Below are 57,671 nucleotides of genomic sequence, written 5' to 3' on the forward strand. Positions count from 1 at the left end.
GCGTGCGGTGGCGGGCTAGCGGGTCCCACTTTTTCCGAAAAACCCGCCGGCCGGCCGCCCATCGCGAGCAAGCTCACTCCTACAGTCAGTGCCCGATGTTTACTTCGCCACAGCGCATTGTCAGGACACAGCGCCGCCCTCATTGATCCTGCAAGAGCGCACCGAGGTTACGAGGTGAGCTCCTACAGATTCAATTTGCATCAGGCAATCGCGGCATCCACCAGCACTTGAGCTTCTGCCACAAGACGCTTGAGGTGCTCTTCGCCGATAAAACTCTCGGCATAGATCTTGTAGATGTCCTCGGTACCCGATGGCCGCGCTGCAAACCAGCCATTTCCAGTCATCACTTTCAAACCGCCAATCGCCTGATTATTGCCCGGTGCATGGCTGAGAACGCTCAGGATCGGCTCGCCCGCCAGTTCCGTTGACTTGACCTGATCCGGCGACAGTTTGCCCAGCGCCGCTTTCTGCTCAGGGCTGGCTTTGGCTTCAACGCGTGTCGAGAACGGCTCGCCCAGTTGCTCAGTCAGTGTCTGGTAAATTTCGCTGGGATCGCGACCTTTACGAGCAGTGATCTCTGCAGCCAAAAGCGCAGGAATCAGACCGTCCTTATCAGTGGTCCAGACCGTGCCGTCCTTGCGCAGGAACGACGCACCAGCGCTTTCTTCGCCGCCAAAACCCAACGAACCATCGAACAGGCCTTCAGCAAAGAATTTGAAGCCGACTGGCACTTCGTACAGGCGACGACCAAGACGCGTAGCGACACGATCAATCATGCCGCTGCTGACCACGGTTTTGCCAACCGCTGCGTCCGCACGCCAGCCCGGACGGTTCTGGAACAGATAGTCGATAGAGACTGCCAGGTAATTGTTAGGAGCCAGCAGACCACCCGTTGGGGTTACGATCCCGTGGCGGTCGTGATCAGGATCGCAGGCAAATGCAACCTGATACTTGTCTTTCAGGCCAATCAGGCCCTGCATGGCAAAGTTGGATGACGGGTCCATACGAATGCGGCCGTCCCAGTCAACGCTCATGAAGCGGAACGTCGGATCGACGAACTGGTTGACGACATCCAGATTCAGACCGTAGTGCTCGCCAATAGCCGACCAGTAACGCACCCCGGCACCGCCCAACGGGTCTACGCCCAGGCGCAGACCTGCGTCGCGAATGGCGTCCATGTCGATGACGTTCTTCAGGTCAGCCACATAGGTATTCAAATAATCATGACGATGGGTGGTGTCGGCACGCAGTGCTCGTTCGTGAGTAATACGGCTGACGCCCTGAATTTTTTCCGCCAGCAGTTCATTGGCCTTGGCTTCAATCCACTTGGTGATATGGCTGTCTGCCGGACCGCCATTGGGAGGGTTGTACTTGAAGCCACCGCTTTCCGGCGGGTTGTGCGACGGCGTGATGACGATACCGTCCGCCAGGCCGGATGTGCGGCCACGGTTGTAGCAGATGATCGCGTGGGAAACCGCCGGGGTTGGCGTGTATTCGTCACCTTCGGAAATCATCACTTGCACACCATTGGCGGCAAGGACTTCCAGTGCGCTGGCAGCGGCCGGCGTGGACAGGGCGTGTGTATCAGCCCCCAGAAACAACGGTCCGTCGATGCCGTTGGCCTGACGGTACAGGCAAATCGCCTGACTGATCGCCAGAACGTGCCACTCGTTGAAGCTGAGTTCGAACGAGCTGCCACGGTGGCCGGAAGTACCAAACGCTACGCGTTGGGTCGAAATCGATGCATCAGGCTGGCCGGTGTAATAAGCGGTAACCAGTCGCGGAATATCGACCAGCAACTGAGGCGGTGCCAGCTTGCCGGCGAAGGGACTGAGACTCATACAACCTCCATGAAAAGCAGAATAGAAATAATGCTGGCTGCTGTACGACACAAGAAAATGATCAGCGGCGCGGCAGTTTACTGGCAGTTGGACCTTGTTGCTCGGCTATCGATCCCTAAGTCGTTGAACGTTCATAGCTGCCACCAGCGCGGGAGTAACTGACGCACCTTCGGCTCGGCAAATCGATCATCGATCAGCATGACCACGCCTTGATCCTGCTGCCCTCGAATCACTCGCCCCGCCGCTTGCACGACCTTTTGCACCCCTGGGAAGAGGTAGGTGTAATCGTAGCCCGCGCCGAACAACACAGCCATGCGTTGTTTGATCTGCTCATTGACGGGGTTGAGTTGAGCCAGCCCCAGTGTCGCAATGAATGCACCGATCAATCGCGCGCCCGGCAAGTCGATGCCTTCGCCAAATGCACCACCCAGTACGGCAAAGCCGATGCCCTGACTTTCCAGGGTGAAACGATCAAGAAAGCCCTGACGATCACTTTCACTCATGCCCCGCGCCTGCTGCCAGATCGGGATGTGTGGATGGCTTTGCTGCATCAAATCCGCGACTTGCTGCTGATAATCAAAACTGCTGAAGAACGCCAGATAGTTGCCCGGTCTAGCCTGAAACTGTTCAGACAAAAGCTCCACGATGGGCGCCAGTGACGCCTGACGATGGGTGAATCGTGTGGAAATACGACTGATGATCTGCACGTCCAGCTGTTCGCGACTGAACGGCGACTCCACATCAATCCACGCGGTATCCGGCGGCAAGCCCAACAGATCGGCATAGTAGTGACGCGGGCTCAGGGTTGCCGAGAACAACACACTGCTACGGGCGGCTGTGAGCCTGGGTCGAATGAAACGGGCAGGCACCACATTGCGCAGGCACAGCCTGGAATAGCTACGCTTGCTGCTCTGCGCCCTTTTACTGATATCGAACACAAAATGCTCGTCGAACAACTCGGCGATGCGCACAAACGCAATCGCCTCAAAATAAAAGCTTTGCAGCGCGCCATTCAGCGCATGAGGGTGATCATTGAAATAATCCCCCATGGATGCGACGCACAGGTTCAGGCTTTGCAGAAATTTGCCCGGGGTTTCGGCATAGGCCTGATACGGAGCAACCTGCTCCTTGTGCAGCGCATTCCATTCACGATTCAAGCGTTGCAGGGTTTTCTGCAACGCTTCGGGTGCCGTCTGGCGCAACGTGCTCAGGTTCTGCTGATCGAGGCTGGCGCTGTACATCTGCCTGGCTCGCTCGACCATGTTGTGGGCTTCGTCCACCAACACCGCCACGCGCCACTGATTGAACTGGCTGAGCCCGAACAACAAGCCGCTGAGATCGAAATAGTAGTTGTAGTCAGCAATCACCACGTCCGCCCAACGCGCGATCTCCTGACCGAGGTAGTACGGGCAGACCTCATGAGCAAGTGCCACATCACGCATACCGGCCTGGTCCAGCCAGGGAGCGTACAACGCAGCACTGCGCGCCGCCGGCAGACGGTCATAAAAACCCTTGGCCAGCGGGCAGGAATCGCCATTGCAGGCTTTATCCGGATGCTCGCAAGCCTTGTCCCGGGCGACCAGCTCCAGCACGCGCAATTTCAACTCCGGCGCACTCGTACGGATCACTGTCAACGCATCCAGCGCCAGTTTGCGGCCAGGCGTTTTGGCGGTCAGGAAGAACACTTTGTCCAGCTTCTGCGTCGGCGCAGCCTTGAGCATCGGAAACAAAGTGCCAATGGTTTTACCAATACCAGTAGGCGCCTGCGCCATCAGGCAACGGCCGGTGCTGACCGCCTTGAAAACCGATTCCGCCAGATGACGCTGACCGGTACGGAAACTCCCGTGAGGAAATTTCAGCTGGTTTAACTGTTGATTACGCCCACTGGAGTGCTCCAGCTCCTGCTCTGCCCAGCGCAAAAATATGGCGCAATGTTGTTCAAAGAACGCCTGCAGGATCGACGCAGTGAAGCGCTCACGAATCAGCGTTTCCTGCTCGGTGACAATGTTGAAATACACCAGCGCCAGGTTGACTTCGTCCAGCTGCAATTGCTGGCAGAGGAGCCAGCCGTAGACCTTCACCTGCGCCCAGTGCAACTGCCGGTGATTGTCCGGCATCGTTGACAATTCGCCGCGGTAAGTCTTGATCTCCTCCAACTGGTTTAGTGCCGGGTCATAACCATCGGCCCGACCACGAATCCTCAGTTGCTGATATTCACCCGACAGTGAAACCTCTGACTGATAACCGGGACCGCGTCGCGCCGCAACACTGCGATGCCCCGCGATGCCTTCCTGTGCGGTAGGAGATGGCGTGAAGCGCAGATCAAGGTCGCCTGCTTTGGCGGTGAACTCGCACAGCGCACGCACCGCGACAAGATAACGAGCCTGATCAGCGGGATCAGGCGCCAGGGAGCGCAGCGCTTGAGTGCTGATCCCGGTTCCTGTTTCAGAACTGATGGATGAAGAAATGACGGTCACAACCTGAAATGCCGGTACTGGATGGGCATACAGATAACAGCACCGGTTATATCTGGCAAATACAAATGGATCGGCGGGGCCTGGATGATTCAGGTTATGCAAGGATCTTTGGGGATTGCTCTGTGCCCTGGCACAGCGCAATTCCCCAAGCAAACACTGGACTGTAGGAGCTGCCGAAGGCTGCGATCGCGGTCTATCAGGAGAAATGCTTCGCAGCCTTCGGCAGCTCCTACGGGAAATGTATTTCAATCCAGCAGTTTGCAGGTTGTTTGACGAGAGCCGCCCGGTGTCACTGACACCGCGCTGTCGCGCAGCAAACATTGGATCTGTAGGAGCGCACGAGCACCGCGAGGCCGCGATGGCGGTGTATCAGACAGGACGCAATCGCTGCCTCGCGATGCTCGTGAGCTCCTACAGAAAATCATTCCAGGTCAAGTGATTGCATTTTGTTTGATAGGAGCAGCTTCAGCCGCGAGAGCGTTTCGCGGCCAGGCGACCGCGCGGTCAACGCCCCGAAAGCACCTCAACGACATTGCCACCCGTTTGCGGGTCGACGGTCATGACCCCTCTCTTGTCAGGATCAGAGGCGCGCACCCGGGCAATGATGGAGGTCGGGTCGTTGAAATCCACGCGTTTTTTGCGGTACAGGCTCTGCAAGCCTTCAAGGGTCAGCCCGCTAATATCACCCAGCCATTGCAGAACCTGATCGGGTGCGGCCATGCCCTGCAAGGCTTTATGCAAGTCGGGCAAGGCGACCAGCATGCCGGGATGCAGGCGCCGCAGGAAACCCTCAAGCTCGCGCCCTTCATTGACGAAAGGTGAAAAAAGCAGGCAAATCAGCTGTGCTTCGCTGACGCCAAAACCTTCCTGCGCAAACGTAGCTGCCAACTCGCGACGGGATGCAATGCCCTCCTCGCTGGCATAGGCGCTCATGGCCTGATCGATCAGGCGCTGAGGCATGCCTTTACTACGCATCATTGATTTGGCCAGTTGCAAATACTCCTCGACCCCCTCGGCATAACTGCGTCCCTGGACATACTGCACTTTCAACCCGCGCATGTGCGCCATCAACAACGGGTTTGCGCAATCGGATTCACTGAAACTGAACGCCAGGTCCTCAAAGCGGAACCCCAGGAATTCGGTCAGCAGCTTCCAGTGCTCTTCGGCATTGCTGACGATCAGGTCAGAGATGGCAATGAATGCTGGCGCCCCCGCTTTGTTTGTAACGCTAACGGGAGCGATCAACTGATCCCCTGACTCATCATTCGTCCCATACAGCTCCTGCTGGTAGGACTGGCTGATGCTGCCAACAACACTCAACATTGTGTTGAAATTCTGGTTTCCCGAATCGCTGAAACGATGCGCAGTGCCGGGCGCCAGGCGCATGACCCACGTGACGTACTGTTTTTGCTCTTTGCGCGAATCGCCACTCACCACCGCATCGACCCCGCCGCCCCAAGTGGTAGCCAGCTCAAAGAACTCGGCGATGCCCAGGTAACAGCTGTTGCAGAACGTGGTCCGGCCGTCCCCGGCAGAAACATGACCATTGACCAGCATGTCCGAACGATTCTGCTCCCGTCCGGCACGGGACATGGGCACATCTGGCTCAAAGACTCTGACCACCTGATGATCAACCTCCAGCAGTTCCACTCGAGGGTCGTCATGCAGAAACAGTGCTGAGTAGGTCCGCTGGATATTCTCCATGACTGCCGGTGTAATGCCGGCATGGCGCATGTTGGCAACACGCAGGTTGAAGGTGGCAGGTGCGCGCCCGGCAATGCTCAACTGGGCCGCTCGCAGCAGCGCCACGGTATAGGCGCTGTCCTTGCCGCCACTGAAAGGCACCAGCACATTGAAACTTGAAATACGCTCAATGCCGCCTGCGGCCACGATCAATCGCTGAATCAGCAACTGCAGCGCCGTGCGCTCTGCTCGTCGAAAATAACCCAGCAGCCGCTGCAGCACTTGCTGATAGACGTAGTTCATCGCCTGTTCGTGAATGGAGCTCATGCTGATGCACTCCTTTGCATTCCCCAACGAAGTGCGTTGCAAGAAAGGAGTTTAAAATCGGACAGCTTTGAAAAATCATAATTGACCATGACTCATTCCCTGAGTGGTAAAAGCACCCAACTATTATCGATATTAATTTGGTAATTACAAGATGTGAAACAGGAATTAAAGAGGCGAGATTAGTGCGTTTAAGTTTGCAAACATTAAACGTGATAGTTTAATTTCCTGTTTATAAAATTCAATTATTGAGGTGTTTCATAGAGCCTTTGCGCAAGGCCGTCGCGCTGCAATGGTAGCCTTGAGGACGTCATTTCACTCGGGAATGCGGTGTGTCGGGGCTGCCGCCTTCGCGAATGAATTCGCTCCCACAGAACATCGGGATTCAAACCATGCACTTGCGAGTGTTCGATACACAGGTATTCAACTCCAGCGAGACGCGACAGATACACACACTCAAGCGCATAAGCATTGCCGCGCTCTCGCAGATTCGTTTAATAATTGCCTGCGCACACAAACAATAGGGCGCTGAATGTTTAAATGCTTTGAAATAACGTTCAGGTTACGGACTAAAGTCAAATGTCACACAGCAAAATGCCCTCCAGCGTGGAGGGCATTCAAGGGTGAAACAACCCGCCTGATCAGGCCTGAGGCTCTTCCACTTCCAGCACTGCACGGCCACCAATCGGGCAACCATCCATGTAGCGGTGCGCCTGAACCACATCACTGAACGCGAAAACCCGGGTTTTGAGGGGTTCCAGCACCCGATCGGCAGTCAGTTGATTGATGTCACGCAGCGCACGTTGCAGCGCCGCGTCATCCTGAGTGATCCCCAGTTCCGGCTTACCCGTGAAGTTACCCAGGCAATGTACGAAGAACTGAATGTTTTTCTGGAACGCTGCACAGGCCGGGAATGGCGTCTGATTACCGCCTTGCAGGCCGTACAGCACCAGGCTGCCACGAGGAGCAAGCACATCGCCCATGATCGACATCTGTGGACCGCCCAGGCCGTCGAGCACGACATCGACACCGCGATTGTCCGTGTACTTGTTGACGGCCATCAGCAGGTCCTGCTCTTCGGTGACCACGACTTTGTCTGCGCCCAGAGACAACAGGTACTCGCGAGCGTCGTCGGTCTTGGTGACCGCGATCACTTTCAAACCCAATGCCTTGCCCAACTGCACAAACGAAGGTCCCGCACAGTGGCTGGCGTCCGTGACCAACGCGGTTTGGCCCGGCTTGATTCGCGCCAGGTCAACATACGCGAAGTACGCCACCAGCAACGGCGTGTAGTGCACGCTGGCCTCAATAGGGGTCAAAACATCGGGATAACGCGTCAATGACGTACGCGGCATGACGATGGTTTCACCGTACACCGGATGCTGATTCGGATCGGCCGCAGGGAAACTGGCAACCTTGTCACCGACCTTCAGGTCATCAACGCCCTCACCCACTGCAGTGACAACACCGGCCATTTCCTGACCGATACCTGCGGGGAGCCGTGCCTGTGAAGGCGCCAGGTTCTGCCGCCATAGCACGTCGTACCAGCTGATACCGATCGCCTGGACACGTACCTGAACCTCGCCGGGTGCTGGCAACGCGACCGGATGCTCTTCGATCTTGAGCACCTCGGCTGGACCAAACTGATGAAAACGGATCGTGCGGGACATTTCGAACCTCGCCTAGAAAACCTTGATGCCATGAACTCTATCCGGGCTCTGCCGGTAACACTATCAGTGGCTATTAATAGTCGACATGTCTGTCATCGATTGTCATAGGTTTCGCATGGATATTCCCAGGCCAATCGTCAAACGCTCATGGGCGGCCATTGTTCGCATGTCAGCCGGACAATGCAACCCGCAGCGTTGCCGGGCGTCTGGCACACCGTAAAATTTATGAATGCGCAAAGGTAGCATTTGCTCGTACTATTCACGCCCGAGATGTGTCAGCTAGATCCACCCTGCTTCACCAGACAGCTGCAAGTGTTCCGCTGTTTGCACACCATCGCATTGATCAACGGCCGAGATCTCCCGCCATGAACCGCAACGACCTGCGTCGCGTCGACCTCAATTTGCTCATTGTCTTTGAAACCCTGATGCATGAGCGCAGTGTGACGCGTGCGGCCGAAAAGCTTTTTCTCGGCCAACCGGCAATCAGTGCTGCCCTGTCGCGCTTGCGTGGCCTGTTTGACGATCCGTTGTTTGTGCGCACAGGTCGCAGCATGGAGCCAACGGCCCGGGCAACAGAGATCTTCGCCCTGCTCTCGCCAGCCCTTGATTCGATTTCCACAGCCGTCAGCCGCGCTTCGGAGTTTGACCCGGCGACCAGCACCGCAGTCTTCCGCATCGGCCTGTCGGACGATGTCGAATTCGCCCTGCTGCCATCCCTGCTCAAACGCCTGCGTTCGGAATCACCGGGTATCGTGCTGGTTATCCGCCGGGTCAACTACATCCTGATGCCCGCACTGTTGGCGTCCGGCGAGATATCCATCGGCGTCAGCTACACCAGCGACCTGCCGGCCAACGCCAAACGCAAAGTCCTGCGCCGCAGCAAACCCATGCTGCTGCGCGCCGACACCATGCCCGGCGCATTAAGCCTAGAAGACTTCTGCTCCCGCCCCCACGCACTGGTTTCCTTTGCAGGGGACTTGAGTGGTTTCATCGACGAACACCTCGAGAAGCTCGGCCACAAACGCCACGTCGTCCTCGCTGTCCCGCAGTTCAACGGCTTGGCCACCCTTCTCGCCGGTACCGACATCGTCGCCACAGTGCCCGACTACGCGGCGGCTGTGCTGACTGCGGCTGGCGGGGTAAGAGCTGAGGCTTTGCCTATCGAGACCCAGACCTTCGAACTGCACATGGCGTGGCGTGGGTCGCAGGATAATGATCCGGGTGAAAGGTGGTTAAGGTCGCGGATTCAGATGTTTTTTGGCTTGCCTGAGAGTCTTTAGGCGTCGCAAGACAGGCAGTTCTTCTGATCATTTTGCCTTTTCACAGACCACGGAGCTCCATTCACTTCCAGTGCATTGCTATATTGGGGGCATATCTGAGGGCATGCTTGGGATGGTTTGAAAAGGATGCCCCCAGCCTTAGGCTGAACAATCTTTGTCTCGAAAAATCACCTGCGATAATTTCCTACTTCCGTTGAATGCTATCAGATCACCTCACTTCAAAGGCGCAGAGTGCTCATTGCCGTCGAAGCAGTCTGCGCTTGCTGGGTTGATGTCGCCAATGATCGCAACCGCGGTCATGACATCAATTCCGGGCTAAGATCCAGCTGTATTTGAAGCCATTCCAATGCATTCGAATGTACTTAGAGCAGGCAATGGGTTCATCCGCCGCGACCAGATCAAAGATGCTTACAGCGAACTCTCTTTTATTGAAGGAGCCGTGCATGAGTTTTTGCAGAGCAGCGAGCAAGTCCGAAATATTTTCATGGTCGAAGTCAGCAGAGAAAACCCATCTCTGGCGAATTGCGCACCAGTCATTCGCAAGGCGCGTACCAGGCAATGGATCATGTTCGAGGCTAACCGTTCTAGCTGACGGCTCCCTGCCGTCCTAGAGCGTGCCAGACAGACGTGGCACGCCTTTGTGAAGAAAGGTCAGTACGAGCTACATCCCCCTCCCGGCGTCCTGCCGATTGAGCCCCCCCACAGCGTGCTACTCGTCACCCGGACCTGTCCGGAATCGCGCCACTCGATTACTGTATATCCAAGCAGTATAATGAGAAGTAATGATGCAACCCTTCAAACCCCAAAGCCACACTGAGGAGTGGTATCGATCATGCTGGAATGCCAGCGCCTGGACCAACCCCAGTGCCAACTACCGGTACCTGATGAGGTTTGCTGACAACTTATTAAAGATGGGTTGCGTCGACGAAATGGAGCGATTCGAAATGCTTGAGCTGGCCACTGGCGCGTTCTGTCACCACATTGAGGAGGCTCCGCTCGCCTGGAGGAATCCAGCAGCGGACTACGATATCTACAACGAAGCCGGGGTTCAGACAGGCAGCATCAGCGGAAACCGGGTATTTCTTCATGGGCCAGGCGTGAAGCCAGGTCCTATGGAGTTCTTCGCGCAGATCCTCGAGGCAGACGGAGACAGACCCGTCATCACCAGAACCTATGCTCAATATGGCGTCTTCAGGGATCGCTACATTTACACCGAGACTGGCCAAAAGCTCACCCTTGTAGAGACTTGGAAGTTGGTTGACGGGAAGATGATCAAGCGCCTGGATGATCCTGATACCTACAGATCAATCATTGATGCAGGGCTGATTGCGCTGGAGGAAGGCGACATGGTCCGTTACGTCGCGCTATGGGAGCGGGAGCAATTCTCAATTTTTAGGCAGTGTTCGAGTTGCTGCGACCGCTTCGAACTCCGCGAGGATTGCCATTCCTGTAAAGGCATGGGTTTCATAGAGGATCCACTCTGTCCGAGCAGGCTGCCCTCAAGCCATCCTACTCAGGGGCATCTCTGAAGAAGCGTGACGCCCCAGGTTCAGTGTCGAGAGATAGGGATTCAAACTCTACCGGCATGGTGCCTAAGACGCCCGATACCCGCCGACTCGGCAAAGCGGCTCACCGCTGTCAGGCTAGCCCAAGCCTCTCAACGCGAGCGCACCGGCAACCAGCGGCTGCGGGCGCCGCCCGAACGAATGGTCAACTTCCATTTTTCGCCCTGCCGACTCACGGACACCTCCTGCACCGCGCCCACCTCAAGCTTGGCGCACAGCGTTCCTTTGATGATGACTGAACGTGTCACGGTACTAGGGTGCCCAATACAACGCGAACGGCAACGCTCAGGGCCTGTACCTCGGCGTGAAGCATGCGCCCAATGTGATAATCGATTATCTGTGCGTCTTCCAGAGCCTGTAAGTAAGCGGTGCAAAATTGAAGACGCTCGTTGGCGAGGGCAGTATTGGGGCTTTCCCGCAGCGCAGTGAGTGCGCCGACCCACGAGGCATAGACGTTGTCAGGCAGGTTATCCGGGAGGTTCAACAACGAGGGCTCATCAGTCATGGGACAATATCCGTGATCCAAGGCGCAGTTCGCGCAAAGGCCGCGGTGGTATAGCACGGAATGCCAGTCTCAAGGGGGCTGCTTTCCAGCAGGCGCAAAAAAACCCGCCAAAGCGGGCTTATCTGTGGGGCTATTTAACAAATGTCCCCTTATTGGTATTGAAGGCCTGCCCCTTGCTCGACCAGCCTCAATCCTTATCGGGGAACTGCACATACGACAAAGACCCTGGTGGCTGCTCGTTCACATCATGCGACAGAAGCCCCCACGCAAAGCAACAGCATCAATGGATGATTTTTCGGTGACAAGCAAAAATATGCTTCGTACGTACCCCCATGAGAACGTAGGGCTCGTCCATTTCCATATGAGTAAGCGTCCAGCCAAGTCACCTTGCGTGATTTCGCCAGATATCAGCTGATATGCAAGCAATTTTCTCTGCATCGCTTACCGATCGGCTCCCCTTGTCATCGCCAAGACGGAGCATCATGATTAAGCAATGACTAAGAATGAGGAGCACACGCTTGCGTAGCTCAAGCAGGTATCCATTGATATGGCAGTAACTGGCCGGTGTCACTCGCCCGCTGCGTAGGTACCTCTTCAAGTGTCGACATTGCGCCACGCTGGGCGCTTACCAAGACAACCATTGACACCCAAAGTTGAAGCCTGTGAATAAAACCGAATGGCAAGCCCTAAAGCCCAGGCTTAAAAAGTACCTCGCAATAGCCTCGCTGCTCTGCTTCGTCGGCTTTCTCACCTATGGCTACCTGCACAAACCGGAGCTTCCCCCCCAAATAGTACTAAAGCAAAACTTCATCCCGGGGGAGTGGCTATATATCGTCGAGGAAGCCAGGGATCGTTCAGAGCCCAAGACGCTGAAGTTCTATATGGATAACCGTGAATCGACTGACGAAACCATGAAGGTGTATCTGGGCAAGACGCCGCCGTTTCTGGTTTCAGACACCGATTTGAAAGACGTGGGCATCCAACGCGTCGCCAACGGCCTGCACATCAAACTCAAAGGCGCAGTACTGAGATATCGAAGCGACCTTTATCTCGAGGATGGCGACACCTACACCACATATAGGGTAAGCCTTGAACAAGTTGAGACCCGACCGCCCTTGCCGAGCGGTCGGTAATCTTATTTGAATAGAGGGGCCAGCGTGATCGACAGCGCCGGCCATTACATGGACATGAAAAAGAAGTGATCGCCCACGGAGTCGGCGTGAAACTGGCGCCCTCACTCAGGCCTGGCGTCAGGCACCCACTACGTGCACTAGGTTGCGGCCTGGGCGATCAGCCAATCATGATCACGCTTCGCGAATGGCCGTGGCATTCCGGCAGAGACCCGAAGCGCCATTCTGTGGGTATCCCTGGTACGAATGAAGCCATATGATGCAACACGTTGAGGTCATTCGCTCGTGGGGGACTCCACCCTTTCATAATTAGTTTGAGCCTTAGCGACTGCCTGCTCCTGCTAGGCGAATATCCCAACTCCATTTTTTCCCCTGTAGCGTGATCATCACGTCTCCCAGTGCTTCTTCCTGAAGCCCCTGCCCGCATTCGATATCCCTACCTAGGGAGATGCTGCAACAGGTCCGCTAACTCGCGCCAAGGAAAATCCTCTGTCGCGCCAACGCTACATTGCGGACCATGAAGAAAAGGCCGCATGCTTTCGCTGCCCTTTTGCGAATGACCGCAGGACACACAACGTAAAAAAATACCCACCACCCGCCAGCGTTGAAAATGAGCCAGTACCATTTGATCCAGTTGGCTGGCTGGAGGGGTTAGCAGTTCAATAGCATGATCTGAATCGAGAATACCGTATGGAGTGTTTATGTCGCTCATGGCGGCTCCAGTAACAAGGCTGACATGTACCCATAATTGAATGCCAAATCGTAAATCACCGCAGCAAGAACATAAAAGCCCCCCGGGACGCCTTTTCTGTTAGGGACATACAACGAATGCCCGCTATGAGAACTGGCGCCCATCTCACTCCCTTATGACGGATACGCGCAAACCATATATGCATCTGGTGAACACGCCTTGCTGCTTCTAATGATCCGGAGCATATGCAAAGCAGAGCTTATTTCCCTCTGGATCTCGACAATACGCAGCATAGAAATCGGACGCATATTCTCGCAAGCCAGGCTTACCTTCATCGGCAGCCCCCATTTCAATTGCAAGCGCCCAGACCTCACGAACCTGGGCTTCCGAAGTCGCTAGAAAACTCACTTGAACTCCATTTCCACAAGTGGCTGGAAGACCATTTATAGGGTATTGCACAAAGAACTGGGGCCATCGCTTGTTGGGGTATCGCCAGCCTACGCCTTTAGCAGATCCACCGTTTCCCTCAGACACCTGAATCAAGCCCAATCTCGGCAGTAAAGCATCGTAAAAGGCAGCCAAGCACTCAAGATCCCTAGCCCCAACGTGCACATGACTGAACATAGCATTCTCCATGAAAGGGATGTGTCGCTTTAAGATAAGAGTATGCCTCCGGGTACCAATCTCGTGTAATCAAGCACAATTCCACAACCCAGGTTAATTGTTTTTGACATATCAAGGCCCGTCACTTGAGCAACGAAAAGCGTGATGGATTGCTTGGTCGCGATCGGCCGTCCTTAGCGATGATCGCGAGCTCACGATCATCGCGGCGCTTCGAGGGAGACCGGTAGTCCAATAGCTCCTCATCACGGCGAACGTACGGAAAGCACTGAATCCGGGCACACCAGTCATAGATAAATTAACTACTATGCCCAAGCAGGCGGCTATCCATACGACGCCGAAAAGAATCGCGATCATTATTTCAGTGCGCACTGACATTAGTGCTTTACCCAGCGGATGAGCACGGATGATGTCCAAAGAAGCCCAGCGTTAGCTCTTCCCACATTAAGCGTGACTCCATGCAACGTCTGTTATTCCAAGCCGTTCGGCGAGTGGCTTGCTGACCTTCGGGACTCTCTCACTGCGGTATTTTGGAATCTGGCCAAGGCCAGCATCAACCGCAGCCCAATGCCAGGCTTCTGAGTTATTCATCAAATCCGCTCTTACATAGAACGTCTTGTAAGCGCCGTGATAGAGGTAGTCCACCTTGTAATGGCACGAACTGGGCATGATCGGATGCTCCTTTAAACCGATAAACTAATTGAACTCAACTAAAAACCTCCATGATTGACCACATCACACAACCGAAAGCGTCACCCTAAAAAAGATCATTTCTCGGCGAAGGGTAATGTAATATTCGTGCATACTCTTAACAGAATGTAGTACACGCCCACATCAACGAGACCTGACGCGTTGAGGTCATACGCTCGACGGAAGCAGCTCCTGAACCATAATCAACTTACCTTATTGCTTAGCGTAACGAAGTCATGAGAATTCCTGGACCCAATCTGGTGATGTAGTCAAATCTAAGAATGGATGAAGGTGCTCACAAACTCCGCTTTGATAACAGGAAGCTCTACCGCATGGATCAGGCCAGCCGCAATTGCCTGTTGCGGATCAAGAATGCGCGGTGCTGCAATAAGATATTTTTCGGTTTCGAGGTTGTCTACTCCATCTTGAGTGCGCTCGGCGACGATGCGTGCATACAACTGCAAATCGTAGTCTAGGCTCATCGCGTATTCGGACATGCGCGAATGGTCAACTGAACCTTGCACATGCCAATGAAAGGGATGGAAAAGAAATTTACTGTACTTACACGCAGTCCTGCGCTCACCGGCTAAAAAAATGATGTTGCCCATCGATTCAACGGTGCCCAAGTTATGGGTATGTACCGGAATTGGAAGAGACAATAGAAAGTTATACATGGTGAAACCATAGCTGCACTCGCCGCCCATAGTAGCGATATTCACTATTAGGCCTGAAGCATCTCGCTGCACAGCTAATGAGGCTTTTTCGATAAGCTGGCTGCAAGTGGAGGCGGTGACCGGTCCCGTGAAATTAATAACGTGCAACGGCATAGTATCCCTCGTCGATCAAACAGGGGAGCAAAGCCCCCCTGCGTCAAGCGTTTCAATTGTTGCGTCCGCCACCGTGGCTGTTCTCACCACCTTTACGGCCTGCTTCCGACGCTTTCTCCCGGTCGTTAGCAAAATTGTCTCCGCTGTGCTGACCACCTTTGCTACCTGCCTCAGCGGCACGCTCGGGATCCTTTTTAAAGTTCCCGCCGCTGTTTTGGCCGCCCTTGCTGCCATTCTCTTGGTAGAATTCCTTGTCATGGGAAGCAGCAGTAGCATCACCACCTTTTTTACCGGCTTCATTGACGCTCATTTGGTCTTTTTCATTCGTGCTCATGTTTATTTACCTCGTTGTTGTACCGGTTGCGCAACTGTAATTTCGCGATAGCAAAATCGAGTTGACCCACCGCTGGTGGACAAACTTATAAATATCTTTCACACAAAGGTAGCTTTTCAAACCCGCCGACAGTTACTTCGACGAGCTCAGCACCTCGGCGATATTCGTAACACTTCTGCATGTTCGATCGTGGGCCTGCTCTTGCTTCAGCACGCACTTGGTCGCTCGTTTTTTGAGAGAGCAAACTTTGCTGACTTTCAGACGATAAACGCACGGCTTTCTCCTTTTCTATAGATCTATAGTGTAGGAAGGGGCAGCGATGCCGCCCCCGCAGTTGTGCAGATTTATAGTTACGACTTGCGGCCGCCGCCATGGCTATTCTGGCCACCCTTGCGACCAGCATCCGAAGCCTTTTCACGATCGTTGGCAAAGTTACCGCCAGAAGCCTGGCCGCCTTTCCTCCCCGCCTCCGATGCTTTTTCATGATCGTTGGCGAAATTACCTGGGTTCTTATTACTCGTCGTCATAATAGTACTCCAAATGTAATTGAGGTTTCGCTTATGCCCACTGTTCGCAGCAGGCATAAACTAAGATAAAGCCAGTGTTAAAAACGTTCTGAATTTTTTTTGGAGCTGCCAACAAACGGTATGCAACCAAATGAAACTTGTACAGACCATATACCAGCTTGACGTTTCGTACAGGTCTTGTTCATTCCTAGCGGGGCTATGATATCAACTTGCTGTAATTTCATACCGTTTCGCTTAGTGCGCTGAAGGTGAGATCCCCATATATAAGCCCTTTACATAAAGGACTAGATCCCGCGGCTAGATTGATCATTGCTGACATACTTGGCAGGGCTTAAATCTTGCGTATTCCAAACTGAGCGGCTTTTACCGTGGAGTTCTGGGCCGCGCCCGCCGCCAAGTACAGGCCCATGCGCGACGTGATCACCGTCTCACTGATGTCAACTACCCCACGCTGCGTTTCCAGCTCCCCGGAAAAGTTGGCAGGCATGGTGAATGGCTCTTGGTACTTGTCCATCGACCGGTAATAGAAGGTCGTAGAGGTGCCGCTGACCGGCTTGGTGATGATCAATTCTGCTTCCCACGCCAGTATGCCGCGCGACGAGCCGACATACACTGAGCCTCGCCGAATTCTGCAGGCTCTTTGAACCACCGCGTGGTGATACCGGTTAAGCCAGAGCCGACGGCCTTATACCCATCAGCCAGCAAGGATCCAGCCACGGCATTCACACCCGCCAGGAGAGTGCCGCCAGTTCCGGACAGTAGCGGGTTGGCATTGAGGCAGCCGAATGGACGGATAGCCGAGTAAATATCGCCAGCGTCCGTCGGCAACGGGATGCCAGGGAATTCAAAGTTGGCGGTAATGATCGGCACGACACTCGAGCTAATGAAATCCGCGCCCACGATATTCGGGTGCAAACCCTCCACCGTCATTGCTTCTGTAAAGCCATCCCAGATGTTCATGACGCGCATGAACTGGCTCACGTAGCTGAGCCCCCAGTCTTTGTAGGCAATTGCGTCGGCCAGCGCTTGCCCGGCCAGCGCCCGTGCGCCGAAGCGTGGAGTGCCTGTGCCGAGGATCAGGTACTTGCCGGGCGTGTTCAGAAAAGCTGTGACAACCTTCATCACGTTAGCTTTGGTGTCGGCCAGCGTCATACCGGCAGTGGTGCTGTCGTTGGTGCGCGACAGCAGAAGCCACAGATCGGCAGTGGAGGAAGCGATGCAGGCCGGTAGCCGGGCCATGAACTGGCCGGTGTGGTCGCCGACTTTGCCCTGGTTATCGAGGTAGCTCGGGCACAATCCGGTACGCGCCGCGATCATGGCCGCGAAGCCGTATGCCTCAGTACCGTATGCGGTTGCAGCGATGGTGTGGCAGTTTCCGGAGAAGCTGTCACCAAGCAGGCCTAACCCACGGCGGATTGGCTGTCGGCGCGGTATCGCACTAACGAGAAGGCTCATTTTTCCACCTGATACGCGGCGGAGCCGACCGGCGTAAACGTGTAGGGAAGTTTCCCAAATCCAGACGCCATGCTCCGTCTGTACTGAATGAGTCCGTTTGAACCCAAGTGGTGCCCACGGCCTTCTCTACCTTGAGGCTGCCGCCATTAGCTTGCACAGCCACCGTGTGTACGCCGTAGCTGTACTTCAGCACGAATTGTTCGGTACGCATTTTGATCTCCAAGATGTTTTAAGCAAAAGCCTCGCGCGGCAAAGCGAGCGTGACCTGCTCAGTCGGCTATGGAACGTCACGAAAGAAGACGTGACGACCCAGCTTCAGCGTCTGCTTGGCCTTCGCCGCCCACCCCGGGGCCATGGGCATTGTGGTCGCGTAGTAGTGAGTCGCTCCTCGAGTTGGATCAGGCTGCTTGCCGTCGATCACCAGGTCAGCAGCTATGCGCGCTTGAGCCAACTCGCGGAATGGGATTGCTTTTGCACCGCTCAAATACAGGTAATTCGGGTCGTTCTTGTTCCAGCAACTGAACTGGTAAGCCTTCAGGCACACGCCGCTGTACCCTTCCCCCCACCAATCCGGCTTGCCGTCATTGTTAAGATCGATGTCGACGCCATTGCGGATGGTCCACGCCACGGCGATCTGACCATTCAAGCCCTCACCACGAGCCTCTCCCCATAAAGTGCGGGCAAAAATGTCGCGGTCTTTTTCGGATACGGTCATGCTTTCTCCAGGCAAAAAAATACCCGCTCAATGGCGGGCTTCTTTGTTCGTTTAATCAGGCGGGAACAACTGGCCAGTCTATGGTCTTTGGATAACCTGGGTGATCAGGAAGTCGGCCAAGACACGCCTTGAGGCGCGCAATTTCAGCATCGGTTGCGTCGTCGATGTCCACTGCGTCCTGAATCGGAGGGATAACAAAATCAGCAACAGCGCGGAGCCTGGCTATTTCTGCGGCTGCGTTAACCAAAGCCTGAGCCGACGCAGAGGCTTCTTTCATTTCCTTGGTGATTAATTCTTTCCATTCAATGTTACTCATCGTTTGGCTCCCCAACTGCTGGCTCTTCGGTAGCAACGTCTGGAGCTGGCAGCGGCTTTGGAAGCTCAACCAACCCGTCTGGAACGGATAGGATCAAGGATACGCGAGACAGAGGATTGTCGCGGACAGCTGCACTCAAGGAACTGCAGATCAGCAACACGCTGATGCGTCGCCTGGTAAGCGCGTTCGACATTGATTACTCAGTACAGCAGGCAAGCCGGTGAAGCGTCTGCAATGCCGAGTCGCACAAAGACGCAAACAGCGCTGGTTACACCTACCACCCTCCGGAATGAAAGCGCATGACCAAAGCAAAGAAGTCTCCGGCGGATCACTCGAAGGATTATCGGGACCGGGAGAAGGCAAAGGCCAAAAAGCTGGGAATCGAAAAGGTGATCATCCGAATGGCGTCGGGCGTTAAAGCCGGGATGGCCGCTGCCATGAAACGCAACGGCATCCAAAGCCCGTAGGAGGCCTGGCAGAACCTCGGACTTTTTGGATGCGGGCAAGCCCAGAAGATCAAGACCGGATGCTTAAGCCTGATTCGTCAGTTTTCAGCAAGTCTGCCAAATCAGAAACCTAAATCGCGGTTTACCACTTCAGTGTCACCTTACCTCCACCAGCACTGGCGATACGGACGTAGTCACCAATAGGCCTCTCACCGAGGCCGGACAAGATTAACCCTCCGTTACCACCGTTAGCTGCTGAAGCTAAACGGACCATGTCGCCCACATTTCTACCGGCCACACTTAGTTCAAGCACGCCACCCGCCGACAGCATCCTTATCAGATCTCCAAGCGAAACTAAATCAAAGCTCATCTACAACTCCTTTTGAACCGGCTCCATGTCGGCCTCCCGTAATACCCCAACTCAAACCAAATAGCCACTATGTCGCATCCGGTTATGGAGGGCGGTTGCAACCGCGAGCTGCAAAGCACTGGCGTCAGCAGTGGCGCCACTAACGAGATGAAAATGCATGACCAAAGCAAAGAGGTCAGCCAACGATCATTTAGTCCAGCCAATAGCAGCTAACGAATTCATTCGCTGCTTCTTTGCCAGCGTCCACAGCGTCGTCATAACTCTGCCAGCTATCGGTAAGGGTGGCTGCGACTACCAAGTCCGCGTCAATCTTAGTAAGTACTACCACTGATAGCGGGACTGGATTGCTAGGACTACCCCATTTGAATGCAATTACGAACTTGACGCTATGAAGCGGATCGTCGTAATCAACGGTGGGGCTGCGATCAACTAATAGAGGCATCTGAACTCCTTTGATCCGGCTCCATGCCGGTCATCATCTATAGCTCACCCCCAACCTATTTGCCACCACCGGTCACGGAGGGCGGCGCATGCATGGAGATAACCATGAGCAAGGACACCAAGATTTTGATCCCGGAAATTCCCGGCGAGTGGACAGAGCGCACGCGCAGCGGCCACACCTGCAAGTGGAACGATGGCTGGCACGGTAAACCCCACCGCAACGGCCTGCCCTGCGTTGAGCTCATGGCTCCTGAAAAGGGTCTTTACGCTGAACGCATCGAAGGGGCCCGGTACTGGGTATCGGGTTGCAAAAAATGCACCGGCAGCACCGAAGGCTACAGCTACAAAGTTTGCGATAAGCACGACGTATGCATTCAATGCAAAACGCACCGATCCGCTCTGGCGGACACGCCTTGGGGCCAACGCGACGGCTTCATCTGCAAGCCATGCCAAGACGCAATCGATGCAGTGGCCAAGGCTGAGGCACTGGCCAAGGTCGCGGCCGACGACTATGACGAGTGGGACTACAGGGCGCAGGACGAGTGCAAATGTCCGCATTGCGCAACCGTGATCCACATTGAAACTGAGGACTACGGCGACAAGGACATGGAGTGCGACACCTGTGGCGGCGACTTCCGGCTTCAGCTCGAATACAGCGTCAGCTTCACCACGACGGTTATCGGGGAACGTATCACCTGCTAATGCCGGTCAAGCCACGCTGTGTCGGCATCCCCATCCCAAATCACCAGGTCACCAAGTCACCAAGTCACCACTTTCCGGCTAAATAAAAGACGCCACCAGTTAGGCCAGCAACGAAAATGGCTTTCAGCAAGTCGGTCAGCGTCCCGGTTCCCAAAACGTACGCTTCGACCTTCACAGCAACAAAGAAAATCGTGGCAACTAGCGGGATGAACATGATGCCCCGTTGAGCCTTAAATCTTTCCTTTTCGGTTCCGAACCACACGTTTTAGATCTCCTTCGGTTATCCAACCATGACTCAAGATAACTTGCGGAGCAGCTCAGGTCACCCTAAGAGATCATTCCCACCTCACGTCAACGAATCACGCTACACAGGGATCAGCCTGTCAGCTAATGGTCAACGATATCGAAGCCCTTCACCAAGTCGCGGCAGTATCGAATCTCATGCACCGCACCTGGCTTGTACAGGTCGAGCCACCCTGCTTCCTCTTCGGCCAGATCACTCGCCGCCTGCTCTGACAGCTCGCCGATATCGATACCCATGCTCGCTGCTGTTGTGAATACAGCGACGAGCGCGTGCTTCAGTTCCATTGCGTGCTTGTCGGTCATGTCGGAACCCTCGTGGGTTTAGACTTAAGTTTGCTTCACGCAGATTCAATAGAGTCGGCAGTCACCTCAATTTCACTGACGGCCTAAGCAACATCCTCTGCTCCATAGGCTGCGTCGTTGAGCATCCAATCGATCGATGCCTCACATAACGAGTCCAGCTCCAATCCTTGCTTCATAGCAGTGGCAAGCACGGCTTTTAACGCCAACCTAGACACCTCTTCCGTGCTTGCGCCCATGACTCACTCCTTTGGCTTGAGCTTTAAGCATAGCCCATTACCTCTTCAACAACTTGCGCCACCTCATCCGGTACCGGAAGGGCTGCGCCTAACTGGAATCCGATATGAGTCAGCTCCACCAGATACTGGTCGGCGACTGCATCGAGATGATGCGGACGCTGCCAGACCAGTCAGTGCACACATGTGTGACCAGCCCGCCCTACTTCGGTCTGAGCGACTACGGTGTCGAGGGCCAGATCGGCCTTGAGGAAACGCCGCCAGAATTTATTGCCCGGCTGGTCGATGTGTTCCGTGAAGTTCGTCGGGTACTACGGGACGATGGCACGGCCTGGGTTAACATGGGCGATAGTTACGCATCGATATCAGGAGGCTACGCAAAGGGTAGACAGGCTGGCAAGCACGGAGCGGTTTCGACGGCGACCAGAGGTGCAGTGCTACGCGGCCAGAGACCCACGCCCCCAGAGGGATTCAAGCCAAAAGATTTGATGGGCATGCCGTGGCGCTTAGCTTTCGCGCTGCAGAACGATGGCTGGTATCTGCGGCAGGCCATCATTTGGCAGAAGCCAAACCCGATGCCAGAATCCACCCGAGACCGATGCACTAAGGCCCATGAATACATCTTCCTGCTAAGCAAATCGCGCCGTTATCACTGCGATATGCAGGCGATCCGGGAGCCAGCGGCCGAATCCAGTATCACCAGATGGGCGCAGGATCTCGAGCAACAGTCCGGCAGTGACAGGGTGCCCGGAAAAACCAACGGGCCGATGAAGGCCGTCGGTGGTGAGCGATCTAGGCGTGACAGTTTCCAGCGAGATGATTCAAAACGGGAGAAAGCCATCCCAGGCCAGAGCAAAGGCACCCACCGGCCAGATCGGGCTGAAAGTGAATGGGATGTTGCGAGCCGGAATAAGCCCAGCGTGTGGACCGTGCCGACTCAGGGCTTCAAGAGTGCCCACTTCGCCACATTTCCGCCCGACCTTATACGGCCATGCATTCTGGCCGGAGCGCCGCGCGGTGGAGTCGTGCTTGATCCGTTCGGCGGAGCCGGTACCACCTCACTTGTTTCAATGCAGGAGGGTCGCAGATCAATTATCTGCGAGCTGAATCCTGACTACGCGACACTTGCCCGCGCTCGAATAGACTCAGCCTGGCTGGATGGGGCTGCTCAGATGGACGTGTTCCAAGACGCAGTGCCCGCTGCCTAAAGGGGTGCTGCCCGTCACTGCGAGCGCGAAGAACAATGCTGTCCCCAACCTCACAAGCGCGGCTACCAGGTTCACCCACTCAGTAATTCTTTTCATTTTTGCAGTGCTCCAGCGCATTTGAGGCTGAAGTGTCTGCGACCTCTAAACCCCGTTCCACTTGGGGTTTTTCCAACTCAACGAATCACGCCACACCGGCGAGGATGATCTATGTCCGAACAACCGATTGACCAGAAGAAGCTAGAGCGAGCCATCCGCAAAATCAAACACTGCTTGGCACTCGCTCAAAGCTCCAACGAGAACGAAGCGGCAACGGCAACGGCAATGCGCCAGGCGCAAGCGCTGATGCGCGAGTACCAGTTGAGCGAAACGGACGTTAAGTTGAGCGACGTCGGCGAAGTTGAATCGTCGATGTCGCGCGCTGAAAGACGGCCGGTCTGGGACCGGAACTTGAGCGCGATGGTCGCGCAAGTCTTCAACTGCAAAGCATTGCGGTACCAACACTGGTGCAATACCAAGCGTCGCCGCGTTGAGCGCGCAGTATTCGTTGGCGTCAACCCCTCTCAGCATATCGCATTGTATGCGTACGAAACCCTGCTCGCGAAGCTCACACAAGCCCGAAGCGAATACTCGTCCGGCGTGCGCGCTGGTCGGCACCGCCGCAGCTATTCACCAGCAACAGCTGGCGACCATTTCGCAATCGCTTGGGTCAACGAGGTCCACAGCAAGCTGCATGCCCTGGTCCCTCGCGGCGAGGAAGGTCAACTGCTTGAGCAGAAACAGGCCGGATAAGAGCTGGTAGCGGTGGAAGCGCAGTACCAGCCCCTAATCGCTGAATACCTCGCCGACAAGAAGGTCGGTGAAGCACGTAAAGCCAAGGAAGCGGAGCTTGATCTGAACGCACAGATCGCCGGAATGCTCGCCGGACGAAGGGTCGAGCTGCATGCCGGGCTTGCCTCGGGAACCGAAGAGCTACTCGCGCTATCCGCCAGCGCCTAAAACAAACCACCGGCGAGGGCACAGATGAACCCCTACCTGGTCACAGGCCCGGTCCAGATCGGGCTGAGTGGTGGCCGAACCAGCGGCCACATGGCCTGGAACATACTGGAAGCACACGACTGTAAATGTCGTTGCCAACGCTGACACCTATCGTTTCTGCTTCGTAGAAAAGAACCGGATCGACGCGTTTTCCAGAATCGCCGCACGCCCCAATGCCCAACGAGCGGAACTCATTGCCACTCTCTTCGGCATGGATCAGTTCAATGAGTTCGTGGGCCATTTCAATGAGAGCATCGATGCGCAGCTTATCCTTCTCGGCGAACAACAGACCACATTGACTGCTCGCAGAAATGCGTTGGCAGCAGATAGAATGACCGTTGAAAATGAAGCGGCGTCGCTGCACGAAAACCATCCAACGTATAGTCCGGTGCTTTTCCGGCGCGTCTATCAAACACAGTCTCCCCATCTGACATCTTGAAACGGGACTTCCCATGAGCGGAAAAACCTGCCGCACGCATCACAGACCCCACTAGTTGCCCTCTCCCGGGACATGGCACTAATCCAATGGTCAGTGGCTCCCCCGATGTGAATTTTGATGGACTTGCTGCCGCTCGGATGACCGACAAATCCGCCTGTGGAAGTCCAATCACGGGAGGAGTCAGCTAAACTGTCTTCATCAACGGCTTGAACGCTGCTACGAAAGACAGCACTGGCGGTCACGGCAATGTCGTAGTGGGTGGTTCCGGGACAGTCACCATTGGCGACACTTTCGTACCAGCACCTTTCAGCGGCCTGCTGCCGATGCCCGTGCACTTTAGCGACAAGATCAAATTAATCGACGCGCTAACGCCAGCTTCGAATATGGAACCAGTGATTCGATGGGATTCACACACGTCGTGAGTTCACACTTGGCAGCAACCATAAAACTATTTCTGGAAGATTGAAAAATGGCAGCAGAGCAAGTCAATCTTCCCAATGGCAACACCGCGAGCTTGGCAGTAACGCCGACTTTGACAGTTGTGAATGACCAGACTGTCAAGACGGCACCCGTTCCAGTAAAGAAGGCTATGAACATACTCCGTAGCGTCACTTGCTTCGCAATACTTCTCTGCACTGGCTGTGCAAAAACGGCCAACATTCCACCAACCGACCTAACGTTATCGTCTTTCGGGCCTGGCCCCAGCAACCTGTTTACTGCCCGCTTTAGCTCTACGGTGGATTTGCAGAACGCTTTCAATGACTACGAAAATTCCAATCAGCTCACACCTACCCTGATCTGCTCTCTCAACCAAGACATGGAATTTTCGTCGGAGCATTCAATAGCTATAAAAGCCGAAGGACGGGTGGCCGCGGACAGTAAAACGAAACCCAATTATAAGTTTTCTTCCGAGCTTATCTTTTACTACACCAATCCGAATGGAACTCAACGCGACTTGAATGACTATGACTCCTTCAAGCCCCTGCTTGCGTCGCAAACTTCAATTCCATGCAAGGTCCGCATCACCGCCTATGGGTATAAAGCCTATTACACTAATACGTTACTCATCCCCTCCAGGCTCATGATTGAGAAGATGTTTAAATAAACATCGTAAAAGACTGGGCGGTTGAACACAACGCTCAGGACTTGCGGTTGATGGTCTGGCCTTTCCGTTCAATGTACGCGCTGCGCGGATGTACGCCGAGTTCGGGTTCGAGAACCGTGCATACGAAATGGGAATGCGCCTGACGACGGATTGAAGTTCTCCATCAGTTGATCCAGTCAAGGAAAATAAAAACAATGAAAAAAGCTTTCATCACCCTGCTTCTGATCTGTCTCTCCGGCCGCGCAATCGCTGACGGCAACCCTATCGGCTTCCAGTCCTCGACCCTGCCAGACGCGCACAACGAGCGTGCGCTGGAGATGGTAGTCTGGTACCCAAGTGCAACCTCTGCCAAACCGCAATTGATCGCCGACAGCCCAGTGTTCGTTGGTGCCCTCGCCGTACGCAATGCGCCAGCGGCTGCCGGCGAACATCCGTTTGCTCTCCGGGGGACGGAATGATTTGCCAGGATGGCGACGACGGGCGATCACGTGAGGTGATTCATCAACAAGTGACGTCGCTGATTAGCGAATTTCTGGGTCCGGCGCCTCGTAATGAGCGGTAGCCTCACGTCGGTAGGTTTTTGACTATCGTATTCCAGCATATCGACCTGCCGAAGCTGCCGAAACAGGCTTTTCCCTATTTCGACAGGCCATAACATCAAGTGAGGGAGCGGCATGCCAGTCATCCGTGAAGAACAGATGAAGTGTTAGAGCTGGACAGCATGCAGCAACTCAAGCGAAGGCTAAGTGCGCGCCTTCCAATGTTCGAGGTTGAACAATTCGATTTATCCGCGTTAATTGAGCGCATTTCTATAGTCGGCTTGATCTAAATACCTCGCAGAGGTGGCCATCCGCAAGGGGTTGAAAGGAGCCTGTGAGGCAAGCCTCTTTCGGCCCCACCCCGGAAGTCCAAAGCTACCTCCGGGAAGACCAATACTGCCCTAGCGGTCCCGCTAGAGGCGTTACACTGGAAATCACAAAGCGTCATACTGAATTTCAGCCAAAATATTCGTTTATGTGGAACTCTACAATCGCGGGCGTACGGGGGCAGAATTGGGGGCACATCTGAGGGCCTGCTTTGGATGGTTTGAAAAGGATGCCCCCAGCCTGATACTCAACAATCTCCTTCTCGAAAAATCACCTGCGACAGCTTCCTACCTTCATTGAATGTAGATATCGTACGTATTCCCAGCAGAATGCATGGCACATTTATACCCAGATAACGTAATACATAAAGGTAACCCGCGCTCGGGCTGCGCCCCATTCTCAGAGTTACTTTGAGCTTAGGCTCGTACGCCGCGAGGACCGCAAATTACCAAATGGAAATTCCGTGAATAATACGCTCACGTTGTAGACGCTTCACGATTGTCATAAAACATCCCTAAGCACTAGAGGAGTAGTAACGTCCGTTAAAGCATCATTGTGGGTTATTAATCGTCGTGAACGGGATTCACCGAGGATCAATTGAAGTATTTATGAGTCTGGATCAGCGTACGTTCGCCGATCCGCAGCTCATATCAGTTCATATAAAAATAGTCACACGACGAATCGGTTTACCAGCTGATTCAGATTAACTGCTAGCTTGGACATTTCGCCGCACGCACTGGCCGTTTGACTAGCCCCTGCTGCACTCTGGGTTGCCAGCTCGCGAATGCTGACTAGATTGCGGTCAACCTCACGCGCCACATGCGATTGCTCTTCAGAGGCGGTCGCGATCAGCAGGTTACGTTCGTTGATCTGAACAATGGCCGTGGCGATTTGATCCAGCGAGGTACTGGCCTCCTGGGCGACGCCCAGTGATTCAGTCGCCAGATCCCTGCTCGTATTCATCGCCTTCACCGCCTGATCAGATTCGTTCTGAATGGCAGCGATCATTTGCTCGATTTCCTGAGTCGACACCTGCGTGCGATGGGCCAATGCCCTCACTTCGTCAGCCACCACCGCAAACCCACGGCCTTGCTCGCCTGCTCGTGCAGCCTCGATCGCAGCGTTCAACGCCAACAGGTTGGTCTGCTCGGCAATCGCCCGAATGACTTCGACAACTTTACTGATGCCCTGAGCACGATCTGACAACCCTTGAATCTGTTCACTCGTGTTTTCAACGTTACCGTTCAGCTTTTGAATGGACTTCAGCGTCTGCGCCACCCGCACCTGACCGACCTCGGTATAACCCTGAGTACGCTTGGACTCTTCGGACGCCGACTCTGCGTTGCGAGCAACCTCATCAACGGCCGCGCTCATTTCCGTGACCGCTGTTGCCGCTTGATTGACCTCATCGTTCTGGGCAACAAGGCCGCGACTCGATTCCTCAGTGACTGCCGTCATCTCCTCTGACGCCGAGGCCAGTTGGGTGGATGAATCAGAGATCTGCATGATCGTGTTGCGCAGGTTCGTTTGCATCTGTGCGAGCGCTTTCAACAGTCGCCCGGCTTCATCAGTGCCGCTGACCTGTATCTCTTTAGAGAGATCACTGGCCGCGATGCGTTCAGCGACGGACAGGGCATCGTTGATGGGCGACGTAATACTTTTCGTCAGCAGCATGGCCAACCCGACCGTCAGGACAACAACGCCCGCAATAATGCCTATAACCAGCAAGAGACCTTCATTGTAAAGATCGGTAGCGTTCTGCCCGGCCTTCGCTGCGCCTTCGTTGTTAAAGGTGGTCAGATCCTTGATCTGTTGTTCCATCGTATTAGTCAGCGGACGGATGCCTGTACTTACCAGGCTGACCGCAGCCGCAATGTCACCCTGCCGCATCAGCGGTTCGAGAAGATCCAATTGCCTGGAGTACGCATCAGCGCTGTTTTTTACCTGCGTATAAAACGTGCGCTCGCTGTCTTCCCCGACGAGGGAATCGTACTGCGCCACAGCATCGGTGAACGCCTTACGGTAGCCAGGGAAGTGTTCAATTGTCTTTTGAATGGACTGAGGGTCGGCAAGACCACGCTGTGTTTCGAGCCTCAAGCGAAGCACCGTAGCATTCATCAATGCCGTCTGTCGGATGCTGGCCATCCAGTTCAGTTCGACTTCCTTTTCCGAGTCCCTTAGCTTGCCCATCTGCACCACGGCAAACACGCCAAGCACAGAGACCAACGCAATAATCAACGCGAAAAACAGGGCCGCGCGTGGTGCTACGTTGAGATTTCTAAGACGCATATAACAGTCCTATTTTCTAGCTAATAGTTGACGTACTCCAAAGGCTATCGACTCAAAGTTAAAAACTTTTAGGCTTGCGTTGACCGGAGGCTTTCGGCCGAAATTTTCGAAAATTGATCAGTCGCCCAGACGGCAACTTCAAATCGTTACGAGCCTGAATGCACGGGGACTAAATCGGCCGCCCGATGTGCAACACACACCGGGTGACCAAAGTTTATTCAAGGACGAGTGCCAACTTCGGCTTCTTGCGCGGTCCACGGTTTGACCTGCTCGCTGAGTGTCAGGCCCAAGCCCGGACGCTTAGGAACCAGCATGCGGCCGTCACGGGTTTCCAGGCGCTCGTTGAAGAGCGGCTCAAGCCATTCGAAATGTTCGACCCACGGCTCGGTGGGGTACGCAGCCGCCAAGTGGACGTGTAGCTCCATGGCAAAATGCGGAGCCAACATAAGTCCCGCTTGCTCGGCCATTGAGGCGACCTTAAGGTAAGGGGTAATGCCACCTACTCGTGGTGCATCAGGCATCAGGAAGTCAGCGCCGCGATGCTTGATAAACTCGGCGTGCTCGGCAACGCTGGTAAGCATTTCACCCGTGGCAATAGGCGTATCGAATTGTTGAGCCAGAGCGGCGTGGCCCTCAGCGTCATAGCAATCCAGCGGCTCCTCAATCCAGATCAGGTTGTACTCTTCGAATTGGCGGCACATTCGCTGGGCAGTCGGGCGGTCCCATTGCTGGTTGGCATCAACCATCAGAGGGAAGTTGTCTCCTAGATGTTTGCGCACGTTGCTGACACGCTCTATATCGATGGCACAATCCGGCTGTCCGACTTTCAGTTTGATACCACCAATGCCCTTTTCACGTGACAGATCGGTGTTCTTCATCAACTGGTCAAGCGGAGTGTGAAGGAAACCGCCCGAGGTGTTGTAGCAGCGTATCGAATCACGTTCTGCGCCGAGCAATCGGGCTAGCGACAAGTTGGCGCGCTTGGCTTTCAAATCCCACAGTGCCACGTCGAAGGCACCAATGGCCTGAGTGGACATGCCGCTGCGGCCTACCGACGCACCGGCCCAGCAAAGTTTGGTCCAAAGCTTGGAAATGTCACTTGGGTTCTCCCCAATAAGCGCCGGGGCGATTTCCTTGGCATGTGCAAATTGACCCGGCCCGCCTGCACGCTTGGAGTAGCTGAAACCAAGGCCACGGTTACCATCAACGGTTTCGATTTCAGCGAACAGGATGGCGATCTCGGTCATCGGCTTTTGCCGTCCCGTTAGCACTTTGGCATCGCTGATGGGGTTGGCCAGAGGGAGAATTACCGAGGATACCCGAACCCAGGCAATACGATCCTCGTCGGAGGACTTGATAGATTCTTGTTGTGCAAGCATGGAGCTCTCCTTAGCAGTGATGAAGTCTTGAAAGAGATCAAGTGCGCAGAATCTCGTCGATCGCACTCTTCTTCGGACGCATGGCGCTGTAGACCTGCCAGATGATGAAAACCAGCGCCAGACCCAGGAATGAGGCGGCGATGGGGTTGGCAAGAAATGCCAGGAAATTGCCATCCGAAAGCATCAGTCCACGACGCAGGTTGGTTTCAGCCATAGGCCCCAGAATGAAACCGATAATAAAAGGTGCTGCGGGCATGCCTGCCTTGACGAAGCCATAGCCAAGGACACCGAACAACAAAATCGACCAGACATCGAACAGGCGGCTGGACAAGCCAAAAGCTCCGACGACACAGAGCACCAGAATGATCGGCAGCAAAATGTGTTTGGGCACATCCAGCAGTTTGATGAACAGGCGCAGGCCGTAGAATTCCATGAATAGCATCATGAAGGTGGCGACGATCAATGCAGCAAAGATCGTGTACACCAGCGGACCCTGGCTGATAAATAGCAGCGGCCCTGGCTGGATACCGTGTATCAGAAAACCGCCCAGCATGATCGCGGTAACGGTGTCACCGGGAATCCCCAGAGTCATCAGAGGCATCATTGCGCCGCCGATACCTGCGTTGTTAGCCGTCTCACTGGCCACGACCCCACCGATGTTGCCTTTGCCGTACGAGTCTGGGTCCTTGGCGCGCTTTTTGGCGATGATATACGCCACCAGATTTGAAGTGCCCGCACCAATGCCCGGCAAAATGCCAATCCCCAAGCCTATTAGCCCGGAGCGAAAAGCATTGGGAATTTGCTGACGAAACTCTTTGAGTGAGAAGCCGAAGCCTTTGATGTTTTTCATGCTGACTGAGCGCGCCTTGCCTTGTTTGGCGTGTCGGCCGTTTTCCGCAAGCTTGATAATCTCGGCCACCGCAAACATGCCGATCATTACCGTGAGCATGGAAAAGCCACCGTTCAGTTCAGGGAAGCCGAAGGTGAAGCGGCGGATAGCTTCAACCGGGGCGATGCCCACGGTAGAAACGGCAAAGCCCAATGCGCCTGCGAATAACCCTTTGGCCATGGACCCCGCAGACAGCGTGGCGATCAGGGTCAAGGAAAACACCGCGATCGCAAAATATTCATGAGGACCGAAACGTAAAGCGACCTTGGCCAGCTGCGGAGCGATGAACATTAGCGCCGCAATACTGAACAGGGTGCCCAGGAAGGAAAAGACGATGCCAATGCCCAGCGCCTTGACGCCATGGCCCTGCTCCATCAGCGGCCCACCATCGAACACCGTCGCAATTGATGAAGGTGTCCCGGGAATCTTGAGCAAGATCGCTGAAATGAGACCTCCCGAGGTGGCACCGATGAACAGCGACACCAACAACGAAAGACCGGCCTGAGGCCCCATGGTAAATGTCAGCGGCAGGCACAGTGCGACGGCCATGGTGGCAGACAAACCGGGCACGGCACCGAAGACGATGCCCACGGCCACGCCGATGGCCATGAGCAACATGATATTGATTGAGAAAACAGCACCGAAGCCTTGCTGTAACAAGTCGAGCATGCTCGAGACTCCTAGAAGTTCATCAGGCCAGCGGGCAGCATCAAATCGAAGGCCTCGCGGAACAGCAGGTAGATGACGGCCGAGGTCGCCAAGGCGATCAGGGCGTAAGTGACGTGTCGTACCTTATGGTCGTGCGGCGTCAACACGATGAACTGCAGATACAGATAGACCACGGTCATGATCGGAAAACCGACCGGATTCATCAGCGCGATATATCCCACGATCAGCGCCAGCGTCTTGACCACGGTTTTCACATCAATCGCAGTACTCGTCTCCTCTGCATCGATCTGGGGAAGGTTGTCGGCCGGTGCTTGAGGTGTGGAAAAAGCACTGACGAGCTGTATGACGGCAAGGAGGCAGAGCATCCCCGCCAACAGCGCTGGAACGAAAGCGGCATCGATACCGGAGTGAGTCGGTAGTTTGAGCGTCATCAGTAAGTAGGCTAGCGCGGTGCCAAGCATGGCAGCGCCAATAATCAGCTCTTTTTTCTTGCAAGTAGCCATCGAAAAACCTCGGTTAATAGTCCAAGCGACACGGGCTGGCGATGAGGCCAGCCCTTCTCAGGTTTCACTTGGTGCGCAGAGCATCCTTGAATTGCATGAAGTCATCGCGGGTCTTGGCGAGGATTTTCTTGGACTCTTCGGTCCCGTAATAGGCAACCGGCTGCTTGAACTTCTTCAGTTCCTCGGCATATTCGGGCATTTCGCTGATCTGTTTCATGATGTCAGCCATCTTGCCCACAATCGCTACGTCAGTGCCCTTCGGGAACGCTACGACATAAGGCTTGTCGATGGTGAAGTCGACACCTTGCTCCTTGAAGGTCGGGACGTTACCCAGCATAGCGTTGCGTTCGTCATTAGGCTGGCCCAGAGCAACCATTTGCCCGCCGTTGACGTAGTCTTGTACCGAGCCGTAACTGATGGCGCCTAGGTCGATGCGCGCGCCAAGTAGCGCGACAACTTTCTCCGATACGGTGCCGGCATCAACCATCTTCAGTTTGACGCCGGTGATTTTCTCGAACATCAGGCCCTGAATATGCGAGAAGTTACCCATCTCGGTGCCGTAGGTAACGCTTTCTGGCTTGGCCTTGGCCTTGGCGATCAGGTCCTTGACGCTGGTCACTCCGGATTGAGTAGAGGCCACGAATACCGCGCCCTTGTCGACCCCGGCGATGCACGAGATATCAAACGCTTCGAAGCTGTCATCAGAGAGCCCCGCCACTTCGTTAACGATCAGTTGCCCTGGATGCGTGAAGAGGATCGTGTTCCCGTCCGCTGCCGCACTTTTTACCTGCTCAGCCGCCAGCGTGCCACCGCCTCCGGCAACGTTTGTCACCACCATGGTCTTGCCGGTGATCTTGTTGAAATACTTAGCCATCATGCGTGCGTTGAAGTCGGTATCGCCGCCGGGGTTGGCGATGACGACAACTTGCACCGGGCGAGTTGGCCATTTCACATCTGCTGCGAAGGCCATGCTGTTTGAGGTGATAGCACCCATGCCAACAAGTGCAGAAAGGAGAGAGACGCGAAGTGTTTTTATCATTGGAATGCTCCGGTTTTAAAAAGCTGACCGAACGTGTGGGCTCGGCGAAGTTGTAACTCTTTATGTCGGCACACCGAATTACATACGGGTGACCGCTATTAGGGGTGGGTGCATTAGGCGTTCAAGGCGTTCCCCGTCATTGCGCAGGTCGCTACTGCACAAATCAGAAACAGTGAATCGACCGCTGATAAATGAACGCACAGTGGCCCGCGAACTGCTGGTTGGCAAAGACCTGTGTGTGGAGAATTGGAAATGCTGAGCGCCCTGCTCTGCCGGGCTTTGCAGCCAAACGACGGCATGGTCTGGGCGTGAACATAGATGGGGAATCAAGGAATACTGCGTGCTGCTTTCAAGACGCGCGACGAGGGTCGTCAGCATGATCTGAGCCTCAATTATTATTATTTTTTGTCATATGTTGTCATATGACTTGAGCTTTTCTACCAAGCAGCCGTACTGCTGTCAATGTGCGATCGGCTGGTGATAAATACCTTTCAACTGTCTGTCGTGAACTCCGATCATAGAAGCGCTATGGCTTCAGTCCCAGAATTGAAGACATTCAGGCACGAATAACTTCAGGTCAGTTAAAAGATGTGTTTTTTTGAGTCGTACGATAACTTACCCGTCTCGGACTATCCCAGCTCATGCTGACCAGGCGAGCAGGCGTCACCGGTCAGCTTCGCGGAGTCGAAAACAAAAATAACAACGTGTTCGATCATTGGAAGATCAAGCCATATGCCTGAAACCAAACCGGGCCGGGTCCGTTACTCGATCCTGCTGATGCTGTTTTTTGTCACATCAGTGACGTTCGCCGACCGCTCCAGCCTGTCCATTGCCGGTTCTGCCTTGCAGGCTGATTTAGGAATTGACGCGCTGACCCTCGGCTATATTTTCTCGGCGTTTGGCTGGGCCTACGTGATCGGCCAGATTCCTGGAGGCTGGCTGTGCGACCACTTTGGTGCGCGTCGGGTGTACGGCATCGCGCTGTTCAGTTGGTCGCTATTTACCCTGATACAGGGGTTTGTCGGCGTGTTACCGCTGAGCTGGACAATCGTCAGCCTGTTCCTCCTCAGGATGGCGGTGGGCTTTGCCGGCGCCCCCTGTTTCCCAGGTAACGCCCGGATAATTGCCGCCTGGTTTCCAAGCGCAGAGCGCGCCACGGCAACGGCCATTTCCAGTTCAGCGCAATACTCTGCCACGGCGATCTTCGCCCCCTTGATGGGCTGGGTCGTCCAGGCCATGGGCTGGCAGTACGTGTTCATCGTGCTCGGTGGATTTGGTCTGCTGTTCAGCATCCTCTGGTTCAGGGTCATCCATGGGCCACGTGAGCATCCGACGATCACCCAGGCCGAATTCAGCCATATAGCATCCGGTGGCGGATTGCTGGACCTTGAGCCTCGCATGGGTGATGCCACCGAATCGCAGTGGCGTTACCTCAAGTTGCTACTGAGCCACCGAACGCTGATAGGCCTTTACCTGGGCCAGTACTGCAACAATGCGATCACCTATTTTTTCCTGACGTGGTTCCCCGTTTATCTGGTGCAGGCGCGCGGCATGACCATCCTGTCCGCCGGTTTCTTCACCGCCTTGCCAGCGATCAGCGGTTTCGTGGGTGGCGTCCTGGGAGGTTTGATATCCGACGGTCTGCTGCGTTGGGGCTATTCCCTCACACTGGCCCGCAAGCTCCCCATCGTCTGTGGCCTGCTGCTGTCGAGCAGCATGGTGCTGTGCATTTACGTTCAGAGCGACGCAGCCGTGGTCGGGCTTATGGCCCTGGCATTCTTTGGCAAAGGCTTCGGCTCGCATGGCTGGACGCTAGTCGCCGATACCTCGCCGCGCCAGATCATCGGCCTCTCGGGCGGTCTGTTTAACACCTTCGGCAACTTGGCGGCGATCACTACGCCAATTGTGGTTGGTTATCTGGTCAGTCGCACCGGCTCGTTTGATTCGGCGTTGGTTTACGTCGCGGCCAACGCTCTGCTGGCGGTGTTTTTCTATCTGGTTGTGGTGGGCCGTATTTACCGGATTGATCTGGAGAATGGGTCGGGCGGTTCGGCCGTCAAGGATTGAACTCATCGGTTTTCATTTTGGGCTAACAATAAGAAGGAACGTGTCATGAGTCATGTGAGCGAAGCATTGATACAAGCACTTGAGCAGGTAGTCGGCTCACCGGGCCTGATCCAGGACCCAGAGCGCATGCAGAGCTATTTGAGTGACTGGCGCAACGCCTACTGTGGCAAGGCGGCGCTGGTGGTGCGTCCAGCCAGCACCGCTGAGGTCGCTGAGGTCGTACGTTTGTGTCGAGAAGCCGGAGTGGCGCTGGTACCCCAGGGGGGTAATACAGGATTGTGCGGAGGCTCGATTCCGGACAATTCGGGCACTCAGGTCGTGTTGTCACTGACGCGCATGACCGCGATTCGCGCCATCGACGCGGCCAATGAAACCATCACTGTAGAAGCCGGGGTAATCCTGCAACGCTTGCAGGAGGCTGCCACTGAAGTGGGCCGCCTGTTTCCGCTCTCGCTGGGCGCCGAAGGCAGTTGCACTGTTGGTGGCAACCTGGCGACCAACGCAGGCGGGACCGCCGTCTTACGCTATGGCAACATGCGTGACCTCACCCTGGGGCTTGAAGTGGTGCTCGCCGATGGGCGTGTGTGGGATGGTTTGCGCGGCCTGCGCAAGGACAACACAGGTTATGACCTCAAGCACCTGTTCATAGGTTCGGAGGGAACGCTGGGAATCATCACTGCTGCCGTGCTCAAACTGTTTCCCGCAGTGCGCAGTCTGACCACTGCATGGGTGGCGTTGCCAAGCCCACAGGCAGCGGTCGACCTGATCGGCCGCATGCGCACATTGTGTGGCGATCGCCTGACCGGATTTGAACTGATGTCGCGGCAAAGCGTGGAGTTCGTTCTGCAGCACGTGGCGGGTTGCAACGATCTGTTCAACGAAGTTCACCCTTGGTACGTATTGATAGAGCTCAGTGACACCCTGATTGACGCGAATCTGGGCCAAATGCTGGAAGACGGGCTGGGCGAAGCGTTAGAACAAGGTGAAACACTAGACGCCGTAGTTGCCAGCAACGAGGCCCAGGTCGCGGCACTGTGGGCATTACGCGAAGGCATATCGGAAGCCCAGAACCATGAAGGCCCTAGCCTGAAACACGATATCAGTGTGCCCGTCAGCAGCATTCCCGCATTCATTGAGGCGACTGACCGTAAGCTCAAAGAGGCTTTTCCGGGCGTGCGAATTGTCGCTTACGGGCACGTCGGGGACGGCAACCTGCATTACAACATCAGCAAACCTGTGGGCACAGAAGATGTACCTTTCAAAGCCCATGCCGACGCGATCATGCACGTCATTTACGATGCAACAGTCGGGTTTGCAGGCAGCATCAGCGCCGAGCATGGTCTCGGACAAGCCAAGCGGGACGCCGCTCAGCACTACAAGGCGCCGCTGGAACTGGAACTGATGCGAACCCTCAAGCAAGCCCTTGACCCGGACGGTTTAATGAACCCCGGCAAACTGCTGTAACACCGGGGCCCGGCCAAAAAGCTTGGGGGTGAGATGACGTTTCAAGCTCTTTTATGAAACGTTATCTTCCCCCAAATCAAACCTATGACTGCTGCAACCGAAGAGGCGGCCAGCACGCTGAGCTTGGCGGATGACAGTAATGCAGCATCGGAAAACGCCAACGATGCAATAAAAATAGACATAGTGAAGCCAATCCCTGCCAGCAGACCAACTAGCCCTACTCCACTCCACGTCACACCATCAGGCAACTTGCAGATGTTCAGTTTGACCAGAGCAAAGCTGGCCAGCATAACGCCCAACGGTTTTCCAAGCACCAACGCCAGCATCACGCCCATAAACACCTTCTGGGAAAGCGCCTCATCCAGATTGGCGCCCGCAAAGCTCACCCCGGCGTTAGCCAGTGCGAACAGGGGCATGACGCCAAAAGCCACCCAAGGGTGCAACCCAACCTGGATTCGCTGAACGGGTGGCAGCACTTCGCGCTGCGCGTGGCGCAATTGCTTGAGTGGTTCTGCGACGGCCTGCGGATTATCTTTGGCCTGAGAAAAGCGGTCCATTAACTCATGGAAGGTCCGCCCGATTGTTTCCAGTGGACGCTCCGTTGCGGGCTTGGAGTTCACCGGGGTCATGAGCCCAAGGATCACTCCCGCCAGCGTTGGATGAACTCCAGTCTTCAGCAGGCCAAACCAGACGATGGCACCCGGCACAACATAGGCATATGCCTTGCCTATGCCCATTCGCTGTAAAACCAATACCAGCGCCAAACCGCCCAACGCGACTACCAGCCCTAGATAATCCAGGCTCTCGGTGTAAAAAATCGCGATGATCAAAATCGCGACGATGTCATCAATAATGGCCAGTGCCAACAGCAGAATCCGCACGCCACTTGGGATAGATTTCCCCAGCAAGGCGAGTACTCCGACGGCAAAAGCAATGTCAGTCGCGGTAGGCACAGCCCAGCCAGCACTCGCCTCGCTACCGTGATTAAGCAGCGTGTAGATGATCGCCGGCATCGTGACACCGCCCAGCGCCGCCCCTAAAGGCAGTGTCGCGAGTTTCATATTCGCCAGTGCGCCGTCCTTGATCTCTTGGCGGATTTCAGCGCCAACCACCAAAAAGAAGATCGTCATCAGGCCATCGTTCACCAGAAAATGAAGTGAGCGGGAGACGCTGAAATCACCCACCCCCAAGGTGACCTGCGTGTGCCAGAAATGCTCATAGGATTCGGCGACCGGACTATTGGCCCAAATCAGCGCCGCCAAGGCCGCGAGCAAAAGTACGATCCCGCTGACCGCTTCAATATGAGAGAACCGCTCCAGCGCAGAAAACGCACGTTCGGTTAAAACCTGAGGACGGGGAATAGCTGCAGAGGCCGAGTTTTTTTCAGACACGATAACGCTCCGTTGGCGGCCCGACCAACGTTTGAATTTAACCTGCGCAGTGCCGTATGCAACAACGCACCCAGCGCGATCATAAGAAGCTGGTGGATGAGATGCAAATTGCCATGGCTCAACGGGCCCTGTGTGGCATGGCTTATCCGGCGAGCGCTTACCGCCTCTGCAACACCCATGAAAGTCGCGACACAGGTTACGTAAACCACAAATCCGCTTCGCAGATCGACTCAGGCTGTAAGCTGGTTTACCTACGCGTCCTTACAGTGGAAGACCTGTTCGATGAATTCTTCGCCCCCATCCCCAGAGATGGGTGCGCCGCTACTGAAAGTGGATGTGCGCCTGATGAAGACGCTTGTCAGCCTTTCACACACTCCGAAGCTTTCCGGAAGCCGTGCGTCAAGCATGCGGATCGTCTACTCAAACACACCAATAGCGCGCTTGCTCTGCAAGAGGTTAAAAACCAACTTCGGCCCAACCGTCGGTGGTTTAGCTACTGTCTGGCCTGGCGCGACGCTGATTCATCCGCAGAGGTCTGGATAAAGCCACGAGCCAACTGCTGATACAACTCAGGCCCCATTCTTGAACTCACTGCCTTGGCGATCAGGGCGACAGCCATAAGGCTGATCACCATAGAATGGCTGTCAATCATCTCCATGACGATGATCGCGGACGTGATAGGCGACTGGGTAACAGCAGCCAAAAAACCGACCATGCATAGGGCGATCATGGGCTGCGCAGCCAGGCCGAACAGATCAGCGACGTTTGCACCTACGGCGGCACCCACGGCCAGGGCCGGGGCAAATATGCCGCCGGGAATGCCCGAGAAATAAGTCACCACCGTGGCAAGAAAACGCGTGATTGGGGCGTGCCACGGCAGGCTGATTTCGGAGGCAATGACATGGGACGTGATGCCGTAGCCACTGCCAAAAGACATGCCACCGCTTAGCCAACCCAATATCGCCACAATCAAGCCACAGATACCAGCGAACCAGACAGGATGCCGGGCGCGCCACTCCCAGACTACAAATCGACGATGTCGCTGAGGCCACAGCAGCATTCGGCTGAACAACCCGCCTAACAGCCCGCAGCCGACACCGATCGCCATCACTGGCAAGACAATATCGACATTGATGCCCTCTATGTCGAAATGACCGAAATAGTTGTAATTACCTTGCAAGGCAATTGCGACCATCCCCGACAGGATTATGGTACTGAGCAGCACCCCGCTGGTGCGGGTTTCCAGCTTGCGCCCCAGCTCTTCCACAGCGAAGGCGATGCCGGCCAGCGGGGTATTGAACGCGGCCGCAATACCTGCCGCACCGCCGGCCAGAATGAGGTCCTCAGCGCGAATGATCCGGGCGTTGGGCAAGAACCGATGAAAGAAATGCATGATCGAGGCCGCGACCTGCACGGAGGGGCCTTCGCGCCCAGCCGAAAAGCCTCCAGTCAACGCCAATGTGCCGAGCCCTATCTTGGCGAAGGCTATCCGCAGCGACACCAGACCGTCCACGCGCTTGCCCTGATGAACCAAGCGTGTCGCCGCAATCACCTGCGGGATTCCACTGCCCTGAGCACCGACAAAGAAACGTGTAGTGAGCCACACCACCAGCATGCCGATCAGTGGGGTGTAAATGAAGGGTAGCCACGGCCGCTCGGCAGCCTGTTGGGCAAATTGCGCCAGGGCCATATCGGCTAAACGAGCAAACATAACTACCAGCAGGCCCGCCATGGTTGCGGCCGCCCAAAGCGTAATACGAGTGCGCCAGCGCATCGATGCGAAACGACGGCGTATCAGTATTATCGGTTTGATCACTCGATGGCTTCCAGTTGCGGTTCAGCACTATGTGTTAGCAAGACTACCCAATTAAACGTTCACGTCCAAATCCCCAGCGCCGATGTTTGCACGCCTATGCTACCGAGACCGGACAGCTTTACGGTTCTCGCTACACACCTGCGCAGACGTTGGTTAGCAACTCGCCAACCTATTTACTGGCATCAAATCCAGCGCAATGACGCTGCATAAAGCCATAACAAGACGGGGCACTCCCAATGAGAGCAACGCCGCGCTTCACCCTTCTGGCCGGTACGGCAACCCTGGCAGTCGCAACCACCGTGGCACAGGCTGCATCGGTTTTTATCAATGTACCCACCAGTGCCACAAGCGTGGTTTATTATCCGATCGGGGTTGCCCTTTCACACATCTACGGTGAAGCAATACCGAGCGTGGAGAGTTGGCTTTTGCCCTCGGTGATTCGGTTGCCGACGCAGGGCCTGCTGTTGGGTGAGGCCCGGGTCCGTGGGGCTGGCGCGGGCATGGAGATCCCGCCAGACGCACAACTTCAAAACGGCAGCTGGCATTACCAACGTCAACTATCGCCCCTGCAGCCGCTCAAACTTGCTCGCACGCCGGAAGCTGGTGACTTCCAGCTGTGTTTCGATGGCACCTGCCACTTGATGAGCGAATGGGTAGGACTACCCAGCAGCAGTGACGCGTCAATAGAGCTCTGGAGCTGTACGTAAGACCAAAGCCGCGTCTGCGACTCACCTGACAAAAAACCGGTTGGATAAAAAGCGTGTATTAATCTGCATTAAGAAAAATTTAGTTTAAAGGACGGGCTGACCGGCCCAAAATCCTGTCGCCTTTAGAAGGCATGCCATGATTGCATATTGCCTGAGTAGGCTCTTAGCACTGCGCACGCCGCATGATTTCTCATTCAATCATCAGCTCGAATGTTCAGCGTTCTGACGGACATAAACGATCGCTTACCAGACCTGTGACCGCAGCCTGGTTTACCTCATAAAGTTGTTCTCAAGGGTGGAATGGCTTCGCTCCAGAGATTGCAACTGACACTGATCCCCCGATTGCTCGGGCGGACAACCCACACCCTCGGCATCTGACAGCCGATTGATTGTTCGATCCGACCGGGGAACCAAATATCTCGTTCTACCCTCGGAACAGCGGGCATCAATACAAATGCACGCAATGCGTGCCCTAACCAAGGAGGCTCTCATGGGTCAAAATCCAAAGGATGATCTACCCGTCAATCCTCAGCCCGTCAGTGAGGACGGCATCCCTGCTCCCAGCGGAGCCGCTAATCTCATTGATACCGACTACGTCATCGGTCAGGACAACATAAAGGGTGACTTCTCCTTTTCGCTCGATATCCATGGCAAAGTTTTCATCATTTCGGCAGCTGCAATATTGCTGTTCGTCATTCTGACATTAGCGCTACAGAATGAGGTCGAACCCCTTTTCAGCTCCATCCGCAACTGGCTGACCGGGCACCTTGCCTGGTTTTTCATGAGCGTGGCGAACGTGTTTGTTGTGCTGTGTCTGGCGTTGATTGTTTCCCCGTTGGGCAAGGTTCGCCTGGGCGGAAGAGACGCCAAGCCAGACCATACTTACATTGGTTGGTTTTCAATGCTCTTTGCCGCCGGCATGGGTATCGGACTGATGTTTTATGGCGTTGCCGAACCTATGTCGCATTACGCGGCGTCAATGGGTGGTGTCACTCTCGATGCGAATGGAGTTCGTACCGACTGGGCTCCGCTGGCAGGTGCTGCAGGCGATATGAAAGGGTCCGCCGACCTGGCGATGGCCTCAACGATCTTCCACTGGGGACTGCACCCTTGGGCGATCTACGCGATTGTCGCCCTGTCCCTCGCTCTTTTTTCTTACAACAAGGGCTTGCCGCTCTCAATACGCTCGATCTTCTATCCATTGCTGGGCGAACGTGTCTGGGGATGGCCGGGGCATATCATCGATATACTCGCGGTTTTCGCCACCCTTTTCGGATTGGCGACATCACTAGGGATCGGTGCAGAACAGGCAGCTGCGGGGATTGAGTATCTATTCGGTATCAAGTCCACGAACCTGAGCAAGGTTGTGCTGATCATTGGCATCACACTGATCGCCCTATGGTCGGTGTTGGCAGGTCTGGACAAAGGCGTGAAGCTTCTGTCGCAGATCAACATGGGTTTGGCGCTGTTGCTGCTGCTGTTCATTATTGTAGTGGGCCCGACCCTGGCAATTTTCAGCGGGTTCTTCAAGAATCTGGTGACCTACGCAGAGTACCTTCCGGCACTGTCCAACCCTTTCGGAAGAACTGACACCGAGTTCACCCAAGGCTGGACTGCCTTCTATTGGGCCTGGTGGATCAGTTGGTCGCCCTTTGTCGGGATGTTTATCGCCCGTGTCAGTCGTGGTCGAACAGTTCGAGAGTTCCTGGTCTCAGTGTTGTTGGTACCTACACTCGTTTCAGTATTGTGGATGACAACGTTCGGCGGAACGGCGATTGACCAAGCTACGGTCCAAGGATTTGTCGGTGTCAAGGATGCCGTCCTGGAGCTCAAATTGTTCGCAATGCTTGGGCATTTACCGCTCAAGGACATCACCTCGTTTCTGGGGATTATCCTGGTCATTGTCTTCTTCATTACGTCGTCTGACTCCGGGTCCCTGGTGATCGACACCATCACAGCTGGTGGCAAAGTCGACGCACCTGTTCCACAGCGCGTTTTCTGGGCAGTCATCGAAGGCGTGATCGCCATCGCTTTGTTGCTCGGTGGTGGTCTGGTGGCACTGCAGGCGATGGCAGTTTCAACCGGTCTGCCCTTCGCGATCGTGCTGATGCTGGGGTGCATTTCCCTGATCAAAGGCCTGATGTCTGAGCCTCGATCGTGATACCTGACAGGTGAGTTGACAAAATCTGAAATTAATTCGTCTGCGAGACGCGTAACTCTGCAAAGGAGTTGCGCTCTCGCGGGACACTATTGAGGGTCGCATGCTTCAGGAAACTATCGATTTTTTCATAAACTACCAAATCTTGGGCATTGCATTAGCCAATTGGGCCTTAGCGATTTTGGTGTCAACCATAAGCTTCCTGTGCGCCAGGACTGTGATTGGATTTTTCCTCAAAAAACTCCACTCGAAATCATCGCAACCCACCGCTCATATCAGCCACATCACGGTTGAAGTGTTGTCAGGGACCAGCAATACACTTCTACTGCTCGCATCCTTATTGATAGGTATCGGCGTACTGGATTTGCCTGAGCGCTGGTTGGGCAGAGTGAGCAGCCTCTGGTTTGTAGTGGCGGCGCTGCAAGTTGGCTTATGGGTGAACCGGGCTATTGCACTCGCACTCTCCCGGTACTTCAGACGTCACGGCACCCATCAGACGTTCGAAGGCAGTGCGCTGGCAACGCTGAGTCTGTGGGGGGCAAAAGTATTTCTATGGGTCATCGTCGTGATGTCCATGCTTTCAAACGTTGGCGTAAACATCACTGCCTTCGTCGCAAGCCTTGGAGTGGGCGGCATTGCAATCGCACTGGCGGTGCAGAATATATTGGCGGATGTTTTTGCGTCACTGTCTATTGCTGTAGATAAGCCTTTCGAGATTGGCGACTTTATTGTTGTCGGTTCGCTGTCCGGTACCGTGGAGCACGTAGGCCTGAAGACGACGCGCATACGCAGTCTGGGCGGCGAGCAGATTGTGATGGCCAATGCAGAGATGATTGGCAGTACGATACAAAACTACAAGCGACTCCAAGAACGTCGAATTGTATTTGAGGTCGCACTCACCTATGCCTGCTCCCCCGAACAAGCCAAAGCAGTGCCTAAATTGATTGAAAATATCGTCGGCCATCAGGACAAGGCCAGATTTGATCGCTCACACTTACGAACCTTTGGTGAAAGCGCCCTTGAGTTCGAGACGGTCTACATCGTACTCGACCCAAGTTACAACGTTTACATGGATGTCCAGCAGGAAATCAACCTTGGGATACTGGAGGCCTTTAACGAACTGCGTGTCACTTTTGCCCACCCTTCGCGCACGATTCATGTGGCTTCAGTCCCCAGTGAAAGCACGCTCGCTGTCCGTACCGACCACGCTGCTTAACTCTTAACTAACGCCGTTACTGCTGCAGTTGCCGCGCACTGTTTTCTTTTTGCTAACTGGACGGCCATAACGATATGGGAGACTACGGATCTGCATGGCAAAAAGGCTTGATCAAGCGTAGCAGTAGATCAATCCCACAGCGTCCCGATGGGAGTAGATGGGGAGTAATGGTTAGCTATCTGCGCCTGCAGCAACTCGGCAGTAGCAAGGGCATCGGTTAGTGCGTGATGCGCATGGTAGTTTGGCAGGTTATAGCGCACGCGGCTGTCAGCAAGCCTGATCGAGGGCTGAGGACGACGAAGAAGCCTGTCGAGCCATCCCGGTTTCTGTCTATGCATTCGTGCTTCCAGTTGCATGGTGTCAATGACCGGAAACTGCAGCCCTTCGCCGAGGTAACGGCGAAACGCCTGATCAAGAAAGCCTCGCTCAATATTACGGTAATGCACAACCATCACCTTCCCTGCCATCGTACCCAACAGGGCGTCCACAACCTCAGTCAGCGGGGGAGCCTGCAAAATATCGGTATGGGTTATGTGGTGGAAGGTGATTGATTGGTCACTCAGCTCTGAGGGAGGCTTAATCACCCGATAAAATGCCTGACCACAACGTACACGTTGCAAGCTGAACGGCATCAGCCCGATGCTGACAATGCTATGGGTCTGCGCATTGAGGCCGGTGGTCTCCACATCCATCGCCAGCAGTTGCACTTGTTCTATGGGTGTCTTTGCGTCAACGGCGCCAGCTTCATAGAAGCTTCGCACGCAAGGATTAATCGCGTTCTTAGCCAATGTTTGAAACCTGTCGGCCCAATCCACAGTTTCAGGTTTACTGACGGAGCGGCTATCCATCATTGCGACTGACGCCCTTTGCCCGGATAGCGAAACCGCAGAAAATTCTGCGCATTGCTCAACACCTGAAACGCCTCTTTAAGGTTGTGCCTTTCACTGGTCGAAAAGCGCTCCGGCTCGATGTAGTTATCCGGCGTCGCGCCCTGCTCCAGAGCGTCTGCTTGATGCCGGATGCGGACCATGGACAAAAACTCCAATGCGTAACGCAGATGCTCCACTGCATCGGGCTGTAAACGCTGGGTCGTGCTGATTGCATCAAGGCGATCAAACGAGTTCTGTGCCGTACTGCCGCATGCCAGAGCGTGGATGCGTATGAGGTCGGTAAGGGGCGCTGTTCCCCTGCCCTTCAAATTGATAATTCTCTTCTGCTGGCCGTCTGTTTCCACTACAAAAGTACGGAAGAATCCCAACGGCGGAGTACGGTTCAGCGCGATCCGGGCCATTGCGTTAAGAAATCCGGGATGGGTGCTGGATTTTTCCGCACACAACTGCTTGAGCTCGTGAACGAGATCAAGCTGGCCATAAACTCCATCGAGATCGAAAAAAATACAGCTGTTAAGCAGCGTCGCAGCATTTGGTTTTTCGATCCATTGCTCAAAGTAGGCCCGCCAGACCCTTAACGGCTGCCGCCACTGATCATTGGTGGCCATCACCCCACCCTTGCAGTAGCTATAACCGCACGCTGCGAGGCCATCACTGACGAATGTGGCCAGACTGTGAAAATAACCGTCATGCAGAACGGGGTCGAACCGATCATCCAGCACCAGAGCGTTGTCCTGGTCGGTCACCAGCAACTGTTCATCTCGAGCCATCGAGCCCAGCACCATGAAGCAGTAAGGTACTGGCGGCGGGCCCAGTTCTTTCTCCGCCAATTCAATCAGGCGCTGGGTAAAGGCCCGGCCAATACCTGAAATGGCGCTGCCAATCATGTGCGCCGTCGCGCCGTCCCGCACCATCCGAATGTAGGTGGCGCGAAGATCGCGGAGCAACGAGCGCAGTCCCGCGACAGACGTCTGATTGGATATGCGGTTGACCAGGTACAGGCTACTCTGGGACTCGTAACGGATGATATCCGACAGATTAATCAGCCCTAAGGTACGGCCCTTGTACACGACTGGCAGGTGATGAATATTACGCCTCAGCATGACCAGCATCGCCTCGAACACCGAGTCATCTGCCTGTATTGCTACGGGATCGCTGGACATGACTTCACTGATGGATGTAGATACCCCGCTTCGCCCCAAGGCAACCACACGGGTACGCAGGTCACGATCAGTGACGATACCGACCATCTTTGCTGCTTCGCCTTCACCCGCAGCCATAACCACCACACAAGAAACACTTTGTTCGGTCATGACTTTAGCGGCGTCATGCACCGAGGTATCGGATGCGACCCAAACCAGAGCACGAGAAATCAAAGCGCGACTTTTGAGCTGGATCAACTCGCTTGCACGGCCTTGAGCATCGACGGCGGACTTGAGTCTGGAATGGCCTTCAGCCTCAACGAAATCGGCAAAGGCATCGTGTTGCGCGCATAACTGGGCGAACACCTCTGAGGGAATAAAGTAAATCAGGCTGTCTTCCAGGGCCCGGGCAGGAAAGCGAACTTTGTTGCTGCGCAGCAAACCTGCCTGGCCAAAGATGTCTCCTTCAACAAGTCGGTTATAGAGCTCGCCATTTCTGCGATAAACCTCCACTGCCCCGCTGCGCACGTAGTGCAGGTCCTCAATGACCGCTCCCGCCTCAAGGATATCGCTGCCGGCCTTGAAATAGCTGACTTCTACGCGCTGGGCGATTGCATCCAGCGATGCCTGCGGCAGCGTATCGAAAGGTGCGAAGCGTTGAAGATGATCGCGAATCTCCAGTAACTCGATTTGCATGGAACCTCAAAGTTGATGAGCAAGGTGGGCTCTGCGAAGTACCCGGGCAGTATTAGTGCTCCAGTCATGCGCCACCAAATCACATGTCAGTGAGATGTTCAACCAACCCATGCCCGTGTGAAGAAGCCCGCAGGGGGAACCGACGTAATTGCTGTATTTCCTGGTAGCCAGCAACGGGTCGTCTTGTCATGGGCATTTGTGTAATATGCCCCGCTGGGTGTCACCGCAAATACGCGGCATGGCAGGTTTAACTTAGCGCAGGTCGGGCCGCCGCGCGGGGTTATCGCGCCTATGAACCTGGATCCCTCGCGTCTTGAAAAAGACCATAGTCATCGTGCAACACCAGCTGCGCTGGCTTTTCTAACCCGCTTTTTCGCTGCCGAATCCGCTGGCGGCCTGATTTTGATGGCGGCTGCGTTTGCCGCGCTCGTCGTCGCGAACTCCTCATGGTCTGAAGCTTACTTTTCAACCCTGCATATCAAACTCATTGGTCTCTCGATCGAACATTGGGTCAACGATGGATTGATGGCTATTTTCTTCATGCTGGTCGGCCTCGAAATCAAGCGTGAAATGCTCGTAGGTCAGTTATCCAGCTGGAGCCAGCGCGCACTTCCAGGCTTTGCCGCACTGGGAGGTATGCTCTTACCGGCATTGATCTACATTGCCATCAACTGGGGAAATCCTGAAACCCTGGGTGGTTGGGCAATCCCTGCGGCAACGGACATCGCCTTTGCGTTGGGCGTTTTGTCCCTGCTGGGCAAGCGCGTTCCTGTCTCTTTGAAAATTTTCCTGTCTGCTCTGGCGATTCTTGATGACCTTGGGGCAGTCGTTATCATCGCACTGTTCTACACCAGCGGTTTATCCATCAGCATGCTTATGGCTTCGCTGGCCGTGATTGTTTTTCTGCTCGTGCTCAATCGTTGCGGCGTGAAGAGGCTTTGGCCTTACCTGATTGCGGGCGGTTTACTGTGGTTTTTCATGCTCCAGTCCGGCATTCACGCGACGTTGGCGGGAGTCATTCTCGCGCTCTGCATTCCGCTGGGTGATTCGAACAACGAGCGCAAGTCTCCACTTCTCTATCTGGAGGAAAAGCTGCATCCGTGGGTTGCTTTCGCCGTCGTGCCTGTCTTTGGTTTTACCAATGCCGGAGTGTCTCTTGCAGGCATGTCACCCGGTAATCTGATTGATCCAGTGCCGCTGGGTGTAGCTTTGGGGCTTTTGCTGGGCAAGCAAGTGGGCGTGTTCGGTTTCTCCGCGCTGGCCATTCGTTCAGGTCTGGCAAAATTGCCGGAAGAATGTGGTTGGTTCCATCTATACGGCATAGCACTGCTATGCGGCATTGGCTTCACGATGAGCCTCTTCATCGGGGCACTGGCCTTTGCCGGAAATCCACTCCTTGTAGATGAGGTAAAGGTCGGTGTGTTACTCGGCTCAGTGCTTTCCGCTGCTCTAGGGGTTGCAGTTCTTCTCAGCGCCAGGCCGCTCCTGTTGGAGCCTGATATCAACCGGTCAGGTAGCCACGGACCCGATCCGCTCGATAAAGTAAGCGGCATATAGTGAGCAATTGAGGTGTTCCAGATGCAGGATCAAGTCTTCTGGCTACCCTGAAAGCGGCGGGGTTACTGCCCCGTCGCCAGTACCTTGGTCACACTTCACATTTCAAGCGCGTCAGCCAGTTCGATACCGAGCTACCTGCGGAGCTTCGCAGGCTGGTGTGGCTGAGAATGACCTGACCAGCTCTGGTGCTCTTTGTCGGCAAAGTGTCGTGCTCATCCAGTACACGAAGGCACACTGAATACCAGCCACAGCCACCCAGATCCATGTCAGAAATCGCCGTTCGCGATCGCTCGCACACCCAGTGCCATTGGGGGCAAAACTGGGGGCATTATTAGTTTTTTATGACCTGAAACTACCGTCTTAGAGCCCAGTCAAAATGTTTTTTGGGGATCCGGATAGCCTCTAGCCAAATGATCCTGCCAAGGCATCACACTACATTTTCATGGCCAGATGCTCTGCCCCCAAGAACTCAGAGCATCAGCTCAACAACAGACTCATCGCTCAACAAACAGCACCGGTGCATCAGTATCACGACGCACCGCGAAGACATTCAAAGTCATCGCCACCAACGAGTAATACCCGAACACCCCGACAAGCTCTACAAGGCCAGGCTCTCCGAACGCCTGGATTGCGTTCGCATACAAATCCTCGTTAATCCGACGCGTCTCGTACAGTGACTTACCCAGGCTGTAGACCAACTCTTCGTCCTCGCGCGCGAATTGTGGGATTACTTGCAGCCGCAGTGCTTCAATAACAGAGTCTGTGACTCCCGCCGCACGTGCGATCGGCTCATGAATCTGCCACTCGGCCTGCGACTGCCACCTCGCTGCGGTGAACAGTATCGCCAACTCCGTAAGGCGCAACTCGAGCCGCGTGCCATATCGACAGAACGCTCCCAGTTGCTGGGCATGACTGGCCAGTTCGGGACTGTGAATCCAGGCCAGAAAAGGTCCATCCAGGTTGCCCCTCGGGCCCGCAAGAATGTCCTTGAGTACCGAACGCTGGGCTTCATCCATGGATGCCTCAGTCAGTTCGCTCAGCCGCGATTGAATGACCATGACGGTATTTCCTCAGAGACTTTTCAACATAAGGTGCAGCGCACGCTTGAGTTTGTCAGCAATCTCATCATGGCGGCCTGCTTGAATTTAGCATGTAGCTTGAGCACGGGATGGAACGACGCTTCTCACCATCAATTTCAGGAAGCGGCGGCTGGAACAAATTGGCATCGTCTCGCGCAAGGTCATTTCGTCTTCGCCTTTGGCGGTCCAGTATTAGATCACTCAACTGGGTCGAACACTGCTGCAGCCATTTCTCGAAGTGCATAAGTGGACGCTCGACAAATTGCCTGATGTTGAAGCTGCACGGTTGAAGTTTGACCAGGGCGGAGAGGTAAGTTTAGTCAGGCACGGGATTAAATCATCGCAGCGATCAGTGGGTGACAGTTGATCAAGTAAAATGGGCGCCCCGCCCTGCGTAAGTTATCCAACACCGGCGTTTGGATGGAAACACTCACCTTCATTTACGTCCCATGAAAAGACGCGTGTCTCATTAGATTGGAGAAAATAACTCTACAGTGAAACAACCTATAGAAGATGAACCCTTCGAAAGCTCGGGGCCTCATATAGATTGTCGACCTTTCAGGAGTTTGCAACATGCAGAAAATCACTAAAACGCTGGTTCTAATTTTGTGCATTACCGGAACCATGTCTGGGTGCTTTGACAATTCGGACAGTGACCAGGGAACAAAAAACAATCCCGATAACGGCTCATCGGTAAGAATGGAGCAACACTAAGCAGGCGCTCCTCTTAAGTTCATCATTTGATATTCAAACACGGCGTGCATCCCTTCGGCCGTACGGAGATGAGCCCGTTTTGCGCGAGCTCTGCGGAGAAGGAACCTTCGATTTGACCGGTTTTATCGAATCCGTCAGGTCAACCGGTTACAACGGGCCTTGGGGTGTGGAAATTCTCTCGGAGAAGTTCAGAAAGAAGCCTTTGGAAGAGCTCGCTAGCGTGTCGTTCACTGCGTCAATGAGCGCGCCAAGCGCCAGGCCGTAATTCAAGTTATGGAAAGCGAGGTAATGCCAGCGGGGCTGTCCTGCTGGCGCACATACATGACCGTACGACGCTATTTTAATCCAGCGCCCCACGCTCAGCCCGCAACACGAGTTCATCCACGACACGTCGAACCTTCGGAAGCAGGTGACGCGTTTGGGGCCAGACCGCATGAATCGCCACATCGGCCGTACTGTATTTTTCCAACACCTGAACGAGCCGCCCAGCTTCAAGGTGGTCTCGAACCAAAGAGTTCGGAATCTGACAGATACCGTGCCCGGCAACCGTCATGGAAACGATCGCGTCACCATCACCCACTTCATGGGTGCCCGGTGGAGTAATCCGGATGAGTTCACCGTTTGCATTCTGGACACTCCAACTCATCCGCTGTCCGCGACGGAAGCTTACGATACAACTGTGGTGCTGAAGGTCCTCAACAGATTCAGGACAGCCGTGTTTCGCAAGGTATCCGGGCGACGCGCAAATGATCTGCTTCTGCACCGTCAGACGACGTGCAACGAGGCCACTTGAATCTTTCAATGTGCCAAAGCGAATACTGAGATCGATGCCCTCTTCGATCAAATCAATGACGGCATCGCTGAAGGTCACCGTTAATTTGAGGTCGGGATTTGCGTCCAGAATTTCCAACAGTACCGGGAGCACAACGCTGCGGCCGTAGGCTGCTGGCAGATCGACCCTCAAGCGCCCACTGGGTGTTTGTTGGTGACTGGTCAGCGACGCCTCTGCTGCCAGGATTTCGTCGACAGCTGCCGAGCAACTCGCAAAATAGGCCTCTCCGTCCACGGTTAGCCCAGAGCTTCGGGTGGTGCGATGGAAGAGTTTGCAGCCAAGCCGTTCTTCAAGCTTCGCAATGCTTTTTCCCACTGCTGACTTGGTGATGCCCAGCCGATCGGCAGCCCTGGTAAAGCTTCCTGTGCGTGCGGCTGTCACGAAGATCAGCACACCACTGAGGGCCTGTTCAATCTGCGCCATTGTAGACTTTTACTCCCTTCTGCAAGAAAGAATAGGCGGTCTTTCTCTCCATAGATCTACCTTAGCCTGTTCCCAAAGTGTTTCCTACCCATTGGGATTTGCAGTTTCTGCACCCGAACGTTCTTCGTGAACGCTTCGTCCAGGCAAGTTAAGAGGACATCACCGCGTTCCACGATCGCAGGTTACCTGCAAACAAGTAGAGAAATACTCAACTCTGTTGCTACTGAGAGCGCCTTTATCAACCTAGAAGATACGGGCAAAGTCACATCTTGAAATATCCATTCCCTGCGAGTCATTGCCGCAACAGGAAGTGGCGAGCACCCATCGCCTTCTTTCTCTCAGGCCCGCGTTAAAGCGCGACGACTCCAACTCAAAAATATACAGGATGAAGACTATGCCTTTAGCTTTATGGGCGCTGGCCCTCAGTGCATTCGGAATCGGAACGACTGAATTCGTCATCGCAGGGCTTCTGCCCCAAGTGGCCGCAGATTTCAATATTTCCATCCCCCAAGCCGGTAATCTGGCAACCGTATACGCCTTGGGCGTATTCGTAGGCGCACCTCTGCTGATCATTCTGGGTACCCGCATTCCTCGTAAACCTATGCTTCTGCTCCTGATGAGTTTGTTTGTCATCGGCAACTTCGTCACGGCAACAGCAAGCGACTTCGATATCGCACTGCTGGGTCGGTTAGTGACTTCTTTGACTCACGGCGCATTCTTCGGCATCGGTGCAATCCTCGCCGCCGACCTGGTTGCGCCGAACAAACGCGTTCAGGCCATCTCGTTCATGTTCTCCGGCTTGACGGTCGCCAATCTGGTAGGCGTTCCGGTCGGCACCTGGCTGAGCCAGGTGATGAGCTGGCGCGACACCTTCTACGCGATCACGATCGTGGGTGTGCTGGGCTTCATCGGCGTGTTGATGCTGATACCCAAAATCCCTAACCACGAGCGCCCTCAGATCAAGAAAGAATTCGCAGCGTTTGCGAACCCCCGCGTCTTGCTCGCGATGGGCATCACCGTCTTTGGCCCGGCAGCGTTCTTTACTTCAATCACCTACATCGCACCGATGATGGTCGAAATAGCCAGGTTTGACCCTGGTAGCGTGACGTGGCTGATGGTTGCCTTCGGTCTCGGCCTGTTCGTTGGCAACATCCTGGGTGGTCGTTATGCCGACAAGGCTCTGATGCCACTGCTGTACCTGACGCTGGGTGGCCAGGCAATCGTCTTGCTGATCTTCAGCCAGACCGCTCACAACCAGATCATGTCGGTAGCCTGCATCCTGCTCATGGCAGGTTTTGGCTTCGCAACCGTTTCCCCTATCCAGAAACTCGTCATGGACAAGGCCCGAGCGGCGGGCGCTCCGACCCTGGCATCTGCGGTAAACATCGGCCTGTTCAACCTCGGCAACGCCATCGGTGCCTGGGTGGGTGGCATTGTGATCGCTGCCGGCCTGGGTCTGGCGGCCCCTAACTGGGCAGGCGCCATTCTTTCAATGATTGCGCTCTTGCTAGCTTTGGCATCCGGGGCGCTGGACCGTAAGCACAGTAGCCGGTGAGTTGGCAGGACGAGAATATGTGCCGCAAATGCCCGTCCGGGCCACGGACGCCGAGCCAAGCTATTGATGTCTTGTCCATACAGCTAGCTCAAGCACCCGAAAAGCGCCTGACAACAGGTGACCTGTTTTTATACGGCTGTCACGTATTCGCAATGGCCAAGGTGGGTTTCAGGTTGATTTTCTCCAGCATGAAGGTAAAACAGTCACCATTCATCCAGCACAGAATATGGAGGGCAGCTTGTCAGGTAAAAAATGGATTCCAGCGGTCAGTCAGCGTTTTGAAGAGTCCATCTGGCGAACGGCCAACTGGCTAAATGAGCCGAACCATTGCCTCGCCTATTCAGACGACTCATTGGAGGTGGTGACTGATTTCCAGACCGATTTCTGGCGGGTAACTCACTACGGATTCATACGAGACAGCGGGCATTTTCTGGGGTTTAAAACCACGGGTGGCTTCACTGCTCAAGTGAGGATTAACGCCGAGTTCCGCGAGCTTTATGATCAAGCCGGGATTATGGTCAGGCTCAATGAGCAGACATGGGTCAAGGCCGGGATTGAGTTCAACGATGGAAATCCGATGATCAGCAGCGTGCTCACCGTAGGCAGATCAGACTGGGCGCCCGGCTCCTTTACAGGAGACCCCGACGACTTTTGGCTTCGTGTGACCGTTTCCGATGGCGTGCTGCGCTTGCAGTATTCAACAGATGGCGTGAGCTGGCCATTGCTAAGACTTGCCCCCTTTCCAGAGGCGGAAAGCTATGAGGTTGGCCCTATTTGCTGCACCCCGCAGCGCGAAGGGTTAAAGGTAAGATTTTCCGAATGGTCTTTGACGCCGCCCTTGGGGCGGGATTTACATGATTTAAGCTAACTCCGACTTATGTGAGCGCAGACTTAATCTGTAATGCCGGGCTCGTCGCGTGCAGAACCTCCGACCTTCGGTCAGTGATCGCGAGCAAACCGGCAAAACCAGCGTCGAAGGGTTGATACATCCTGCTCAGGAGATGCCAATGAAAAGCTTAATGACTCCACTGGCCTTGCTGCTTGGTATGACGGGCAGCCAGGTCATGGCTGACACCGCCTCGAACCCCTTGGTCAGTGAGCGCTGGCAGTCCCGGCCGTTGATCGTCGTAGCACCCAGCGCGAGCGACGCGTCCTGGCTTGAATTCCAGCAAGAGCTGATGAAACCTGCCAACCGCGAAGCCTTTGTCGAACGGGAGATGGTGCTGTATTCCGTGGTCAATGGCGTCGGCAAGCGCAATGATAAGGCTCTGGATCCAAAGGCCACGTCGTCGCTGCTCAACACACTGGGTGTAAAGCCCGATGGCCCGACACGTCTGCTCCTGGTAGGTAAGGACGGCGGTACAAAGGTGGACCAATACGCGCCGCTGGACATCAAGGCGATTTTCGCGACCATCGACAAAATGCCGATGCGCCAGAATCGCTAGCTTCGTGCTCCCTCAGCTCATGGACGCTGGAGCTGGCTGCTGCCCTTGGCCAGCAACCAACTGAATGCCACTGAATATCAATGACCAACGACCACTTGCCCGGACTGCCTGTCACCGCCTGCGGAACCATGGACTCGGGCTCGGGATGCAATGGCCAGACTTAGCAGTAAAAGCACCAATAGAACCCACGGAAAAGAGCTCACTCCCCATTGCCCAAGCAACACACCACCCAGTAATCCGCCCCCTGCAATGGCGCTGTTCCAGACCACGACGTTCATCGAAAGCGCAACGTCAGCGCCCTCACCTGCCGAGTCGGCAAGCGCGGTTTGCAAAAGCGTGGCAGCGCCACCGAAAGTCAGGCCCCAGATAAATACCCCGACGTAAATGGCCGCAGCTGTGTTTGAAAACAAGCCAAGCAACACCGAAACCGCTGCGAAGGTTACGAGGCTGACCAACACGGTTGTACGCAGATGACGATCAACCAGCCGTCCCGTTACCCAGATGCCCGCCAACGCGGCGACACCAAATGTGAGCAAAACCAGATCCACATCATTTGCCAGCCCTGCCTCGGCGACGAAGGGCGCGATATAGGTGTAAAGAATGTTATGAGCCAGCATCCAGGTGAACACGACGCCCAATACAGAACGCACACCCGGCGTAAAGAACACCTGACGAAGCGCCATGCGCTGTGACGAGGACTGACCGGGATAGTCCGGCACGTTGACCAGAACCCAGGCGATCAACACCAGCGTCATTCCGGACATCAATCCAAATGCCATGCGCCAGCCCATGAAACTACCCAGCCAGGTTCCCAGTGGCACGCCGAGCGACAACGCGATGGGCGTTCCCACCATGGCAACCGCCAGCGCGCGGCCCTGCAACCGGGGCACAACCATCCGTCGTGCATATCCTGCGATGAGGCTCCAGGCCAGACCCGCAGACACCCCGGCGAAAAACCTCGCGACTAACGTCAGCCAGTAATTTGAAGACAACGCAGTGATGGAGTTGAAAATCAGAAAGCCGACAATCGTCAGCAGCAGGACAGTTCTACGACGCCAGCTTTGTGTGGCGATGGTCAGCGGAATGGCTGCCAGCAGTGAGCCCAACGCGTAAACAGTCACCATCTGCCCGGCAAACGATGCCGATACTCCCAGGCCACTGCCGATCTCGGGCAGTAAACCCGCAGGCAAGGTCTCAGTCACGATGCATATGAACCCCGTCATCGCCAATGCCAGTAGCGCCCCAAGCGGAAGCTTTTCGCTCTGTTTCTCATCTGCAGTCATTCGAATCTCCCGACTAATATACTGATCGGTATAAATATAGGGAGAAGCTACGGGATGGTCAACGACTTATGTATCGATTAGTATTTAAGTAGCTTCACTCAACTACGTCTGAAGGAGATCCGGCATGGCACAGATGGGACGTCCACGCACGTTTGACCGTGACGTGGCAATCACGCAGGCGCTGCATTTATTCTGGGAGCATGGCTACGATGCGACATCCCTCAGTCAGCTCAAGGCCCACATCGGCGGAGGCATCACTGCGCCTAGCTTTTACGCCGCCTTTGGCTCCAAGCAGGCGCTGTTCACTGAGGTCATGGAGCGCTACCTCACCACCCACGGCCGGGTGACCGATAGCCTGTTCGATACCACCCTGCCGCCCAGGGAAGCAATTGAACTGACCCTTCGTCGCTCAGCGAAAATGCAGTGCGAGGCCGATCATCCCAAAGGGTGTCTGGTGTCGTTAGGACTGATGAGCGCTTGCTCGGACGAGAGCAAGGCGATTTCCGAGCCGCTCGCGCGGGCAAGAAATCTGAACCGTGCGGGTATCGTTGCCTGTATCGAACGCGCTATTAACACAGGCGAATTGCCTGCGACGGTGATGCCAGAGACTCTTGCTGCCGTGTTCGACAGCTTCATGTTGGGCCTCTCGACGCTGGCGCGCGACGGCGTTCAGCATGCCACTTTAGATGCCGCAGTGACTCAGGTGATGGGGCTTTGGGATAGCTTGCGCACCGTTGCCGAGCAATGAAAGTGAACAGTGCTGCATTCAACTGAGCACTTAGCGCCTGCAGACCTGTTTGAGAAAACGTAGCTAACAGGTTCAGGTGGCCGGCACTCGCGCAGCGTACGGATCTCAAGAATTGACTGACGTTTACCCCATACCATCCCGGGTATCACCTCCCACGCCCGCTTTTCTATAAACTTCAGCTTTCGTCTGTCAGTGAGAGCGCCCATGTCTACCAAGGTCATATCCAGAGCAGCCGAGCAAGCCGCCTCACTGGAAAGCCGTATTCGTGGCCGGTATGAACAGATGTCAGCGGTTGAGCAGAAGCTGTCCGACGTGATCCTCGCTTCGCCCGGCCACCTGGCGATGCAGACCGCGACTGAGCTGGCGATCAGTGCCGGTGTTTCCAAGGCCACTACCACCCGCTTCTTCCGCGCGTTGGGCTATGACTCGTATGAGAAGGCTCGCCGAGATGCGCGCAAAGCCAGCACTGGCGGCTCGCCTTTATATTTGCAGCATCTAGGTGAAGAGGACCACGACCCTCAGACACTGATTCAGCATCACCTGAATCAGGAAGTCACCAACCTGATCAAAACCTACGAGTCCCTCGCTCAGGCAGATCTGTTCCAGATCGCACAGGCCATCGCCAAAGCCCGTCGAGTGGTGCTGATCGGTTATCGCCACAGTCAGACCATCGCCGTCATGTTTCGCAGCAACCTCATCCAGGTACGCAGCGACATCCTGTTGCTTCCTGCACCCGGCGATTCTCTGGCCGAGTACCTCGCAGGGCTAGACGAGCGCGACGTAGCCATCTGTATTGGCTTGCGCCGTCGTGTGCCGCAGCTTGAAAGTGGCATGGCAGCAATGAATGCCCTCGGCGTACAGATTCTGTATATCTCTGATGTGCTGGCCGGTAAGCCTGCGAAGCTGGCGAAGTGGGTCATACGCTGCCACACCGAGGGCACCCTGATGTTCGACAGCAACTCGAGCATCGCGGGTATCACCAACCTCCTCTGCTCGCTGGTCGGCAGGGAGCTGTCCAGCGAAAAATCGACGCATCTGGCCAACGCCGAGGTTCTGCATCAGGAACTGGGCGAGCTGGAATAGATCCCGATAGCGACCGATACGGCACCATAACAGCACAGCCGCGCACCAGCGCGGGGCGGGCCGCCCTACTGCCAAAGCTCATGAGCACACGCACAAGAAACATTGGTTTCATTATTTTAGCTGGTGAAACCATTGTTTCTTAAGGCTTGCTGATCTTCTTTCAAGTCCGCAAGCAACGCTGGCACAGAAACTGCGATACCCCTTTAGTCTTCATACCGAACCAAAGGGCGCCATCATGAAAAAAATGTTCCCAGGTATACCGTTTGTTCTGGCTGCAATGACCTTCGGCGCCACGCTGTACGCGACAGTGGCTTCAGCCGATACACTCGATGAAATCAAATCCCGTGGCACGCTGACCGTAGCGATCGATCCAACCTTCGCCCCCTATGAATACACCGATGACAGCGGCGCGATCATCGGCTACACCCCGGCAATCATGGCTGAGGTGGCGAAGACCCTGGGCGTAAAAGTCGAATACCAGAAGATGGCCTTCAGCGGCATTATCCCCGCGCTGATTTCAGGGTCAGTGGACGCC

Annotated in this window: 48 protein-coding genes and 6 pseudogenes (1 of these 54 running past the window's edge); 24 read left to right on the forward strand and 30 right to left on the reverse strand. The window is 55.0% G+C overall.

Translation table 11 applies throughout. From position 1 onward, the window contains the following. Window positions 1–200 precede the first annotated feature (200 nt). From pgm to KDX30_RS00020, 4 genes are all read right to left on the reverse strand, one after another. Complete coding sequence (gene pgm, locus KDX30_RS00005; protein ID WP_231674572.1) at window positions 201–1,841, reverse strand: phosphoglucomutase (alpha-D-glucose-1,6-bisphosphate-dependent); 1,641 nt, start codon at window positions 1,839–1,841, stop codon at window positions 201–203. Between the two features lie 131 nt (window positions 1,842–1,972). Further along, a complete protein-coding gene (locus tag KDX30_RS00010; RefSeq protein ID WP_231674821.1) occupies window positions 1,973–4,273 on the reverse strand; it encodes an ATP-dependent DNA helicase in 2,301 nt (766 codons plus the stop codon). A gap of 549 nt (window positions 4,274–4,822) precedes the next feature. Further along, the gene (locus KDX30_RS00015) at window positions 4,823–6,328 is read right to left on the reverse strand and encodes a hypothetical protein (RefSeq protein WP_231674573.1); all 1,506 of its coding nucleotides are present in this window, start codon (window positions 6,326–6,328) and stop codon (window positions 4,823–4,825) included. A 638-nt stretch (window positions 6,329–6,966) separates the two neighbouring features. Then, entirely contained in the window at window positions 6,967–7,995 is a 1,029-nt protein-coding gene (locus tag KDX30_RS00020; protein ID WP_231674574.1) for a zinc-dependent alcohol dehydrogenase family protein, read from the reverse strand. A gap of 365 nt (window positions 7,996–8,360) precedes the next feature. Between KDX30_RS00020 and KDX30_RS00025 the strand changes: the two genes are divergently transcribed. The 3 genes from KDX30_RS00025 (at window position 8,361) to KDX30_RS00035 (ending at window position 10,804) form a co-directional block, all read left to right on the forward strand. After that, entirely contained in the window at window positions 8,361–9,275 is a 915-nt protein-coding gene (locus tag KDX30_RS00025) for a LysR family transcriptional regulator (protein WP_231674575.1), read from the forward strand. A 346-nt stretch (window positions 9,276–9,621) separates the two neighbouring features. Next, window positions 9,622–9,867, forward strand: a complete 246-nt coding sequence (locus tag KDX30_RS00030; protein WP_231674576.1) for a hypothetical protein — start codon at window positions 9,622–9,624, stop codon at window positions 9,865–9,867. A gap of 190 nt (window positions 9,868–10,057) precedes the next feature. Continuing rightward, window positions 10,058–10,804, forward strand: coding sequence for a hypothetical protein (locus KDX30_RS00035; RefSeq protein ID WP_231674577.1), 747 nt, complete (start codon window positions 10,058–10,060; stop codon window positions 10,802–10,804). 128 nt (window positions 10,805–10,932) lie between these two features. Here KDX30_RS00035 and KDX30_RS00040 read toward each other — a convergent pair whose 3' ends face one another. Together KDX30_RS00040 and KDX30_RS00045 are read right to left on the reverse strand one after the other, a co-directional pair. Continuing rightward, window positions 10,933–11,088 (reverse strand): hypothetical protein, encoded by a 156-nt coding sequence (locus KDX30_RS00040; RefSeq protein WP_231674578.1) that lies wholly within the window; start codon window positions 11,086–11,088, stop codon window positions 10,933–10,935. Then, a complete protein-coding gene (locus KDX30_RS00045; protein ID WP_231674579.1) occupies window positions 11,085–11,345 on the reverse strand; it encodes a hypothetical protein in 261 nt (86 codons plus the stop codon). The genes KDX30_RS00040 and KDX30_RS00045 overlap by 4 nt, the downstream gene beginning before the upstream one ends. 662 nt (window positions 11,346–12,007) lie before the next feature. Here KDX30_RS00045 and KDX30_RS00050 point away from each other — a divergent pair. After that, complete coding sequence (locus tag KDX30_RS00050) at window positions 12,008–12,478, forward strand: hypothetical protein (RefSeq protein ID WP_231674580.1); 471 nt, start codon at window positions 12,008–12,010, stop codon at window positions 12,476–12,478. Between the two features lie 433 nt (window positions 12,479–12,911). On the opposite strand, the gene KDX30_RS00055 is transcribed toward KDX30_RS00050, so the two are convergent. The 8 genes and pseudogenes from KDX30_RS00055 to KDX30_RS00100 all read right to left on the reverse strand — a co-directional run bounded on the left by KDX30_RS00055 (window position 12,912) and on the right by KDX30_RS00100 (window position 18,651). Next, window positions 12,912–13,187: a hypothetical protein gene (locus KDX30_RS00055; RefSeq protein ID WP_231674581.1), complete on the reverse strand. Its 276-nt coding sequence runs from the start codon at window positions 13,185–13,187 to the stop codon at window positions 12,912–12,914. A gap of 1,044 nt (window positions 13,188–14,231) precedes the next feature. Continuing rightward, the gene (locus KDX30_RS00065) at window positions 14,232–14,456 is read right to left on the reverse strand and encodes a DUF6555 family protein (RefSeq protein WP_231674583.1); all 225 of its coding nucleotides are present in this window, start codon (window positions 14,454–14,456) and stop codon (window positions 14,232–14,234) included. Window positions 14,457–14,752: 296 nt separating this feature from the next. Beyond that, window positions 14,753–15,304 (reverse strand): ATP-dependent Clp protease proteolytic subunit, encoded by a 552-nt coding sequence (locus KDX30_RS00070; RefSeq protein ID WP_231674584.1) that lies wholly within the window; start codon window positions 15,302–15,304, stop codon window positions 14,753–14,755. 52 nt (window positions 15,305–15,356) lie between these two features. Further along, complete coding sequence (locus KDX30_RS00075) at window positions 15,357–15,638, reverse strand: con-10 family general stress protein (protein WP_231674585.1); 282 nt, start codon at window positions 15,636–15,638, stop codon at window positions 15,357–15,359. 350 nt (window positions 15,639–15,988) lie between these two features. Beyond that, window positions 15,989–16,141: pseudogene (locus KDX30_RS00080) on the reverse strand (general stress protein); the annotation flags it as partial. A gap of 355 nt (window positions 16,142–16,496) precedes the next feature. Beyond that, window positions 16,497–17,620, reverse strand: a pseudogene (locus KDX30_RS00090) (SGNH/GDSL hydrolase family protein). Window positions 17,621–17,897: 277 nt separating this feature from the next. After that, window positions 17,898–18,335 carry a cell wall hydrolase gene (locus KDX30_RS00095; protein ID WP_231674588.1) on the reverse strand — a complete coding sequence of 146 codons (438 nt, stop codon included), beginning with the start codon at window positions 18,333–18,335 and terminating at the stop codon, window positions 17,898–17,900. Window positions 18,336–18,390: 55 nt separating this feature from the next. Next, on the reverse strand, window positions 18,391–18,651 hold the full coding sequence (locus KDX30_RS00100; RefSeq protein WP_231674589.1) for a tail fiber assembly protein: 261 nt from the start codon (window positions 18,649–18,651) through the stop codon (window positions 18,391–18,393). 299 nt (window positions 18,652–18,950) lie between these two features. Between KDX30_RS00100 and KDX30_RS00105 the strand changes: the two genes are divergently transcribed. After that, a complete protein-coding gene (locus tag KDX30_RS00105) occupies window positions 18,951–19,118 on the forward strand; it encodes a hypothetical protein (RefSeq protein ID WP_231674590.1) in 168 nt (55 codons plus the stop codon). A gap of 121 nt (window positions 19,119–19,239) precedes the next feature. On the opposite strand, the gene KDX30_RS00110 is transcribed toward KDX30_RS00105, so the two are convergent. Continuing rightward, window positions 19,240–19,467: a hypothetical protein gene (locus KDX30_RS00110; RefSeq protein WP_231674591.1), complete on the reverse strand. Its 228-nt coding sequence runs from the start codon at window positions 19,465–19,467 to the stop codon at window positions 19,240–19,242. A gap of 546 nt (window positions 19,468–20,013) precedes the next feature. Between KDX30_RS00110 and KDX30_RS00115 the strand changes: the two genes are divergently transcribed. Then, on the forward strand, window positions 20,014–20,610 hold the full coding sequence (locus KDX30_RS00115; RefSeq protein ID WP_231674592.1) for a hypothetical protein: 597 nt from the start codon (window positions 20,014–20,016) through the stop codon (window positions 20,608–20,610). 64 nt (window positions 20,611–20,674) lie between these two features. Here the strand turns inward: KDX30_RS00115 and KDX30_RS00120 are convergent, their stop codons facing one another. The 3 genes from KDX30_RS00120 to KDX30_RS00130 form a co-directional block, all read right to left on the reverse strand. Beyond that, window positions 20,675–20,872, reverse strand: coding sequence for a hypothetical protein (locus KDX30_RS00120; protein ID WP_231674593.1), 198 nt, complete (start codon window positions 20,870–20,872; stop codon window positions 20,675–20,677). Between the two features lie 125 nt (window positions 20,873–20,997). Next, the gene (locus KDX30_RS00125) at window positions 20,998–21,216 is read right to left on the reverse strand and encodes a hypothetical protein (protein WP_231674594.1); all 219 of its coding nucleotides are present in this window, start codon (window positions 21,214–21,216) and stop codon (window positions 20,998–21,000) included. 83 nt (window positions 21,217–21,299) lie between these two features. Further along, window positions 21,300–21,452, reverse strand: coding sequence for a hypothetical protein (locus KDX30_RS00130; protein ID WP_231674595.1), 153 nt, complete (start codon window positions 21,450–21,452; stop codon window positions 21,300–21,302). 104 nt (window positions 21,453–21,556) lie between these two features. On the opposite strand from KDX30_RS00130, the gene KDX30_RS00135 reads away from it, so the two are divergent. From KDX30_RS00135 to KDX30_RS00165, 6 genes and pseudogenes are all read left to right on the forward strand, one after another. Then, a complete protein-coding gene (locus KDX30_RS00135; RefSeq protein WP_231674596.1) occupies window positions 21,557–22,657 on the forward strand; it encodes a DNA-methyltransferase in 1,101 nt (366 codons plus the stop codon). 207 nt (window positions 22,658–22,864) lie between these two features. Beyond that, window positions 22,865–23,653, forward strand: a pseudogene (locus KDX30_RS00140) (DUF2786 domain-containing protein). A 70-nt stretch (window positions 23,654–23,723) separates the two neighbouring features. Further along, window positions 23,724–24,131: a hypothetical protein gene (locus KDX30_RS00145; RefSeq protein ID WP_231674597.1), complete on the forward strand. Its 408-nt coding sequence runs from the start codon at window positions 23,724–23,726 to the stop codon at window positions 24,129–24,131. A gap of 38 nt (window positions 24,132–24,169) precedes the next feature. Beyond that, a pseudogene (locus KDX30_RS00150) lies at window positions 24,170–24,597 on the forward strand (PAAR domain-containing protein). A 3-nt stretch (window positions 24,598–24,600) separates the two neighbouring features. After that, on the forward strand, window positions 24,601–25,236 hold the full coding sequence (locus KDX30_RS00155; RefSeq protein ID WP_231674598.1) for a hypothetical protein: 636 nt from the start codon (window positions 24,601–24,603) through the stop codon (window positions 25,234–25,236). A 194-nt stretch (window positions 25,237–25,430) separates the two neighbouring features. Beyond that, window positions 25,431–25,679: pseudogene (locus tag KDX30_RS00165) on the forward strand (dienelactone hydrolase); the annotation flags it as partial. Between the two features lie 1,092 nt (window positions 25,680–26,771). On the opposite strand, the gene KDX30_RS00170 reads toward KDX30_RS00165, so the two are convergent. The 5 genes from KDX30_RS00170 to KDX30_RS00190 form a co-directional block, all read right to left on the reverse strand. Continuing rightward, window positions 26,772–28,391: a methyl-accepting chemotaxis protein gene (locus KDX30_RS00170; protein WP_231674599.1), complete on the reverse strand. Its 1,620-nt coding sequence runs from the start codon at window positions 28,389–28,391 to the stop codon at window positions 26,772–26,774. A 218-nt stretch (window positions 28,392–28,609) separates the two neighbouring features. After that, complete coding sequence (locus KDX30_RS00175) at window positions 28,610–29,770, reverse strand: L-talarate/galactarate dehydratase (protein ID WP_231674600.1); 1,161 nt, start codon at window positions 29,768–29,770, stop codon at window positions 28,610–28,612. A gap of 37 nt (window positions 29,771–29,807) precedes the next feature. Further along, window positions 29,808–31,328: a tripartite tricarboxylate transporter permease gene (locus KDX30_RS00180; protein ID WP_231674601.1), complete on the reverse strand. Its 1,521-nt coding sequence runs from the start codon at window positions 31,326–31,328 to the stop codon at window positions 29,808–29,810. An 11-nt stretch (window positions 31,329–31,339) separates the two neighbouring features. Beyond that, window positions 31,340–31,831, reverse strand: a complete 492-nt coding sequence (locus KDX30_RS00185) for a tripartite tricarboxylate transporter TctB family protein (protein WP_231674602.1) — start codon at window positions 31,829–31,831, stop codon at window positions 31,340–31,342. 64 nt (window positions 31,832–31,895) lie between these two features. Then, window positions 31,896–32,870 (reverse strand): tripartite tricarboxylate transporter substrate binding protein, encoded by a 975-nt coding sequence (locus KDX30_RS00190; RefSeq protein WP_137203322.1) that lies wholly within the window; start codon window positions 32,868–32,870, stop codon window positions 31,896–31,898. A gap of 732 nt (window positions 32,871–33,602) precedes the next feature. Between KDX30_RS00190 and KDX30_RS00195 the strand changes: the two genes are divergently transcribed. Beyond that, window positions 33,603–34,937: an MFS transporter gene (locus tag KDX30_RS00195; protein WP_231674603.1), complete on the forward strand. Its 1,335-nt coding sequence runs from the start codon at window positions 33,603–33,605 to the stop codon at window positions 34,935–34,937. Between the two features lie 45 nt (window positions 34,938–34,982). Then, entirely contained in the window at window positions 34,983–36,401 is a 1,419-nt protein-coding gene (locus KDX30_RS00200) for an FAD-binding oxidoreductase (RefSeq protein ID WP_231674604.1), read from the forward strand. Between the two features lie 41 nt (window positions 36,402–36,442). On the opposite strand, the gene nhaA (KDX30_RS00205) is transcribed toward KDX30_RS00200, so the two are convergent. Beyond that, on the reverse strand, window positions 36,443–37,792 hold the full coding sequence (nhaA, locus tag KDX30_RS00205) for a Na+/H+ antiporter NhaA (protein ID WP_231674605.1): 1,350 nt from the start codon (window positions 37,790–37,792) through the stop codon (window positions 36,443–36,445). 493 nt (window positions 37,793–38,285) lie between these two features. Then, entirely contained in the window at window positions 38,286–39,608 is a 1,323-nt protein-coding gene (locus tag KDX30_RS00210) for a chloride channel protein (protein ID WP_231674606.1), read from the reverse strand. A 236-nt stretch (window positions 39,609–39,844) separates the two neighbouring features. Between KDX30_RS00210 and KDX30_RS00215 the strand changes: the two genes are divergently transcribed. The 3 genes from KDX30_RS00215 (at window position 39,845) to KDX30_RS00225 (ending at window position 43,689) form a co-directional block, all read left to right on the forward strand. After that, window positions 39,845–40,315: a DUF1850 domain-containing protein gene (locus KDX30_RS00215; protein WP_231674607.1), complete on the forward strand. Its 471-nt coding sequence runs from the start codon at window positions 39,845–39,847 to the stop codon at window positions 40,313–40,315. Window positions 40,316–40,805: 490 nt separating this feature from the next. Next, a complete protein-coding gene (locus KDX30_RS00220) occupies window positions 40,806–42,476 on the forward strand; it encodes a BCCT family transporter (protein WP_231674608.1) in 1,671 nt (556 codons plus the stop codon). A gap of 100 nt (window positions 42,477–42,576) precedes the next feature. After that, window positions 42,577–43,689, forward strand: coding sequence for a mechanosensitive ion channel family protein (locus KDX30_RS00225; protein WP_231674609.1), 1,113 nt, complete (start codon window positions 42,577–42,579; stop codon window positions 43,687–43,689). Between the two features lie 128 nt (window positions 43,690–43,817). On the opposite strand, the gene KDX30_RS00230 is transcribed toward KDX30_RS00225, so the two are convergent. Together KDX30_RS00230 and KDX30_RS00235 are read right to left on the reverse strand one after the other, a co-directional pair. Then, window positions 43,818–44,540, reverse strand: coding sequence for a 3'-5' exonuclease (locus tag KDX30_RS00230; protein WP_231674610.1), 723 nt, complete (start codon window positions 44,538–44,540; stop codon window positions 43,818–43,820). Beyond that, the gene (locus KDX30_RS00235) at window positions 44,537–46,417 is read right to left on the reverse strand and encodes a DUF294 nucleotidyltransferase-like domain-containing protein (protein WP_231674611.1); all 1,881 of its coding nucleotides are present in this window, start codon (window positions 46,415–46,417) and stop codon (window positions 44,537–44,539) included. Before KDX30_RS00235 ends, KDX30_RS00230 begins: the two co-directional genes overlap by 4 nt. A gap of 291 nt (window positions 46,418–46,708) precedes the next feature. Here KDX30_RS00235 and nhaA (KDX30_RS00240) point away from each other — a divergent pair. Beyond that, window positions 46,709–47,884: pseudogene (gene nhaA, locus KDX30_RS00240) on the forward strand (Na+/H+ antiporter NhaA); the annotation flags it as partial. A gap of 584 nt (window positions 47,885–48,468) precedes the next feature. On the opposite strand, the gene KDX30_RS00245 reads toward nhaA (KDX30_RS00240), so the two are convergent. Next, window positions 48,469–49,032 (reverse strand): carboxymuconolactone decarboxylase family protein, encoded by a 564-nt coding sequence (locus KDX30_RS00245; protein WP_231674612.1) that lies wholly within the window; start codon window positions 49,030–49,032, stop codon window positions 48,469–48,471. 1,075 nt (window positions 49,033–50,107) lie between these two features. Continuing rightward, window positions 50,108–51,022, reverse strand: a complete 915-nt coding sequence (locus KDX30_RS00255; protein ID WP_122397612.1) for a LysR family transcriptional regulator — start codon at window positions 51,020–51,022, stop codon at window positions 50,108–50,110. 394 nt (window positions 51,023–51,416) lie between these two features. Between KDX30_RS00255 and KDX30_RS00260 the strand changes: the two genes are divergently transcribed. From KDX30_RS00260 to KDX30_RS00270, 3 genes are all read left to right on the forward strand, one after another. Then, complete coding sequence (locus tag KDX30_RS00260) at window positions 51,417–52,577, forward strand: MFS transporter (RefSeq protein WP_231674613.1); 1,161 nt, start codon at window positions 51,417–51,419, stop codon at window positions 52,575–52,577. A gap of 289 nt (window positions 52,578–52,866) precedes the next feature. Beyond that, window positions 52,867–53,445 carry a DUF1349 domain-containing protein gene (locus tag KDX30_RS00265; RefSeq protein ID WP_373562225.1) on the forward strand — a complete coding sequence of 193 codons (579 nt, stop codon included), beginning with the start codon at window positions 52,867–52,869 and terminating at the stop codon, window positions 53,443–53,445. A 139-nt stretch (window positions 53,446–53,584) separates the two neighbouring features. Further along, window positions 53,585–54,022: a DUF4174 domain-containing protein gene (locus tag KDX30_RS00270; RefSeq protein WP_231674614.1), complete on the forward strand. Its 438-nt coding sequence runs from the start codon at window positions 53,585–53,587 to the stop codon at window positions 54,020–54,022. Window positions 54,023–54,099: 77 nt separating this feature from the next. On the opposite strand, the gene KDX30_RS00275 is transcribed toward KDX30_RS00270, so the two are convergent. Further along, window positions 54,100–55,305: an MFS transporter gene (locus tag KDX30_RS00275; RefSeq protein ID WP_231674615.1), complete on the reverse strand. Its 1,206-nt coding sequence runs from the start codon at window positions 55,303–55,305 to the stop codon at window positions 54,100–54,102. A gap of 124 nt (window positions 55,306–55,429) precedes the next feature. Here KDX30_RS00275 and KDX30_RS00280 point away from each other — a divergent pair, with 124 nt between their 5' ends. The 3 genes from KDX30_RS00280 to KDX30_RS00290 form a co-directional block, all read left to right on the forward strand. Next, complete coding sequence (locus KDX30_RS00280) at window positions 55,430–56,053, forward strand: TetR/AcrR family transcriptional regulator (RefSeq protein ID WP_231674616.1); 624 nt, start codon at window positions 55,430–55,432, stop codon at window positions 56,051–56,053. Window positions 56,054–56,257: 204 nt separating this feature from the next. Beyond that, entirely contained in the window at window positions 56,258–57,136 is an 879-nt protein-coding gene (locus tag KDX30_RS00285) for a MurR/RpiR family transcriptional regulator (RefSeq protein ID WP_231674617.1), read from the forward strand. Between the two features lie 235 nt (window positions 57,137–57,371). Continuing rightward, window positions 57,372–57,671 carry the 5' portion of a transporter substrate-binding domain-containing protein gene (locus KDX30_RS00290; RefSeq protein WP_027898546.1) on the forward strand. It continues 552 nt past the right edge of the window, so only the first 300 of its 852 coding nucleotides appear in the window; it begins with the start codon at window positions 57,372–57,374; the stop codon falls past the right edge of the window.

The sequence above is a fragment of the Pseudomonas quasicaspiana genome (genome assembly GCF_021147825.1).
GTDB classification, from domain to species: Bacteria; Pseudomonadota; Gammaproteobacteria; order Pseudomonadales; family Pseudomonadaceae; genus Aquipseudomonas; species Aquipseudomonas quasicaspiana.

Excerpts from the sequence above, each read along its gene's own strand:
- pgm (WP_231674572.1), bottom strand. The coding sequence starts at position 1,841 with ATGAGTCTCAGTCCCTTCGCCGGCAAGCTGGCACCGCCTCAGTTGCTG.
- KDX30_RS00015 (WP_231674573.1), bottom strand. The coding sequence starts at position 6,328 with ATGAGCTCCATTCACGAACAGGCGATGAACTACGTCTATCAGCAAGTG.
- KDX30_RS00020 (WP_231674574.1), bottom strand. The coding sequence starts at position 7,995 with ATGTCCCGCACGATCCGTTTTCATCAGTTTGGTCCAGCCGAGGTGCTC.
- KDX30_RS00025 (WP_231674575.1), top strand. The coding sequence starts at position 8,361 with ATGAACCGCAACGACCTGCGTCGCGTCGACCTCAATTTGCTCATTGTC.
- KDX30_RS00030 (WP_231674576.1), top strand. The coding sequence starts at position 9,622 with ATGCATTCGAATGTACTTAGAGCAGGCAATGGGTTCATCCGCCGCGAC.
- KDX30_RS00035 (WP_231674577.1), top strand. The coding sequence starts at position 10,058 with ATGATGCAACCCTTCAAACCCCAAAGCCACACTGAGGAGTGGTATCGA.
- KDX30_RS00045 (WP_231674579.1), bottom strand. The coding sequence starts at position 11,345 with ATGACTGATGAGCCCTCGTTGTTGAACCTCCCGGATAACCTGCCTGAC.
- KDX30_RS00055 (WP_231674581.1), bottom strand. The coding sequence starts at position 13,187 with ATGAGCGACATAAACACTCCATACGGTATTCTCGATTCAGATCATGCT.
- KDX30_RS00065 (WP_231674583.1), bottom strand. The coding sequence starts at position 14,456 with ATGCCCAGTTCGTGCCATTACAAGGTGGACTACCTCTATCACGGCGCT.
- KDX30_RS00070 (WP_231674584.1), bottom strand. The coding sequence starts at position 15,304 with ATGCCGTTGCACGTTATTAATTTCACGGGACCGGTCACCGCCTCCACT.
- KDX30_RS00075 (WP_231674585.1), bottom strand. The coding sequence starts at position 15,638 with ATGAGCACGAATGAAAAAGACCAAATGAGCGTCAATGAAGCCGGTAAA.
- KDX30_RS00095 (WP_231674588.1), bottom strand. The coding sequence starts at position 18,335 with ATGACCGTATCCGAAAAAGACCGCGACATTTTTGCCCGCACTTTATGG.
- KDX30_RS00100 (WP_231674589.1), bottom strand. The coding sequence starts at position 18,651 with ATGAGTAACATTGAATGGAAAGAATTAATCACCAAGGAAATGAAAGAA.
- KDX30_RS00105 (WP_231674590.1), top strand. The coding sequence starts at position 18,951 with ATGACCAAAGCAAAGAAGTCTCCGGCGGATCACTCGAAGGATTATCGG.
- KDX30_RS00110 (WP_231674591.1), bottom strand. The coding sequence starts at position 19,467 with ATGAGCTTTGATTTAGTTTCGCTTGGAGATCTGATAAGGATGCTGTCG.
- KDX30_RS00115 (WP_231674592.1), top strand. The coding sequence starts at position 20,014 with ATGAGCAAGGACACCAAGATTTTGATCCCGGAAATTCCCGGCGAGTGG.
- KDX30_RS00125 (WP_231674594.1), bottom strand. The coding sequence starts at position 21,216 with ATGACCGACAAGCACGCAATGGAACTGAAGCACGCGCTCGTCGCTGTA.
- KDX30_RS00130 (WP_231674595.1), bottom strand. The coding sequence starts at position 21,452 with ATGGGCGCAAGCACGGAAGAGGTGTCTAGGTTGGCGTTAAAAGCCGTG.
- KDX30_RS00135 (WP_231674596.1), top strand. The coding sequence starts at position 21,557 with ATGAGTCAGCTCCACCAGATACTGGTCGGCGACTGCATCGAGATGATG.
- KDX30_RS00155 (WP_231674598.1), top strand. The coding sequence starts at position 24,601 with ATGGCAGCAGAGCAAGTCAATCTTCCCAATGGCAACACCGCGAGCTTG.
- KDX30_RS00170 (WP_231674599.1), bottom strand. The coding sequence starts at position 28,391 with ATGCGTCTTAGAAATCTCAACGTAGCACCACGCGCGGCCCTGTTTTTC.
- KDX30_RS00175 (WP_231674600.1), bottom strand. The coding sequence starts at position 29,770 with ATGCTTGCACAACAAGAATCTATCAAGTCCTCCGACGAGGATCGTATT.
- KDX30_RS00180 (WP_231674601.1), bottom strand. The coding sequence starts at position 31,328 with ATGCTCGACTTGTTACAGCAAGGCTTCGGTGCTGTTTTCTCAATCAAT.
- KDX30_RS00185 (WP_231674602.1), bottom strand. The coding sequence starts at position 31,831 with ATGGCTACTTGCAAGAAAAAAGAGCTGATTATTGGCGCTGCCATGCTT.
- KDX30_RS00190 (WP_137203322.1), bottom strand. The coding sequence starts at position 32,870 with ATGATAAAAACACTTCGCGTCTCTCTCCTTTCTGCACTTGTTGGCATG.
- KDX30_RS00195 (WP_231674603.1), top strand. The coding sequence starts at position 33,603 with ATGCCTGAAACCAAACCGGGCCGGGTCCGTTACTCGATCCTGCTGATG.
- KDX30_RS00200 (WP_231674604.1), top strand. The coding sequence starts at position 34,983 with ATGAGTCATGTGAGCGAAGCATTGATACAAGCACTTGAGCAGGTAGTC.
- KDX30_RS00215 (WP_231674607.1), top strand. The coding sequence starts at position 39,845 with ATGAGAGCAACGCCGCGCTTCACCCTTCTGGCCGGTACGGCAACCCTG.
- KDX30_RS00220 (WP_231674608.1), top strand. The coding sequence starts at position 40,806 with ATGGGTCAAAATCCAAAGGATGATCTACCCGTCAATCCTCAGCCCGTC.
- KDX30_RS00225 (WP_231674609.1), top strand. The coding sequence starts at position 42,577 with ATGCTTCAGGAAACTATCGATTTTTTCATAAACTACCAAATCTTGGGC.
- KDX30_RS00230 (WP_231674610.1), bottom strand. The coding sequence starts at position 44,540 with ATGATGGATAGCCGCTCCGTCAGTAAACCTGAAACTGTGGATTGGGCC.
- KDX30_RS00235 (WP_231674611.1), bottom strand. The coding sequence starts at position 46,417 with ATGCAAATCGAGTTACTGGAGATTCGCGATCATCTTCAACGCTTCGCA.
- KDX30_RS00245 (WP_231674612.1), bottom strand. The coding sequence starts at position 49,032 with ATGGTCATTCAATCGCGGCTGAGCGAACTGACTGAGGCATCCATGGAT.
- KDX30_RS00255 (WP_122397612.1), bottom strand. The coding sequence starts at position 51,022 with ATGGCGCAGATTGAACAGGCCCTCAGTGGTGTGCTGATCTTCGTGACA.
- KDX30_RS00260 (WP_231674613.1), top strand. The coding sequence starts at position 51,417 with ATGCCTTTAGCTTTATGGGCGCTGGCCCTCAGTGCATTCGGAATCGGA.
- KDX30_RS00270 (WP_231674614.1), top strand. The coding sequence starts at position 53,585 with ATGAAAAGCTTAATGACTCCACTGGCCTTGCTGCTTGGTATGACGGGC.
- KDX30_RS00275 (WP_231674615.1), bottom strand. The coding sequence starts at position 55,305 with ATGACTGCAGATGAGAAACAGAGCGAAAAGCTTCCGCTTGGGGCGCTA.
- KDX30_RS00280 (WP_231674616.1), top strand. The coding sequence starts at position 55,430 with ATGGCACAGATGGGACGTCCACGCACGTTTGACCGTGACGTGGCAATC.
- KDX30_RS00285 (WP_231674617.1), top strand. The coding sequence starts at position 56,258 with ATGTCTACCAAGGTCATATCCAGAGCAGCCGAGCAAGCCGCCTCACTG.